Genomic DNA, 57,671 nt, shown 5'->3' with positions numbered 1-57,671 from the left:
GATTGTTGGGTGTCAGTGGGGGATTGTTTGAGGGGCAGTGCCGGCCTCTAGGCGGGCAAGCCCGCTCCCACAGGTATTGTGTGGACATGAAGATTGTTGGGTGTCAGTGGGGGATTGTTTGAGAGGCCGGTGCATACAGCACACCGGCAGCAGTCACTCCGGCAACAACCGATCCCGGCTATTGGACAGGTGCAGACAGATCGCCGCCCGCGCCGCATCCGGGTCCTGGCGGCGGATGGCGTTGAGGATCGCTTCATGTTCGAGGTTGGCCAGGTACGCATGCCGGGCCAGCTTGGACCCTGAGCGTTCATCCGCGGCCAGCTGGTTACGCGGAATCAGGCCACTGCCCAGCTGCGCCATCATCTGGGTGAAATACACATTGCCAGTGGCCTCGGCGATCAGCAGGTGAAAGCGCCGATCAGGTTCGATGCAGCTATCCCCGGCTGCCGCCAGGTCCTGATGATCGTCCAGCGCCTGGCGCATGCGCTGCAGCTGCTGCTCGCTTCGGCGCAACGCCGCAAGCGCCGCAGCCTGGCCCTCCAGGCCGATGCGCAGTTCAAGCAGGTCGCGCACGCTGGCCGCATTCTCGGCGCCCACGCGCAGGCCCGACTGGGCCTGACGTTCAATCACGAAAGTACCAATCCCGTGGCGCGGCTCGACCAACCCCGATGCCTGCAATTTCGACAGTGCCTCGCGCACCACGGTGCGGCTGACGGCATGCTCGCGCACCAGGCTGTTTTCCGAGGGCAGTTTGTCGCCAGGTTTGAAGGTGCCCAGGAGAATCTGCTGGGTCAGGCTGGAGACCAGGTCATGGGCGCGGCTGTGACCGCGTTTACGCAAGGTTTCGAGGTTGTCGGCTGAGGTCATGGCGCTGCTCGCGAAGGTGATCGTACAAGTGCGGCGTGATTAGGGCGAGATTAGCACCCTGGCTTGTATGACAAGTAATTTTTTCAGATTTTTTCTACCCGCGTATCCCTGAAGTGTCGCCCCCTGGTTTTTCGCATATCTTGCTATTTCACCGATTTTTGCAGTTTTATCAGCTTGTATTTTGTTTTTTGACGACAGGTTGCGTTCTTGTCGTACAACTGCGCAGGGCATATTCTCTTGCCACTGGCATGTCAGACAACCAGGCGGACTGCCTCCCGCCGCGACATCCATCGACCCGCACAAAAACAATTAGTGGGAGATTCCACAGTGAACGACACCCTCGATCCGTCCGCCCGGCGCGACGATGTGTTGGCAAGCGCAGTGGCCAAGGTCAAACGCCATGTCCTGCCGCTGTTCGTCATCATGTTCATCGTCAACTACCTGGATCGCGTCAACATCGGCTTCGTCCGCCCGCACCTGGAGAGCGACCTGGGCATCAGCGCCGCCGCCTATGGTTTCGGTGCTGGCCTGTTCTTCATCGGCTACGCGCTGTTCGAAGTCCCCTCGAACATGCTCCTGCAACGTGTCGGCGCACGTGTGTGGCTGACCCGCATCATGTTCACCTGGGGGCTGGTGGCCACGGCCATGGCCTTCGTCCAGACCGAGACCCAGTTCTATGTCCTGCGCTTTTTGCTCGGTGTGGCTGAGGCAGGATTTTTCCCGGGGGTGATCTACTACTTCACGCGCTGGCTGCCCGCCGCCGAACGGGGCAAGGCAATCGCCATCTTCCTCAGTGGCTCGGCGGTCGCCTCGCTGATTTCCGGCCCGCTGGCTGGGGCATTGATGCAGATCCAGGGCCTGGGCATGCACGGCTGGCAGTGGATGCTGTTCATCGAAGGCATGGCCTCGGTGTGCCTGTGCTTCTTCGTCTTGTTCTGGCTCGACTCCAAGCCGCACGATGCCAAATGGCTGAGCCGTGCCGAGCAGGATGCGCTGGTTGAGGTCATCGACCGCGAGCAGCGTGAGCGCGAAGCGGTCGGGGTCGTCAAGACCTCCTCCTGGAGCCTGCTCAAGGACCGCCAGATCCTGCTGTTCTGCGGCATCTACTTCTGCATCCAGTTGACGATCTATGCCGCGACCTTCTGGCTGCCGAGCATCATCAAGCGCATGGGCGATCTGTCTGATCTGCAGGTCGGCTTCTTCAACTCGATCCCGTGGCTGATCTCGATCATCGCCATGTATGCCTTCGCCGCCGGTTCTGCGCGCTGGAAGTTCCAGCAGGCCTGGGTCGCTGGCGCATTGGTCATCGCCGCCATCGGCATGTTCATGTCCACCACCGGTGGGCCGGTGTTCGCCTTTGTCGCGGTGTGTTTCGCCGCCATCGGTTTCAAGTCGGCCTCGGCGTTGTTCTGGCCAATCCCCCAGGGCTACCTCGACGCCCGCATCGCTGCGGCGGTGATCGCCTTGATCAACTCGGTGGGCAACCTCGGCGGCTTTGTCGCGCCCACCACCTTCGGCTTGCTCGAACAGCACACCGGTTCCATCCAGGGCGGGCTGTATGGCCTGGCCGTGACCTCGGTGCTGGCGGCGATCGTGGTGTTCTTCGTCCGCACCGGCCCCAAAGACAGCGCCTCCAATGACCTCAAGCCGCAGTCGGCGTTGAGCCAGACTCACTGAACCTGCAGGACAACCCAGATGAATATGCACAGCACCCAAGACTCCTTCAGCGCCAGCCAGGTGCAGACCGGCACGCCGGTGGTGACCGAGCTGCGCGTGATCCCGGTGGCCGGGCACGACAGCATGCTGCTCAACCTCAGCGGCGCGCACGGGCCGTTCTTCACCCGCAACATCGTTGTGCTGCGCGACAGCGCCGGCAACACCGGCCTGGGCGAAGTACCCGGTGGCGAGACCATTCGCCAGACCCTCGAAGATGCCCGCAGCCTGGTGATGGGCCAGCCGCTCGGGCATTACCAGCGCGTGCTCAACGCCATGCGCCAGACCTTTGCCGGGCGTGATGCCGCCGGCCGCGGCCTGCAAACCTTCGACCTGCGCATTACCGTTCATGCCGTCACGGCCATCGAATCGGCGCTGCTCGATCTGCTCGGCCAGCACCTGGGCGTGCCGATGGCGGCGTTGCTCGGCGAAGGCCAGCAGCGTGAAGCGGTGAAGATGCTTGGCTATCTGTTCTACATCGGCGACCGCCAGCAGACCGACCTGGCCTACCGCAACGAAGCCGAGGCCGACGATGACTGGCTGCGCCTGCGCCACGAAAAGGCGCTGACCCCGGAAGCGGTGGTGCGCTTGGCCGAGGCCGCCAAGGCGCGTTATGGCTTCAGCGACTTCAAGCTCAAGGGTGGCGTGCTGCGCGGTGAAGAAGAAATCGAAGCGGTCACCGCCTTGGCCGAGCGCTTCCCTGAAGCACGCATCACCCTCGATCCGAATGGCGCCTGGTCACTGAAGGAGGCGATCGCCCTGTGCCGTGACCAACACCAGGTGCTGGCCTACGCCGAGGACCCCTGTGGGGCGGAAAACGGCTACTCGGGCCGTGAGGTGATGGCCGAGTTCCGCCGCGCCACCGGCTTGCCCACCGCCACCAACATGATCGCCACCGATTGGCGGCAGATGGGCCATGCGATCCAGTTGCAGTCGGTGGACATCCCCCTGGCCGACCCACATTTCTGGACCTTGCAAGGCTCGGTGCGGGTCGCGCAGATGTGCCACGACTGGGGCCTGACCTGGGGCTCGCATTCGAACAATCACTTCGATATTTCCCTGGCCATGTTCACTCAGGTCGCGGCGGCGGCGCCGGGTGAGATTACCGCGATCGACACCCATTGGATCTGGCAGGACGGCCAGCGCCTGACCCACGAGCCGCTGCGCATCGTCGACGGCCATGTGCGTGTGCCGCAGCGGCCGGGGCTGGGGGTGGAACTGGATGAAGACCAACTGGCCAGGGCCCATGAGTGCTATCGCAACATGGGGCTGGGCGCGCGCGACGACAGCGTGGCGATGCAGTTCTTGATTCCGGGCTGGAGCTTCGATAATAAGCGGCCTTGCCTGGTGCGCTGAAGCTATTGAACATGGCCTCTTCACCCGCGAAGAGGCCATGTTTGACTCACCACAGAACGCGGGTCTCACGCCACCACCTGTGGGAGCGGGCTTGCCCGCGAACAGGCCAGTAAAGCCACTACACAATAGCGCTCAAGCAAAAAAACGCCGGGCCACCTCGACAAACTCCGCCAACACCGGATTGGGGTTATCACTGCAATACGCCAAGAACATCTCCGCCTCCTGCTCAGTCTGCACCAGCGGCCTGAACACCACCTGCTCCATATGCAGTGCCTGCGCCGACGCGGGCACCACCGCGATCCCCAGCCCGACATTGACCAGACCAATGATCGAGTGCGTCTGCCCCAACTGGTGAATGTACTGCGGCTGCACCTGATGGCGGGCGAACAGGTTGGCGATGCGGTCATGGAAATAGCGCCCCTCGCTCTCGCTGTACATGATGAACGGCTGCTGATCGAAGTCGTGCGGGCCGAGTTCGGCCTTGACTGCCAGCGGGTGGCCAGCGGGTAGCGCTGCGACGAACGGCTCACGGTGAATCAGCACGTATTCGACCCGGGCGCTGGGCATCACCTGGCGCACGAAGCCGACATCGATCATGCCCGTCTCCAGCGCATGCACCTGGCCGAGCGAGACCCGTTCGCTCAACTCCAGGTCGATGCCGGGCAACACTTCGGCGGCATGCACCAGCAGCTGCGGAATCAAGCTGTACGCGCCGACTGCGGTAAAGCCCAAGGTCAGCCGCCCGGCTTCGCCGTGGGCGATACGCCGGGCCGACTGACTGGCCGACTCGGCGATTTGCAGAATGCGCCGGGCATCCTCCAGAAAGTTCTGCCCCGCCGGGGTCAGCCGCGCCTGACGATTGGTGCGCTCCAGCAGCAACACGCCCAACGAATGCTCGAGTAGCTGAATCTGCCGACTCAGTGGTGGCTGGGTCATGTGCAGGCGAACGGCCGCGCGGCCGAAATGCAGCTCTTCGGCAACCGCTACGAAGCAGCGCAGTTGGTGCAGTTCCATCATTCAATTTCCGTATTATTCGATCCACTATCTATATTAGACCTGTATCGATCGCGGTCCTAGCATCGGAGTCATTCACCTCCACTGCCGGACGCCAACGATGCCTCACGACAATCGCGCAACCATCGACCTGCTGCTGACCCAACCCGTCCCCGACGCCATCGACGACGTGCTGATGCGCGAGTACCGCGTGCATCGGCTGTATCAGCATGCGCATCCCCAGCGCCTGCTCGATGAAGTCGGTGGGCGGATTCGTGGTGTGGTCACTGGTGGCGCCAAGGGCCTACCCAACGCACTGATGGATCAGTTGCCAGCGCTGGAGATCATCGCCATCAGTGGCATCGGCACCGATGCGGTGGACCTGGCCCGCGCCGCCGAGCGCAACATTCATGTCACCACCACCCCAGGCGTGCTGACCGATGACGTGGCCGACATGGCGATCGGCTTGATCATCGCCACCCTGCGTCGCCTCGGCGAGGGCGAGCGATTGGTCCGCGATGGGCTGTGGGGCACAGTCAACCTGGCGCTGGCGCGCAAGGTCAGCGGGATCGACCTGGGCATCGTCGGCTTGGGCCGGGTAGGGCAGGCGATTGCTCGGCGTGCGGCGGCCTTCGACATGCGCATCGCTTACTGCGACCGGCAAGAGAAGCCCGAATCCGGCTACCGCTACGTCAGCGATCTGCGCGAGCTGGCGCGCTCGGTGGACGTTCTGGTGCTGGCCGCCTCGGCCGACGACGGCAAGGCCATCGTCACCCGTGAAGTGCTCGAAGCGCTGGGGCCGCAGGGTTACTTGATCAACGTCGCCCGCGGCAAGCTGGTGGACGAGCAGGCGCTGGTCGAGGCCCTGCGCGAGCAGCGCATTGCTGGCGCCGGTCTGGATGTGTTCGTCGACGAACCGAACGTGCCGCCAGCCTTGCGTGATCTGGCCCAGGTCAGCCTGCAGCCGCATCGCGCCAGCGCCACGCTGCAGACCCGGCAGGAGATGGGCCAGATAGTGCTCGACAACCTGGCCGCGTGTTTCCGTGGCGAGTTACCGCCGCAGCGCGTCACCCGCACCTGAGGCCGCCGCAGACACCCCACAGCCTCCGGGCCGTTCACCTCCCGACAAGAACAATCGCTTCCGCCGAGAAGCAAGAGGTCATCATGAACAGCAAATCCGCCGCCGCCCCGCTGGTGCAGGCCAGCGTAGGCCGTCATCGCTTCCTGGTCCTGGCGCTGATCTTCGTCATCACCGTGATCAACTACGCCGACCGCGCCACCCTGTCGATCACCGGTACCGAGGTGCTCAAGGACCTCGGCCTGGACCCGGTCATGCTCGGCATGATCTTTTCAGCCTTCGCCTGGGCCTACGCCCTCGGCCAAGTGCCCGGCGGTTGGCTGCTCGACCGCTTCGGCGCACGGCGGGTGTACGGCATCAGCCTGATCCTCTGGTCGCTGTTCACCCTCATGCAAGGCACGGTCGGCTGGATGGGCCTGGCCGGTGCCTCGGCGGCGGTGGCGTTGTTCTCCATGCGCTTCATGCTCGGCCTGGTCGAGTCGCCGGCGTTTCCGGCCAACTCGCGGATCGTCAGTTGCTGGTTCCCGACCCGCGAGCGCGGCACCGCTTCGGCCTTGTTCAACTCGGCGCAGTACATGGCCGTAGTGGTGTTCGCGCCGCTGATGGCCTGGATGACTCACGCCCTTAGCTGGGAGCAGGTGTTCATCTGGATGGGGGTATTGGGGCTGCTGTTGAGTGTGGTCTGGTTCCGCCTCTACCATGAACCGCACAGCGCGCCAGGGTTGAGCCGCGAAGAGCTGGAGTACATGCGCGAGGGCGGCGCGTTGGTCGACCTGGAGCGCGAGCGCAAGACCGCCAAGAGCAAACCGACCCGCGCCGAGGTGCTGCAGCTGTTCACCAGTCGCAACCTGTGGGCGGTGTACCTGGGCCAGTACTGCATCACCGCGCTCACTTACTTCTTCATTACCTGGTTCCCGATCTACCTGATCAAAGGCCGCGGCATGACCATCATGGAAGCCGGCTGGGTTGCCGCGTTGCCTGCGATCTGCGGGTTTACCGGTGGCATTTTGGGTGGGTTCATTTCCGACTGGCTGATCCGCCGTGGCGTACACCCTTCCCGGGCGCGCAAGACCCCGTTCGTGATCGGCATGGCGCTGTCGACCAGCCTGGTGCTGGCCAACTATGTCGATGGCAATGCTGCGGTGATCATGCTGATGACCCTGGCGTTCTTTGGCAAAGGCCTGGCAGCGGTGGGTTGGGCGGTGCTGTCGGACGTGGCGCCGAGCAAGATGGTCGGCTTGTGTGGTGGCGTGTTCAACGGCATCGGCAACATCGCCGGGATCATCACCCCGCTGGTGATTGGCTACGTGGTGGCCAGCACGGGTTCTTTCGATAACGCTCTCTGGTTCGTCGCCGCGCACGGCGTGCTGGGGATCCTCGCTTACCTGTTGCTGGCCCGGCGCTTCGAGCGCACCGGACAGGCGTAGGCAGACGCCTGAGCAACGGGGCCCCGGGAGACCGGGGCTTTTTTATGGGTGCGGCAGTCTGATCGGTGCTGGCTTCTTCGCGGGCAAGCCCGCTCCCACAGGGTCTGTAGGGTTTGCAGTGGGTGTGTTGAGTCAAAACTGGCTCAACGCTGGGCTGAAATCTTCGCGGGACCTGTGGGAGCGGGCTTGAACTGGTCAACTTATTTTGGACACCAGTTAAGGTTTCATGCCGCATCCTTGAGCTTTTTCTCCATGGCTACCGGGGTTTGATAACCGTTGTAGCTGTGGAGGCGCTTCAGGTTGTAGCGGACCAAATAAGCCTGAACGTCAGCCCGCGCCTGTGCTTCGGTTTCATAACCCCCTGCGGGAATCCACTCTGACTTCAGGGCCCCAAAAAAGCGCTCCATGGCGGCGTTATCCCAGCATTGTCCTCGATGGCTCATGCTCTGATTCATGTCGTACTCTTCAAGTGCAGCCCTGAACTTGTGGCTGGTGTACTGGCATCCCTGGTCGGAATGAAACATCACATCCTTCGGCTTGCCGCGGGATTCGGCCGCCATGCGTAGCGCGCTGCAGGCCAGCCTGGCGTCCGCAATCATTGAAAATGCCCAGCCCACCACCCGTCGTGCGTACAGGTCGAGCACAGCTGCCAAGTACAGCCAGCGCTTGCCAACCTGGATATAGGTCACATCCCCACACCACACTTCGTTGATCGTCGAAACTTTGAAATTCCGCTTCAACTGATTTTCTGCAATCAGCGCTTCCGCGCCTGAAGAACGGTACCGGTGCGGCCGGCGCTGCCTGCATTTCAGGCCAGCTTCACGCATCAGACTACGCACTTTGTAGCGTCCGACTTTATGGCCGTCACGCCGCAGTTCCTCGGTTAGTGTTCGCGATCCAGCCGAACCTCGAGAGACTTTGAAATGGCCCTCTACAGCCGAGCGTAACTGATCCCGCTCTGGATTTTTCCGGGCTTGGCGTTTGCGCCATGCATAGAAACTGCTGCGCTTGACCCCAAGCACGCGACAGCATTCGACGATACCGTATTGCTCACTCAGCTCGTTGATCAGCGAAAACGATCTTTGGAGTCCCGAAGCAGGAGAGCACTGGCCTTTTTTAGGATTTCGATATCTCGGTCTTTCTGCCGAACCAACGCCTCCAACTCTTGGATTCGTTGTTGATCCGGGGTGATAGCCTTGGCTCCAGCCGGTACCTTGCCCTCTCGCTCCTTGCGCACTTGCTCAACCCAGCGACGCAGGGCTGTAGGCCCAATTTCAAGCATTTCACAGACTTCGGGTACTGATTGACCACCGTCGAGCACCATCTCAGCAGCCCGGATTTTCTGTTCTTTCGAGTATGACTTTCGCACTGATTTTGCCTCCAATTGGGCGCCATCATAGCGCCCGTAGAAGGTGTCCAAAATCATTAGGCCAGATCAGCTTGCCCGCGAAGAGGCCAGTACAAACTCCCCAGCACACCCAGTTGAAAAACAGAACCTCCAAACAGCCCCATGCCGCAAACAGACACGCCATTGGCGACATCTGGCGCGATTGAGCAGCCCCTGTCGTGATCGCGCACCTCTGAGGCGTTCTCGAATAATTTCCACCCGCCCCAGGCGGCTTAAATGGACCCGGAATTCAGCTGGCGCGTTGCTCGATAAAGCGTGTAGAAGGTCAACAACAGAGCGCGAGTTACGTGCCTACCCATTGTTTGCAAAGGAGATTATTTTCGCCTACGCCTGCCCCCTTTTCCTTGTGTCAGCAAAAAGAGAACAAGATCAATGAACACCGTGGGATCTGATGGTAGTAACCTCGCGCAAGGGTTCAAACCACGCCATGTAACGATGTTGTCCATCGCGGGCATTATCGGTGCAGGGCTTTTCGTCGGCTCCGGACATGCCATCGCAGCAGCCGGCCCAGCCACCATAATCTCTTACTTCGTGGCCGGGACCTTGGTCGTCCTGGTCATGCGCATGCTCGGCGAAATGGCCGTGGCCCATCCCGACACCGGTTCGTTCTCCACCTACGCTGACCAGGCCATTGGCCGCTGGGCCGGCTATACCATCGGCTGGCTGTACTGGTGGTTCTGGGTGTTGGTGATTCCCATCGAAGCGCTGGCCGCCGGGCATGTGCTCAACGCTTGGTTCCCCCAGGTCGACAGCTGGATCTTTGCCTTGCTGTCGATCGTCTTGCTGGCCGGGACCAACCTGTTCAGCGTGGCCAAGTACGGCGAGTTCGAATTCTGGTTCGCGATTCTCAAGGTGGCGGCGATCCTCGGCTTCATCAGCCTCGGTTTCGCCGCCCTGATGGGCTGGTTACCCAACCGCGAAGTCAGTGGGCTGAGCACCCTGGTGGACGAATACGGCGGCTTCGCGCCCAAGGGCTGGTCGGCGGTAATCGGCGCGTTCATCACCGTGATGTTCAGCTTCATCGGTACAGAAGCGGTGACCATCGCCGCCTCCGAATCCAGCGACCCTTCGCGCAACATCGCCAAGGCCACCCGCTCGGTGATCTGGCGTATCAGCACCTTCTACATCCTGTCGATCTTCGTGATCATCTCGGTGGTGCCGTGGAACGATCCACAGCTGGCGGTGGTGGGCTCCTACCAACGCGCGCTGGAGATCATGAACATCCCCAACGCCGCCTTCATGGTCGACTTCGTGGTGCTGGTGGCAGTGGCCAGCTGCATGAACTCATCGATCTACATCGCCTCGCGGATGATGTACTCGCTGGCCAAGCGTGGTGATGCCCCGGCGATGCTGAAAAACACCTCCAAGGTTGGCGTGCCCCGCGCCGCCGTGTTCGGAAGCACGCTGATCGGCGCGGCCATCGCCATCCTCAACTACTTCGCTCCCAAGGGCGTGTTCGAGTTCCTCCTGGCCAGCTCCGGCGCCATCGCCTTGCTGGTGTACATGGTCATCGCCATCTCCCAGCTGCGCATGCGCCGGCGCCTGGAGCGGGAGAACGCCGAGCTCAAGTTCCGCATGTGGCTGTTCCCCTGGCTGACCTGGGCGGTGATCATTTTCATCGCTGGGGCCCTGAGCGTGATGATGTATACCGAAGAGCACCGGGCGGAAGTGACCGCCACCTTGAGCCTGGCGATCTTCATCTCGTTCCTCGGGATCGTGACGACCCGCGGCCACCAACGAGCAGTGGGCGTGCGCTCGGTCGGCTAGAGCGGCGTTGAGACCTAGAAGGGCATCTGGCGACAGATGCCCTTTTTTTGCATCTGCCGTTTCACAGTTGGCGTGTGCTGTCGATATAGCGCATCACCGCTGGCGCCTTCTCGAAACGCCGGTGGATCAGGCTCAGCCACGAGCTGGCCTGGCAGTGTTCCACCGGCCGGTAGTTGACCTGCGGCAGGCGAATCCGCGCCACCACCGACTCCGGCACGATCGCCACCCCCTGGCCCAGCGACACCAGGGTAATCACCGCCACCAGGCTCCCCGGCTGCGGCCCCACGCGCGGCTCGAAGCCACCCAGGGCGGCCACTTCGAGGGTGCCGGAAATCTGCTCGGGGAGAATGAACGTCTCCTCGGCCAGGCGCGAGGCGGGGATGCTCTTCAACTCATTGATCCGCGAACTGGCCGGCAGCGCCAGGACGAAACCTTCCTGATGCAGGGCGATGGCGTCCAGCTCATCCGGCAACTCCATGGGCGAGCGCACGTAGGCGACGTCCAGTTGGCCATCGCGCACCTGGGCCGGCAGATCGACCATCGGCGTTTCGCGGATGTTCAGGCGCACGCTGGGGTGGGCGGCGCTGAAGCGCGTCACCTGCGCCTGGAGTATCCCCGAGTAGGCGGCAGAGGCCACGTAGCCCAACTCGATCAAGCCACTCTCACCACGCCCGGCGCGTTGTGCGCCCAACTGCGCCGCATCGAACTGGCGCACCGCCTGCTCGGCCTCAAGCAAGAGTGCCTGGCCTGCCGCCGTGAGGTTCACCTCGCGCTGATTGCGCTCGAACAACCGCACGCCCAGCTCGCGCTCCATGTCCTGGATTTGCCGGCTGAGGGTGGGCGGGGCAATGCCCAGCTGCTCAGCTGCCCGGGTGAAATGGCCATGCTGGGCGACGCAGAGGAAGTAGCGGAAGTGGCGGATTTCCATGAAGGCTCGTTACTTGTTGGGTAATGACGCAGCGCGCGGCGGCTAACAAACAGGACGACGCACAGCGCTATGGTGAAGCTAACACTACAAGGCTGGAGCCGTGGCGGCAAAGCCCGGCGACCCGCCGCGTTGATTGGTGCATTGCTATCGCGGGGCAAGCCCGCTCCCACGAAGGTGTCCCAGCGAGTTCGAGCGAACTTACGTGGAAGCAGGCGCTGTGAAAGCAGGCCCTGTGGAGTGGGCTCTCGTGGGAGCGGGCTTGCCCCGCGATAGCGTCCCAGCAGCTTATCCAGTCCAGGAGCCACGCAAGCCCACTCAAGCCCGGTACACCCTCGTGGGAGCGGGCTTGCCCCGCGATAGCGTCCTTGCAGCTTATCCACTCCAGGAGCCACGCAAGCCCACTCAAGCCCAGTACACCCTCGTGGGAGCGGGCTTGCCCCGCGATAGCGTCCTTGCAGCTTATCCACTCCAGGATCCATGCAAGCCCACTGAAGCCCAGTACACCCTCGTGGGAGCGGGCTTGCCCCGCGATAGCGTCCTAGCAGCTTATCCAATCCAGGAGCCATACATGCCCACCCCAGCCTCCGCCCGCTTCACCCTGTTCACCGCCTCGGCCGTTTGCGCCCTGATCATCCTCGACACCAACATCGTCGCCGTCAGCCTGCCGAGCATCGCCCGCGACCTGTCCGGCTCGTTCGCCGACATCGAATGGGTGGTCAGCGCCTACCTGCTCGCCTTCGCTGCCTGCCTGCTACCCGCCGGCAGCCTGGCCGACCGCTTCGGCCGACGACGCATGCTGATGCTCGGCCTGGCAGTATTCGGCATCGCCTCACTGGCCTGCGGCGCCGCCCCCGACTTGCTGTTCCTCGACCTCGCCAGGGCCGCCAAAGGTGTCGGCGCAGCCATGCTGCTCACCGCCGCCTTGGCCGCCATCGGCAACCGCTTCCATGAACCCGAAGCACGCATGCGCGCCTGGGCCTTCTGGGGCGCCTGCATGGGCGCGACCATCACCTTCGCGCCCCTGCTCGGCGGCCTGATCGCCAGCACCCTGGGCTGGCGCTGGATCTTCTACATCAACCTGCCGCTGGTGGTAATACTCGGCGCGATGGTCATGCACAGCGTGGAGGAATCGCGTGACAGCGCCGCAGCCCGCCTCGACCCCCTCGGCAGCCTGACCTTCGCCGCCAGCCTGGGCTGCCTGATCTGGGCGCTGATCGACGCCAACCAAGTCGGCTGGGACAGCGCCACCACGCTCGGCCGCCTGCTGATTGCCGCCGTGCTGTTCGCCCTGTTCGTACTGGTAGAGCGCGCCCAGGCCAGGCCCATGATCGACCTGCGACTGATGCGCAGTGGCCGCTTCATCGGCGCCTTGCTCGGCATGTTCGCCTACGCCGCCTGCGCCCAGGTGATGATGACCCTGCTGCCGCTGTACCTGCAGAACGGCCTGCAGATGTCGGCGCTGGCTGCTGGCGCGGGAATGCTGCCGTTCGCGGTGGCGATGCTGCTGACCCCGCGCTGGGGGATGCGCCTGGCAGCGCGAATGGCGCCAGCTGCTGTGTTCGCGCTGGGGTTGGTGTTGGTGGGCGCAGGGAACTTACTGTGTGCCTGGGCGGCGGGGCAGGGCGGTTATCTTGGCTTTGCCCTGGCAAGCGTGGTGCTGGGGGCTGGTGCGGGGCTGCTCAATGGCGATACGCAGAAAAACATCATGGCGTGTGTGCCGCGTGAGCGAACCGGGATGGCGTCAGGGTTGAGTACCACTACGCGGTTTGGCGCGATCGTGTTGGCGATTGGCGTGCTGGGTGGGATTTTGGCGGCGCGCAGTGGGCAGTTGCTGCGCGAGGCGATGGCTGGGGTGGCGCCGCAGGCTTTGGATAAAGTCGGGGAGATGGCTACGCGAGTGGCAGCGGGGGATCTGCCGGCGGCGTTGGCTTTGCTTGAGCCTGGGTTGCGCGAGGTAGTGGCGCCGGTGGCTCGGGGGGCGTTTGTGGGTGGGTTTGAGGCGGTGTTGCTGACGGCAGGTGTTGCTGCCCTGATCTTTGCCGTGGTGGTCGGTGTGCTGTTGCGACGGCCGTTGCCGCAGGTGAACGAGCCCTGCTCGAACGCACGCCAGTCTGCAGCTAGCTGAAGTGCAAGCAGGCTGGCGCTTAAATAGACAAGGCCATTTACCCTAGCGTGAGACGTACGCTGACTGGGCAGCATGGGGCACTGGTGATAGTGTCTGACGCTGAATTTGCGGTACATGTGAAGACTGACGAAATTAGGATTCGGCAACACCCTCTCTAGTGGGGTGAAAATAGGCGCAGGGCGCCGACGGTGGCCGATGAACCCAAGGATGAGGGAGTACGTTGATGATGCCAATCGAGAGCCTGGTTGGGGTGGCGATCATCGCCCTGGGCATGGTCCTGTCACCAGGGCCGAATATGGTCTACCTGACTTCCCGGGCGATTTCCCAAGGGCGCCTGGCAGGGTTGATTTCGCTTGCAGGCGTGGCCCTGGGCTTCGTGTGTTATCTGGTCGCAGCGGCGCTGGGGCTGGCGGCCTTGTTCAAGGCCTTACCGCTGGCCTATGACGTAGTGGGAGTCGCCGGGGGGATCTATCTCGGGTATCTGGCCTGGAACATGCTCAAGCCCAACGGCGGCTCACCGTTCCAAGCACGAGAGCTGCCCCCGCATTCGCCACGGCGGCTGTTCACCATGGGTTTGGTCACCAACCTGCTAAACCCCAAGATCGCCTTGATGTACTCGGCACTGATTCCGCAGTTTATCGACCCCTCTCAAGGCTCGACCTTGCAGCAGTTTCTGCAGCTGGGGTTGGTGCAGATCGTCATTGCCGTGACGGTGAACGGGCTGATCGTACTGGCGGCTTCGAGGGTCAGTCGCTTCTTGGCAGAGCGGCCTTCGGCTATGCGCACGCAGCGGTGGGTTTCGGGGACGGTGCTGGGGGTTTTTGCGGTGGATATTTTGTTGCGTAAGCCGATGGCTTGAGTGGCCGTCACTTGGGGCCTCGCGGGCATGTAGCGCAGGAGTGGCGGCTTGGTGGTGGGGCGAGGTGCCGTCTCGAGATGAGACTGGCACTGGAATTTTAACTTTGGCTGGGATGATCCGCAGCAGCAGGGGCAGCCTAACTTTCTGTATTTACTGAACTCCTGATAATAGAAGTGCCCGTCTTTTCTGGAAAAAGGCGGGCGCTGGTGTGCGCAAGATTTGGCCAGGCTGATAGGTTGCTGCAGGGTAGCGAAGTAGGTTTGGAGAGCATCCATCACTGGAGAGTGATCGGGCGAGCTGCCGCAGGCGAATCGTCTTTGGGAGAAGCACCGGTTGGAACGGCCTGACCTGCATAGGGGCAGATCGGGAAACAGCGGCTGGAACCGACCCCCTCCTGTCGCGCATGGCGATGAGATCGAGCAAGCCTACGTCAACCAATTGAGGGTAATGCCGGTTCCCACAAAAATAAATTGCTTCCACAAGGGGCGCAGTGCTTTTGTGAATGTGGTGGCTTAGCTCACTTCTGCGCCTGGCGCTGCAGTAGCTTGCAGACTTCCACATTTACCTCTACGAACGCCTCCCAGCTGAACCGCTGCGCATAGTGCATATGATACTGCCGGTCGACCCGGCAGATATCCGGCCGGGTCTCGTAGATCAGGCAGTGCTTGTCGGCATCACTGTAATGCCGGCAAGCTCCATCCCCCCGATCCAGATACTGCGTTTGTTCCGCCAGATGCACATTGCGGCAGCATAGCCCGCACTGTGTGCAGGGAAACACTGGTAGTGTCATACCAGCGAAGCCAGCCAGTTGCGCGTGCTGGCCGCATTACCCATCTCGAACGGCAACTCGATCCCGCGAGCGACCACAGCCTGTTGCAGTATCGCACTACGCTGGATCTCGTCATTGCATGCCTCAAGCTCCTGGGTAAAGGCCTGTAACTCCTCCACGTCCAGATTGAACTCCAACCGGCTCAGCTCCAGCAGGTAGCGGTCCAACTCCGCGTTGATTGCCTGGAACTCAAGCACCGTGTCGGCGTGCGGTGTCAGCGATTCGATGAAGGCCCAGAGCTTGCGTGCCATCGCGCTGTGCAGCAGGAAGTAGTTCAGCCCAAGGGTCACCAGGCCCGTCACCAGCGCACCGGCAAATGCGGCCAGTTCGGTGCCGAACGGGAAGCTGAGGAACGGCACCAGCTGGGTGTAGGCCATGGTGCCCACCACCGTGGCAACACCCACCGACAGCAACGAGGTCACCGCCTGGCACTGCTCCACAAAGCTTAGTTGGTCTGGGTTGAACACCATCAGCTTGATGGCTTTGACCAGTTGGCCCCACAGCTCTCGGATGATCTTGATCGCCATTGCCTGGGTGGTGGCGAAGATGTTGAACACGGTGGTGGTTAGGCTCCCGAGCACACCGGCAAACACGCCATCCTTGAACGCCACGAGGAAGTCGTTGAAACGCGTCTGCACCCGCGTCCAGATGCCCTTGAGCGACTTGCTGATGCTGTCGACGAAGGCCTCCAGGCTGAACTTGTGCTTGATCTTGTCCAGCAGGGCCGGCAGTTGCTCGCGCAGTTCAAACCATACCTCCGCCATCACTAATCCAAGCATCTGCCGGGTACCCATGGCCAGGCCTGCCGAGCCGGCGGCATGGGCAGTCTGGTGGAGGAATTTGCTGCTAGTGTAATAGGCCTTGTTGATCTGCTGATCGTAAGGAGCCCGAGCCTCGGCATCACGCTTGCGCATACCTTCAGGGTCCACGGCCTTGAGCTCGTCGATCTTGTTTTCGGTCTTGCGGATCTTGTCTTCCAGCGCGCGGGCTTCATGTTGCTGCTGAGGCGTTTCGCGCGGCATTTTCGTCAGCCGCGCGCGGTCGCCCGCCAGCGACTTCTCATGGTTGGAGATCAGGCCCGGCAGCTTGTCCAGATACTCGTTGATCGGCGTCTGCTTCTTCGACTTGTTGACCGTCTCGTGAGTGGTCTGCAGGTTGCTGCTCTGGTTGGCCAATTTCACACCACTTAGCCCGGCCAGCTCCCGCCCGGCATCGTCATGGATTTCCTTGGCGCTGATCACGTGGTCCAGGTTGCGCTGCTCATGGTCAGCCATCACCTTGTTGCGGTAAGGGTCCTTCAGAGTGCCAGCTGCCTGGCTAGCCTTGTCTTTCTGACCAGTGGCGATGTAATTCGCATGTTGGTGGTAGGGCGTGGAGTCGTACTCTCCACGCTGCTCGAAACGCTGCTTTTCTGCCTCGGTCGCCCATACGCCGTTGCGCACGTTGTGGACGGTGTCCACTTCGCCGCCGAGTTTGTCCTTGAACAGCAGGAAGTCCAGGCCGAAGCTGGTGGTCAGGCTGGTAATTACGGTTTTTTCGAGCTCTTCGGCCCAAGGGAAGTCTTGCGCTGCGGCGTGCATAAAGGCATCCATGATCGAATGAGAGAAGGGCGAAGCTAAGGCAGGGCCTTTCGGCCCCGCATAGGGCATCAGGCGGGCTCGACGCCTTGCGCCTTGGTCTTGGTTTCGCTGATCTGCTCGTCCAGCTTGGAGCCGTTGAGGATCATCGAGCCATCGGCATCGGTAGCCATGACTGGGACGTCATTCTTGTCCTTGACCACATTGCCGTTCACTTCCTTGACCTTGAACAGAGGGGTAGTGATCAGGTCAACCAAGATGGCGGCCAGAGCAAAACCGTTGTTGATTGCGCGCAGGATGTTTTCGCTCAGGCTGGCCATTTCAGCGTGCGGGTCTAGCTTGCGGGAGCGGATGTCTTCGATACGGCGGGCTGCGTACTTGAGGTGTTCGAAGTACTTGTCGAACTGTCCGTACACCGACTTCAAGACGTCATTGATGTCGAATGCGTAGTCTTCTGCCTTGCTCAACTGCTGCTGGGCTTTTTGCAGCTTGCTGATCGCACTGTCCACTTCGCGTTCAGCCTTGTGGGCGTTCTTCAGCGCTTCATCGCCATGGCTGTCATAGGCCCAGCCGGCGATAGCCAGTACCGGACCTGCCACGGCCGCGCCCAGGATTGCGGTACCACCAGCCATGCCCAAGCCGCCTGTGGCGAGCGAGCCGCCGCCGATTGCCGCCAGCGTTGCGTTGGTCGCGGCCACCCCGGCCAGCGAGGAGATGGCAGTGCCAGTGGAGGCCGCGCCCAGCGCCATGACACCGCCATATACGGCAAACCCGGCCGCAGCGCCAGCGATGCCTGCTCCTGCGGTGGCACCCAGCACGCCAACAGCAGTGTAGCTGTAGCTCTCGATGCTTTGCAGCTTGTGCTTCGGAATACTGATCTTCAGCTTGTCCTGGCGGTCTGCGTTGAGCTTGTCCAGCAAATCGTTGGCGAGGGTCTTGAATTCGTCGAACTTCTTGCCAATCTCGAGTTCTTCCCGGCCCAGCATCTCAAGTGCCGCGTTAGTGGCTTTTTCCTGTACGTCGAACGCTTCCTTTCTGTCGGCATAACGCGCTTTGGCAGCGTTGACGATGTCATCAGCTTCCGAGTGTTTCTGGTAGCCGTCGTAGCCTTTCTTGGCGCCGTAGGCCGCACTTACCAGCGCAGCAGCGCCGAGGATGAGGGGAAGTGGCATGGCAATATCCTTTTGATCGTTGAAGGTCAGGCGGGTTGCAGTTGCTGGGTTGCGTGAGTGTTCTGGTACAGCGCCTGCATTGAATTCAGTCGCTCGCATACTTCGTCCACCCATACCTGGGGCGCATGCAGGCGAATGTTTTCATTCAGTGCGAAGATCCACCACAGCGTTTCGCGGTCTAGCGGCACGGTGGCGTGCAGGCGGTGCCAGCCCTGCTCGGAAACGCCGCTCAAAGTCTGCTGCTGGCTCAACGGCGTTTCGTTGAGCAGGGCAGCGATCTGCGGGCGAACATCGGCGATCAGCTCGACTTGGGCCTCGGCCTCTCGAAAGCTGAAAACGCCGCTGGCGATGTAGGCATCCACGTCGAAGCTTTCATGTTCGTGTCCGGCCTCTTCGAGCAATGCCGCTTCGGTGATCCGGTGCAGGGCGAATTGGCGCAGGTCGCTGTAGCCATCCACAGAAGCCAGCAGGTAGCTCACCGCATGGCGCGATACCAGGCCAGCCGGGTGCAGGCGAAAACGCTTGAGCTCACCCTTGCTTCGGCTGCGGTAGGCCACTTCCAGCTGTTTGCGCTCCAGTAGGCCGGCCGATACTTGGGCCCAGGTGTGTGCGCTGACTTGCGCTGGGAGCAGGGTCTTGCCGTTGGGCAGTGAGCGAACCCGCGTTGCCCAGTCGGCCAGGCCGTTGCCACCTAGGCCATTAAGGAAGTTACGGGCCCGGCGGAACTGCGGGCCCAGTTGATCCAGAACGCTTTGCGGCAGGATCGGGCTTAAGTGGCTTTCCGACAGGAACAGCGCCAGTGCCGTGGGCGCGTCCATGTCTTCCAGCTTGAGTGGTGCCTCGCGGGTGAAGCTCCAGCGGAAGGGAGTTTCGCTGTCGTCGCACTGCAGGGAGAACGGTATCGACAAGCGGTTCAAGTCACGCTGGATCGAGCGCAGGGTGACCGAGAAGCCTCTGTCACGAAGCTTTTCGAGCAGGGTCGGGGTTGCAATACGCTGAGGTTCGGTGGGGATCAGGCGTAGCAAGGCGAACAGCCTGAGCAGCGTATCCTTCGCTTGGGACATGGTAACTACCTGGTTCTATGTCTCTACTGAGCGCCAGCAGATTGGCGTCAAGTTGGCAGGAATCCTACCCAATTGAATGGCTTTGTGCCATCAGTTGTTCAGGGAGATAGCCTTCTTTCAGCCTGCGGCGGGTCGCTGTCTTTCGCGCTCGCGCTTCATCTCGCTGTATTCGCGGTAGAACTCGTAGCCCTTGGTCAGCACCACGAAGAGTCCGATGGTGGCGAGCAGGTTTTTCATCGTGGGGCCCTCTAGAGGATGTGGGTCATTGTCCAGGCCTGCACGACAACCCGTGTCGCGCGGGCGAAAATTTAGCGGTGGTCAGTCAGGAATTGTTCCAGCCGTGTCTTGAGCACTTCTTTGGGGGTAGCTGCGCGACGGTGAGGTGAAGGGGTATCGCAGGAGGGACAGTGGGTGAACCAGTCGAGGTTCAGCAACAGCACGTCACTAGGCGGGAAGAAGGTCTTCTTCCAGGAGCAGTGCTGGCAGACGAGGGTAAAGGGCGGGGGAGCGATTGGCATGGCTGCACCTAATGATTATCAAGTGCAGCCTAAGATGACAGTGGGGGCGACAGTCTATGTCGTGCTTGTTGAGGTACCTTGGAAAGGTCCCTTAGGCACTGATTGGTATTCCAATGATTAGCACCAGATGGCCTTGAATACCGCTTGGGTGGGATATCCGATGGCTGGAACTCAAAAAACTCTCAAAAGACCGCAAAAGCGCTGGAGGCCGCGTATTTACTAGATCGCAGGCAAAAAAAAGACGTCCGCGGACATCTTTTTTTGATTATTTGGTGGCCGGGGTAAGTTGAACGGGGCGGGTAAGGCATTGATTAATAATACTATTTCCAGTAATCATTTTGTTCTGGAATACTGATTGGAATGCCGAGGGTATAGCTTTCCTACTCGATTAACCGCTGAGGCAAATTTATTCCAGCTGTATGAAATGATGCGTAGCACGCTAATTAATCTTGAATGCTAGTGAATTGCCTCATCGGATTTACCTGCTGCATGCACGATGCGACTGCGCGTCCCCTATGTCCTGGTACACGAACGGTGTTCGCCAGTGGGGCTTCGACCCTCTTAGGGGGGGAATAAAATTCCGTGGTAATCAAAAAATAGCAGAGCATATTTTCAGATATATATGGATTTAAGCGGGGTTAGATAAAAAGGTAAAAGCAGTAGATCGCCACTTTTACCTTTTTGCTTTATTTAAAGGGCAAGATAGCCATCTTTGATTAGTTCTCCACGTAGCTTCCAAAGCTCGATGCATTGGCGTTCTGTAGGGAGCTTGTGTGGTATTTGCGCGGCGATTTTTAACAGATTTATCTGTCGAGGCGAAAGCTTTTCTTTTTTAACTCCCCAGTTTAAAAGTCGAGTCCATTCAGCGCCAGGTAAGTCAACGACCATGATCTGAATTTGAATGCTGTCATCAGTCTTTTGTGTCGATTTGGATTTTTTACCTTCCTCGACAGATTGGCGTACTTCTTGGAGGAATTCTTCGGCGTTTGAAACTAAGCTTATTTTTGTATCCTTCACCTGCTCCCAACACGCCTGCATTTTTGCCCATTCAGTAACGTTGTCTTTAGGTCTGTCAGGATCGGTTAGCACATGGAAGACTTTTTCTGAAATTATGGACAACTGTTCGCATAGCGATTGCGGGACAGCTTGTGAGTCCCAAATGGTTCTAAAGTTAAGCTGTTTGCCAAGTGCATCTTCAGATATTAAGTTGTGCAGCTTAGCGATTGAGTACGTGACAATGTTTGCTCGGTACCCTCCTTGGTACCACGGCTGCTGACTGACCAAGGCTTCTGTTTTTCTGAAGATTATAGCTAAAGAAACTATCTTGCGGAAATATTCTTCATTATAGATCTTGCCATCCGATGTCCATGACTTGGAGATGGTGTCGGCGAAGAATATGAAGTTTTTCTGAGCACCCATGCTTACTCTATGAGGCTGCTCCCGCCAGCTGTTCTCATATTTTGCAACATCAGTCTTTGTGAAGAGCTGACTTTTTGGGTGTTGCATTAAGAAATGATTTTTCTGGGCAGTCGATAGTTTTGCTTGCTCATTTAGATATTGGCCACGAGCTCTCTCATAGAACCAGTGTGTACCATACTGAGCACCGCCGCTTGGTGAGGTAAACAACCTACGGGAAAACTCTTGAAGTCGAATGTGGAACGGATGGTTGGAGAAAAAGTCTGCGTCGCTTACCTTGTTTTGGCTATTCGCGTAACGTGCGATTTCTGGAGTTAACTCACCTGCTTTTTCTGGAGGCAAAACCGAAAGCTTCATTTGCACCATAACTTTCGAGAGGTCCAGACATTCTTTGCGGGCAGCACCCCCTCTCTTCGCAAACGCTAATGATGCAGTGGTTTGTCCACCATTCACGATTTGCAGGTTAACGGCGCTTCGAATGCGCACCCCGCCCGCATCTTCTTCAAGTTCAACATTTTCAGCAGTAGCTGCAATTCCATTGTTGAAGGCGAAGAACATCTCAGGCTGATTGCGTATAGTGTTTTGAATGGCTGCGTTAACTTTTCCTTTAGTGCTGAGAAAGGTTCGAACGTTCCCTTCAAGCAATCTGCTGCCGTACATGTCGTATATGTCTGCCAAGGTATCTCCAGGAATCATACAGAGATAGGCGCTATAGTCCCCTTGGGACTCGGCTGCAGCAAGACATTTCAGTCCACTGCTTCCAATTGAGGAGAAATCAACCACAAGATCGTCCCGTCCTGTAGCTGATATATAAGCTGAATGGAATCTTCCGATATCCCAGATATGAAACTCGACTGGGGTTCCTCTCACTTGCTCTTCAGGCCAGCCTTTTTGGCGGGTTTTCAGCATGGCGTCGCTGACGAAATAGAAGCGATATTTAGTTATCTTTGAATGCCAATCCATTAGGTCACATGCAAAACCATGCCCTGGTTGGCTTTCGTCCACACTACCGTCAGTCAAATTCCCGTCCAATGCTTCCTCTAGGAAGGCGCGTAAATCACCAATTGCAGCCTTGACATCGGAAGTAACGAATGAGGTAACTTCATCTTCATTGAAGAAATCAGCGACTAGTAACGCCATCGAATTGTCTGCTTCATCAAATGCGTAGCCGTCGATGCGAAGCTTTTTGCGTTTTCCGTTAACACCTTCAAATCTACAAACTTCAAAGGATAGAAGCTCTTCAGCCTCTATGAGTCTATTTCCGCAGTCCTCCACAAAAGCAGTGCGGATAAAGTCGCGTGAAGACTCCGCTTTTGAACGAACGGCCTCTATAAAATCTTTATGGAAAGTATCAAGATCCATATGAACTGACCCGTGCGCTAGATTTGAAAGGCTGTGCAGTTATTAAGGTTTAGCTTATATTTTACACTACTAAGACCTGGTGACAAATCTTGCGGTCGGATGCAAGGAAAGCCAGGAACTACTTTATAACGTGAGGTGCTATACAATATCATCACTTGGTTGTCATATTCCGGGTGTGTGGAGTACCCACATCTCAATAGGCAGTTTTCAAAGGCTGAGTAGGTCTCGAAGTCTGACTTAAGTGATTTTCGGATATCGTCAACCAGCTGATTCAGCGTAAAGCCATTAGCTGTGCTTTCTGCTCCGCTTCCCAGCTGAACAACAACAAGCTGCAATTCGCGGTAGGTATAATCGAGCTGTCTTTCAGATGCAATCGTCACCTCGTTTACTGATGGCCAGACAGTTTTTACTTCCCAAGCCAGCTTCTCGAATTGAAAATCTTGATCAGCCCGATCAGGCCCCTTCCAGCTCTGAATAGCTGCAGGCGCGCTGATCATCTCAATAAGTGATTTGAGGTGAATAAGTTCGCCGCTCAGCCCCCGGACTTGAGATTCGTTCAAGGTTTCTAGGTTGCCTCGTTCGAACAGCAGGCGCCAGCTAACAAGACGCGCTAAAACGAACGGAAGGCCATTAGACTTATCCGAGCATTGGCGTGAAGATGCAATCAAATCTTCACAGAACAATCGAAATAATTCAAAAAGATCTGGTTTTTCCAAAATGAATAGTAGAGACCATCGGCCATCTTCCCGGAGTACAGTGTGTATCTTCACTGATTGAAGTTCCAAGTCGACGCCGGGATTTTCTTGCGTAATCAACAATAGAGTGAATCGACCCAATGAATCCACACCTGCGTAGAAATCAAGGATGTGCTCTACGTCAACCCTGCGAAATCCTGATCCGACCGCTTCTGCTTTCACTGTGTCCCAAATAAGTTTGACTTTATTCGTCATCATCGTCTTCCTCATCATCGTTGTCATCAATTGAGGAGCTATCGCCGGACAACATATTTCGGAGTTCGACAAGGTTAATACGATAAGCTACACGATGACTGCTGATATCAAGGGATGGAAAGCTTAGACCTATGGCTACAAGCGCGTCGCAATCGGGCGGCAGTTGAAACTTGCTTTCTTTTTCCTCTTCTTTTCTGGGCTCAATTAAGTGGATTAGCAATAGCGGTGCCTGTCTAACGGCAGTGTATGCTTTGCCCGGAATTGTTTGGATACTCTTTTTGGCTTCGCTTCTATACCTAATCTCTGCTGCCTCGATTTCAGGCTTTGACAATCCTGCCTTCTCATCGGCCGCTGATCCCACCCGCAGTTTAGTCCCGTTAACGAGCAAGGCTTTTATATTGTCATCAGTAGATATCTTGCGGACCCTTCTTTTTACCTCTAACTCTTCTGCGAATTTTATCGAGCTGCCGCTGCCCGTGGGTAAAGCTACATCCCATGAATCAAGCTTATGGTCGGTGGATTTTTCAATAAAATCAGCCAGGCTAGATGTTTGCAGCTTTACGCTAAGAGGGTGATTGATAAATGCCTTTAGGAATTTTACGACCAGTTGTTTCGGTACGGACCGCCATACGGGGAAGGCGCCATCTTCCATCTTTTTAGAATCAGGACTGGTTAGTACTGATCGTATAAAACTCTGCGCCTCCTTGTAGTTTGAGGAAACTATCGAGGGGTCTTTTAGTAAGCGGGGCGACTCCAAGCTTTCTTCAGTAATAGATATTATCTGGACAATTTCATCCGAGTCCCTCATTTTGTTTCTGGCGGTAATGAGTAAAGACTCAGGATGAGATCTCACGCGAAGCCCAAAATCGATTGGCTTGAGGCGAGAGTTCTGCATTCGACGCACTTCGTTACGAAGCTCGTCAGTCGCCTCTGAGATATGTGCATACCAATCCGCTGTCTCTTCAGTCATCCAAATTTTGCATAGATCTTCGTAACCGGATCGATAGCCGAACCACCTTCCCATTTGAAGTAAAGCATCATACATTTGAGTTGTTCTGTAAAAGTAACTAATGCACAACCCTTCGAGCGTCAAACCACGCGCTAGGCTGTTGCCCCCAACTGCTACTACCCTCAAGCCGTGTTCCTTGTAGGCGGTATAATCTAAGCTGGCCGGCCCGCTTTTTTGGTTTACTGCAGTAGTTTGAATCGGCATCGTAGAAGCTGAAAGTTTGGCTTGAACCTGCTGCCACGTTATTTCTAGGTTGGAGAAGTTTCTCTGAAATGCGTTGTATAGAGATTTAATGGAGCTATTGCGTATGGCTTCATCGAAAGGTAGGGAAGCGTAATTTCGAATGTCTCCTTGCATCAGCCGGACTTCATGATCGAGGATGTCTCGGACTTGATTTTGTATCAAGGTGAAGTGACTAACGTTTACTAGCATGGATCTATGCTTTGGCATCCCAACACGAATGTCCATTAGCGTGTTAACTAAGAAGAAGCATGTGATCGCATCTTTAAGCGATGACGGGACGCCCTCCACCACGCTGTCAGAGGCCTGTCCGCGCGGAAAGTACTCCTCGGCATCATCGATAACGTTTAAGCACTTTAGATCGGAGTTTTCGCCAAAAATCCGGCTTGCCCCAACATAATTTGTAGGCGCGTCTAATGTGTAAATAAAATCGCGAGGGAATAGATCGTCACCCTCGACATTATTCGTTGTTTCAGGGTTGATGAATACGTTGGCAAACGGAGTTGCGGTAAACCCTACATAACTGGATCTCGGGAAAACTTTCAGCAATCCACGGATCCCCGCATTTATAGCAGTTGCCTTTTTGGGGTTTGTATTGATAGAGGCATTGTCCGCCTCGTCATCAATAAGTAGAAGGGGGATGTCTATGTTTCCGCCGGGGCCAGCATTATAATTAACCAGCCACTCTACTAGGTTTTCGAGGATTCGCTTGTTTTTCTTGACTACAAGAAGAACAGGCTCTCTGTAGTCGTTTAACCTAAATCCAAGTTGGTTTACCATTGCCGCCCGGAAATCTACTATTGTAGACGTAAAGACACCCGCTGAGCGTGCACCATTGATTAATCCAACGCCAATTTCTTTGCGATGGCGCTTTCGGTTGTTTACGACGCCCGAGCTATCCAGTCCTACAAACCCAGAGTCTAAACGTTCCTGAGTTTGTCTTCTCAAACTTTCCAGCGTCCCTGTCAACAGAATTACTAATTTGTACCCCGCATCTGCCGCCTTGCAAATCAAGCCTGTATAGTTAGAGGTTTTCCCTGACTGCACATCGCCCATTACTAAACCTCGCCGCGGCCATCCTGTGCGACCTGATGGATCTCCCATCAAATCTAGGATTTCATCCGTTACCTTATCTAGCGAGTTAACAACTTTGGGACCCCAACCCTGCTTCAAAAGATCGGTTTGGTAGCGACTCCAATAGAATGGGTCGATTGCAGCCTTTTTAGCTCTCAGCCAAGGATTGTGTTCATCATAAACACAGTCTCCCAATCCCATGTCAACTGTGAGCGCTTCATGAAGCTTCTTAATAACTACTTCAAACTCGTCGTCCGTGACAGTGTAGGGCGGTATGCTCCTTAGAGTGGACGCCAAGTCAAAGATGGCCCCTTCGGTTGGAACTCCATCAACTGTTAGGGCTGTGATAACTCCCAATTCCAGGCGACGAGCATTCGCTGACAGTACCATCCTTGACGTCTCACTCACGAGTTATATTCCTCAACAATTTTCTTTGTTAGTTCTGGGTATAGATTAAATGGTTCTATTAAATGAAGCGACATTAGCAGTTGCCTTCTGGTCGGCGAATCTGCTGGCATATTTACTATAATTGTCGAAATCATATCGTTGATATTTTCGACCGCACTGTCACTTGCGAAATCAGGTCGGACGTCGCTTGCCATACGGTTGTACAAGGCGTCCGCAGGGAATGAGCTCTCGATAACCCCTAAAACTAGGTTGAGTCGTGCTCTTCCTTCTTTGTCTAGAGATTTTGAGAACTCTGAAATTAGTGGATGGTTTCGATTCACATCGAATCTAACACCTGATCTATCGAGAACTTCGTTCCAGCCAGGGGCGACATCAGAGTCAGAGATTTTGCGACCCTTAAAAGCGATCGTTCTGCCGCTGACGGACCTGATTCTGTCCACTGTCCGTTTTAAGTTTTGCCGAACCAACTCAGGCGGATGAGCGGCCGATTTTTTTATATCTAAAGTCCAAAGATGGTCAAGTGTGTTGGGGATATCTACCCGTACTCGCGCAAGCTTACTTAGCTCGTCTTTTCTTGCTAGGCGAAACCAAGTTCCCCAAATTATCAGTCTTCTATTTCTATATATATAGAATCCCTGCTGGCTTCGAAAGCCTTCGCTCCCGCCGATTAGCTGTACATCATTGCTGCTAAGTTTGCTCATGTGCGGCAAAATAAAAGGTTTGACTACGACCCTTTTGCCTTCGACGGAAAACTTCTCCTCGTCCAGAGGCTGAGTAGCTTTATGATTGGCCAAGAAAGGGTCAAACGGAACAATCGCAGAACCGTTGAGAGCCATTGATATTTTTGGCTTGCTCCCTTCTTTTGTTAGGAAGCGATGGAAAACAAGTGATAGATGCTCGCGGGCCGCAAGCATTTTTGTTCCCAATGCGTTTTCTGGATCTGCTTCCCCAACAAGCAATTTGTCGAGTTCTTGCCACAGTACCATCGTCCCTGATTTTTTACTTTCTAGCTGACTAAAGTGAGGTAAGGCTTGGCAGTCTGAGAGTTCAAGCTGAAGCATGACCCAAGCGCCTTTTTCGATAACGACATCGAGATCCCAACAAAATGCGTTGATATCAGCATCTTGTTTGGAAATGACAGTCATCCGGCGACATTGTGATATGGATGCTGTCTTGAGCCCTAAGCCATACCGACCCATATCGTCTTCCCCCCTCTCTAAAAGAGGGTTTTTGCTGCCGTGTCGCATTGCGCTCTGCAACACCTCATGCGACATTCCTTTTCCGTCATCTATTATCGCGATGTAAGGGTTGTCAGTAGGGCGGAACTCGATGTGGATCTCTTTGGCATGGGCGGAAATACTATTATCAATTAAGTCCGCCAACGCCGAATCCAAGGTGTAGCCAATTGACCGCATTGATTCGAGCAGTGACGCTGCGTGGGGAGGGTGCTGAACCTCTATCATCGCACCAGTCTCCTAGTACAAAAGGTAACCAAGAATCCCTCCAACAACATTCCTACCCCCCAAAGGCTCGCGTTGATTTCCTATAGTCCCTCTACCGTGGGGCATAAGCCGCAGACGGCAGGGTGTGACATCTATTGGCCACTATTCGTCGCATAAAACTGGTTATGATGCAAGCCTCATTTCCAGCCTCCACTGCTTTGGACCTGCCTAGGCATCATTTAGATGATCATCGAATCCGCTACCCCAGCATGCTCCGGACTTAAAGTCCTGCCCTTAATTATACGCTCTACTAGTTTGGCAATTTTACTTGCAAGAAGAGGTGGGACGGCATTCCCAACTTGGTGGTATTGCTGCGTGCGATTGCCTAGGAAAAAATAATTATCTGGGAAGGTTTGCAATCTAGCTGCTTCCCTAACAGTCAGGCTGCGACATTGATTAGGATCATAGTGGATGAAGTAATGGCCATCTTTCGATATATGGCTTGTTATCGTTGAGGAGTACTGGTTGTGAAGTTGTACTCTAAAACGATCGCTAAATTTACCACTTTCCCAGTTTTTATGGTCAGGAGCCAATCCGGGAAGATTGAATTCTTGATGACCCTTTGGAGAGACATGGTGAGCCTGTGCGAAGACTGAGGCATATACATATCGCTTGAGATCTGCACTCATGTGGCTGCGAGCTTCATGGTTGAGCCAGACGTTTAACCTGTCGTCTGTAAACCACGAGTCCAAATCGTCCGATTTTGTTTTGCCACTCCAATAGCTTGTCTTTCTTACTCTCAATCCGCCATTATTCAACCGGCCTCCCGAAAATGAATCTCGGAAGATTTTAAGGTTCATCTCTAAGTTTGGATCCTGCTTTCCAGAGGAAATCAGGTCTGCATATAAGGTGTCCAAGTGATTTAAAACTTCACTGCACCACTTGTCTGGAGTGTCGCTTCCCCTCGATAGCGTACTTCGTAGAGGCGGAAGATTTCCGATTACGTCTCCAACTGTAACTGGTTCGGCAGTTTCAAGCTTGTGCTCGTTTACCTCTCCAATGTAATCTTCTGAAATGCCGATCAAAATGACCCGGTGGCGACCTTGTGGAATGCCATATTCTTCAGCGCGTATTACAAAGTTACTAAAGTCAATTGAGTCTGGCGACATTCCTGATTCGTATATGTCATCAGAGACCAAGGAGCAGATTTTATATTTAGTACCACATCCGCCTTTGATGCCTAATGCGGCATCAGGGTCAGCTAAGTCCTGGAGTATTTGTGGGAATATTTGAGTGCCGCTAACCTTCGAGGAAAGAATCCCTTTGACATTTTCCATCACAAATACTGCAGGGCGCTTGCTCTGAATTATCCGAAGATATTCCCGGTAGAGGAAGTGGCGGTGGTCATCTTCCGCTTTGTATTCTGCATTTCCCTTGTTGCGTGCTCGTCCAACTATTGAATAAGCTTGGCAAGGGGGGCCACCAATCAATACCCAAGGTTTACTGGTATCTAGTCTCGCTTCTAGAATGCGGTCTAGCTCGGCATTCCCCTCCGCACTCCCTAGTTTAATTTGGCGGGCCTCTTTATCGGCATGCTGCCATTCTTTGGCGCTGTTCGAAGTCCAAGGTTGTGATGCCCCACCCGTCTCGCAGTAGTAATAGTAGTCGTCAAGGGCTGCTGGATTGTTTTTTTTCAGCGCTCGATAAAATGCACGGAGTCTTAGCGTAGATCGAGCGAACGGGTCCATTTCTGCTGAGACTAATACATCAAAGCTTCTGCCCTCATTGAGTGAAGAGAAACCTTCACCAAGGCCGCCAGGGCCAGCGAAGAGATCCACGACCTGTAAAGGGTTGTTACAATTCATGAGCTACATCTGCCAAAGGTAAACGAAAGTGGATGTTGTAGATAAAGCGACCAGATCTCGGATGATGGCTGCGATAACGGGCAAAAATACACAGCCTGAGCTCGCATTGCGCCGTTTCCTTCATGCTTTGGGCTATCGTTTTCGCCTGCACCGCAAGGACCTCCCTGGCAAGCCTGACATTGTAATGCCCAAGCTCCGGACCTGTATATTTGTACACGGATGTTTTTGGCATCGACATGTTGGATGTCAATACGCTACTACACCTAAGACTCGGAGCGAATTCTGGGCGGCAAAATTTTCAAGGAACGTTGAGAGAGACCTCGAAAATGTACAGGCGCTGGAGGCCACAGGCTGGACGGTCATGGTTGTGTGGGAGTGCGAGATAAAGCAAGGCGGGGGGCGCTTGTCTGATCTACATGAGGCCCTACAAGTGAAGGCGTTGTCCGCTGCCTCAGTGAGGCCTCGCTGTAGGTAATGTTGGCGCCGACTGGACAGGGTGATCGTGACTTCTACGGCCGTCGACGGCAGGAGCGCTTGCCATTTGATCGATCTGTCAGCAACCGCGCAGTCCCTAGCCGCTTACTGATTAGTAAAACGGTGAGTTTGTAGTAGTACTGGCTTGCGCTTGAGTGGTCCTTCAGAAAGTGAGTCAAAAACCAGCGCATATGCTTTCGCTGCCAAGTCCAAGGGGTGTTTCGTTGCCAGCGCTCTTGGATCGCCGCTTGCATGATTTGAGCTTGTCGGAGGTGCCTTTGCTGCGTGCTCTTCGAGCCGCACAGAACGCCGATCAAGAACAACGTCATATCAAAGGATTTGCTCATGACCGGCCACCGATGTAGGCCGAAACCACATCGAGCCGGTTATGTCCGAGCTCAAGACTGATTTGTAGGCGTGCCTGTTGATCAAGGTCGGGGTCGATTCGATAGCAGTGGCCGCCATTGACTGGGGCTGCATAGCCTGTGAAATGCTCGTAGCGTTTGCAAGCGTAGGCGGCGCGCAATTCATGAAACCCCTTTAGCTTGTGCCTATGCAGAATTTTGCGGGCGGGGCGCACCGTCATTTGCAGGAACGCGGCGTAGCTTTCTTCTGGGGCCAGCAGGTTACGGCTGCCCCTCGGTGACGCATTTCTTGCGAAAAGGATTGCCTCGTTTACCTCATTGTTGGCAGCAATCCACCGCGGCGCTGATGCCCCAGAGCGGCCGCCTTTGGTGCCGTCTTGGATATTGATACGACCCAAGTGCTTGGCCTCATGGTGCAAGCGTGGCAGGTCCGCTAGGATCGCTTCGCGCAGGCGCATGCCGGTTGCTCGGGCCAACAGGGCAATCGCGGCCACTCGCTCGTACTGCTGTTCACACAATACCTGCAGCACGCGCTGTACCTGTTGATGGTCTTGGCCAGCTGGAGCTTGGGAGCGTACGTTGGAGCGCTGCTGCCCTAATGCCTGGCTCGGGCTGATGACTCTCACTTCCTGATCACCGCGCAGCGCGGCAAGGGTGCGGTTGACGCTGCTCAGGCGATTTTGCGCGGTAGCGATGCATAATGCGCCTTGCTGGATCTGCTGACGCAGGTATGCGACGTAGTCCTGGAGCGTCTGTTGATCAATTTGGCGCGCGTCGTTGTAACCGGGGCCGCCCTCTGACCGGCACCAGTCTACGAATGCTTGCCAGCGATCGCTATGCGCTTTGACCGTGGCGAAGTGGCCGCCGGCGAACATGTCCCCTAGCGCCTGCCGACCGGCATAGCTCAATTGGCGACCATAGCCAAAGTTGCGACCATCACGCCGACCGACCAGCACCATTGTCTTCACCTTGATCGTTGGTTTGTAGGTGCAGCAGCAGGGCTTTCCAGTGGGCGCTGACGCTGTCCAACTGTCCCCAGTGTGCTGGGCGGATGAGAAGGGCGTTTTCGCTGTGTTGCAGCAAGGCCCCGTCTTCTTGCAACTGCTCGATGAGCCGAGCGAGGTCGATTGACTCAGATGTTGGAGCGGCGACAGCGGCGACACTGGCGACAACCCCCGCCGCATCTGGATTGGCACGTGGCGACAAAGTTGTGACGGTGGCGGCGACACACCGTAACTCGGACGACGAGCGATGTTGCGCCTGGTAGCGGCGCACGGCGTCATTGAGTCGGAACATGGCGCACCTCGAATATGTCCCCGTCATTGTCCAGCCAGTTATGGGCAACCAGTTGCAGCAATAACTCGAAGGTGTGCCGCGTGCTTTTACGGGCAAACCGGGGGCCGTTGCGCGTAAGGTCGCGCAGGCGAAACGGTGGCCAGTTCTTCTTTATCAACCAGCGCAGCAGGCAATCAGCCTCTGCGCGAAGCTTATTCAGTGGTTCCTGTTCAGTCAGCCGTTGGTTCTCGGCCAGGTAGTAATCCATCAGCGTGGAGGCGCGCTGAATGTACAGGTCTTCCAATACAGTCGATTCCTCAACCACCGCCATCACACCAGCCATGCGTAGTACGTTCGCGGCGGCTTTGCTCGCTGCAGCTTGGACGTTGACCAACTCGCCGAACTCCCCAGACTCGCATTCAATGGTGTCGTGAATGGCAATCCAGGCCTCACGGGCGCGGGGGTTTAACTCCAGGGCCGTAGGGTTGAGGCCACCATCTTTGTGCCGTGACCAAGGCTTCTGCATCAGCGTGGCAATGCGCTGCTGGTACAGGTACACCTTTGGATCTCGGGTCAGGTCGATGGCTTTGTACAGTCGTTGTCCAACCAGACGCTCCGGCCAACTGATCAGACAGCGCCCCAGGATGCCCTGGTCTTTGATATCTGCGTCCTGCAGCAAGCGGTCTGCCAGGCGGGGTTGAAGCATCAAGTGTATGCTGAGGCGGCGATCATAGGCACGCAGACTTTCTCCAGTCATCGCGCGCGACCGATCAACCGGGCTACCGTCCCACAGGGTCGACAAGTGAGTGATCGCCTTGATCATGTTGTCCTTGCTCATGGTGCTGCCGCCCAAAAACTGCCCGCCCTCATCGCTGAACAGCCCCATGCTGGGCAAGCCGTGGCACAGGCTTTTGACCAGGCCCTCAATGGTCGGCTCAGCAGTGAGCAGTCTTGGTTGGACAGGTTCAGGTTGAGCGTCCAGCGCTAGCTGTGCTGATTTTTTCGAGGTCGGTGACTTCGCGGTGAGACTCATTGCAGCTCGGTGCGCCTTGAGCTGTTCGCCATAGGCGATCCACTGCTGTCTTTCCCAGTCGCGTACGGCCTGCAGCGCAATATGGTCCACCGCGCTTTTGCGATCACCCGAGCAAGCCACCGTCAGCAAGTACAGCGACAACGGATAAATTCGGCCGTCGAGGTGAACATTGGCGTGCGCCTGGCTCGCCAAAGCTGCCGTGGCTAGAACAGATTGCGCGGCCATGGCGCAGGGCACGCCGATCACATCGGCCATGCGTTCCACGGCAGGCCCCAATAGATCGCCCAGCGCCGCGACCGGGTAGGGTAGGGGCGTAACCTGCTGTTCCAACAAGGGGCGTGGTGGCCCTTGTACTTCGCGCAGTTGCATAGCCTTCCTCCATAAATTACCGATCTCTCCCTCACGTCATCCCGCCAAGAATGCTGAGTGTTATCAGGGATCAAGGCCCCTGCGACCTGTGAGGGTGTCCACTGACGCGGGACTGGCGGCTCCTTACTACCAGGAGCAAGGGCATCTCATGATCTGGCCTCCTTAACACCGTTACCGGTGGGCGGGTGGAGGCTGCATTGGTTGACGAGACCAGTGCCGCGAGATCCTGAGCCATGTGCAAGCAGCAATGCGATGACCGGGGCATGCCTGACTGTCAGTCAGGTGCAGTCCATTCCCTGATCTGCGGCACCATCATCTACAGCGCTGTTGCTGGTGACATCGGCATTTGTCACGCCGATTGTCACGAGGGGAATTGCCGCAAAGCCATGTGCGATGAGGGTTGCAGCAGTGTTAGGAGCGCCCGTCTCTTTTCTGGAAAAAGAGACGGGCGAGCGGTTGGCGCAAAACGTTGGCCGAGCAGGTTCGTTGCTGCAGGGCTAAAGGGTTAGCGGGCAGCCGCACTTGGCGGGTTGTTTAGAGGGCGTCCATCATTCTGGCGAATGACCGTGCGAGCCTCCGGGCGCGAATCGCACTTTGGGTTGAACCACCGGGTTAGCGGCATGACCTTGAAGGCTCTGGTCATCTGGGGTGCTGCCTAAGGCAGCGCTTTGAATCTTCGTTTTATCGGTCGCCGCGGCACGGGTCAATTGGTGACGGGCACATGGAAATGCGCCAGATTCCACCTCTGGCGTGCTTTGGAAGTCGGTGGGTGTCAGTGGCAGAGTGGCCGTTTGTCGCTTTTCTAGTGTTAGCCCGTGAACATGGGGATGCGAAGCCTCCCCATGTTCACGGGCTTAGCCGGAGAAGCCAAAATCGAGGCGAGTTGGCGACTGTCGCCATCCGCTCAGACGACAAGGATGTAGATGGCGCGCGGTCTGTCGCCAGTGTCGCCGTTGTCGCCGCGCCCTATCGGATGGGTACTACGTTCCGATCCCTAGCCACATTCATCGCGCTGGCCGAGAGATTGCCCGTCGACGCCTTCAGAATGTACTCGCTCCACCAAGCCATCATCGGCCGCCGTCGCTCGATGTAGTCGGCTCGGTTGTAGGCACTGCGCACCTCATCCTTGTCGACGTGCGCCAGCGCCACTTCGATGAGCTCCGGGTCCCACCCATGTTCATTCAATATGGTGCTGGCCATCGAGCGCATGCCGTGGCTGACCAAGCGGTCCTGGAAGCCCATGCGTTTCAACGCCATGTTGGCGGTCTGGCTATTGGCATGAGTACGAGGGTTTCGGTCTGCCGGGAAGACGTATTCTCGATGACCACTGTGGGACTTCAGTATCTCCAGCAATGACATGGCTTGATCGCTCAACGGGATGCTGTGCGGTCGGCGCTTCTTCATCCGCTCCGGTGGGATGGTCCAGACACGCCTTTCAAAATCGATGTCTGCCCAACGAGTAGTTGCCGCCTCGGCGGGGCGAGTCATGGTGTGCAACTGCCATTCGATCAGACAACGGGTCGTGCGCTTGATACTGGCGTTCGCTATTTCCAGCATGAGTTCAGGAAGCTCCTCGGGTGGAAGCGCCGCCATGTTTTCTTTCTTCGGTTTCTTGAACACCGCCCGAATCCCGCTGAGCGGGTTCGCGAAGATCATTCCCGAATTGACCCCGTAGGTCATGATCTCGTTGAGGCGCTGGCTAAGCCGCTTCACCGTTTCCAAGCTGCCTTTGGCTTCGATAGGGCGAAGGATCTTGATCACCATCGGTGCACTGACTTCCGAGATTGGAGTCGATTTCATGCTCGGAAAAACGTGCAGCGTGAGTGAGCGCCAGATGTCCTCAGCATAGGCCGGCGTGACCGAGTCCTTTTTCAGCTCGAACCAGGCGCTAGCGACTTTCTCGAACGTATGTTCCGTCTCGGCTAGCTTGGCCTGCGCGAGCTCATTGCGCTGAGCTTTGGGATCAATCCCCTGCGCAAGTACTTCCCTAGCCTCAACCGCTTTCCGCCGAGCTTGCGCCAGAGAGACCTCAGGGTAGGAGCCGAGCGCCATGTTGATTCGATTTTTGGTGACCGGATGCCTGTAGTTGAAATTCCACTGCATCGAGCGGTTGACCCGGACTCGGAGCTGGAGGCCGTCGCCATCCGTGAGGACATAGTCCTTGTCTTTGGGCTTGACTGCCTTGAGCTGGCGGTCGGAGAGGCGAGCTGTTTGAGCGCACATGGGAGAAGCTCCATGACACCTTTTGGTATTCCCAAGATTAGCCCCAGGTAGGCTGGAATACCACCGGGAATACCGGGATGGCTGGAACTCAAAAAACCATTGTGGTCCTCAAAAGAGCAGTAAACCCTTGATTTCACTGACTTCCAGGCACAAAAAAAGACGTCCGTGGACGTCTTTGATTGATCATTTGGTGGAGCCGGGGGGATTTGAACCCCCGTCCGCCAGTACTCCGCTGTCGGTACTACATGCTTAGCCGTCTCTACTGAGTTAATCCGCAGCCGCCCGAGTGGCAGGGTGCTTTGGACGAGTTGGGTAAGTTTTAGTCGCTTTGCCCCCAACGTGCTACACGACGATCCTGTTCTGTATGACAATCACTTCGGGTTTACAGGCATCCCCTAGTGATTGCTGGAGCCGAAGCTACCAGGAGAGCGGGCTCAGCTGCTTACGCAGCGAGAGCGTAACCCTCGTAGTTTTCGTCATTGGCAACTATAGAAAGTTGCAACAGTGGATTTACGAGTTCTGTTACCAACTCGGCATGCACCTAGAGTTTCGTGACCGGCGTCGAATCCTAATCGGCCCCACACTCAGCTCTAGCTGAACGTGCTTTTCAGCACGCAAGGCGGAGTATACGCCTTTGCGCGGGCGACGTCGACAACTGGTCCTGTCGTCGCCCGTGCCGGGCCTCACGCGCCGCCGCTACCGCCGCTGGTGCCGCTGCCTTTGTCGGTTTTCTCCAGGCGTTCGAGCACTTTGCTGGTAATGGCGATGCATTCTTTGGTGTCGCCGGAGGCCTGGGCGGCCTTGGCTTTGTCGACGTGCTCGGTGAGGGCTTTGTCGAGGCCTTCGGAGGTGGCGCCGGCGGTGGCCATGCTGTCGTCGATTTTCTGCAGGTTCAGGGCGCACAGGTCGTCGGCGGCGAACACGGGGGAAGCCAGCAGGGTGGCCGCCGCGAACAGGGCTGAGAGAGCAGTACCTTTCATGGGTGTCTCCTTCTGCAAGGCCTCTGGAAGGTGGGCCTGAAGGGTGGACTGTGGCGTTTGGGCGTGGGTTCAATCCAAGTGCTGGCTGGCGGATAGGGCGCGCTGTCAGGGCTGGGCGTTGGGGTAGAGTTTGCCCAGTTCGATGTCATCGGCCACGGCCTTGGCGAAGGCGCTGAGGTAGCGGGCTGCGCCGAGGGCCATTTGATCGCCGTTGAGCTCGGCTTCGAGGGTGAGGTGGCGGATCAGGCCGAGCATGGTCGAGAGTTCTTCGAAGGCGCGTTCGGCGGGGACGCCGGGCAGGATGCGGTAGAGGTCGAGGAAGGTTTCGCTACCGGCGGTTTTCCAGTTTCTGAGGTCGTGGGTCATCTGATCAGTCCTTGATAGCTGCGGGGGTGGGGGTGTTCGGGGTGGAGGTGGCCCGGGTGCAGGTGTCAGAGGGGGTGAGCAGTTTGAAGTGGGGTGGGTCGGGGACGAGTTTTTTCATGGTGCAGTTCCTATATTTCCAACGGGAGCTACCTCCAGAATCCCTCTCACAGGATAAGGGTGGCGGCCATGCGTGGGGTGAGAGACCGGCAAATATAGGAAACCCGGCCAGGCCGAAGCCTGCCCACGCACGACTGCCATAGCAGTACTGCTGTTGGAACCTATAGCCGGGCTCTCACACCCGTTCGCCAAATATGACGACCCGAGGAAATTAGCCCTGATGCTCATGCTCAACAACAGCGAAACGGCTGTAGCGGTCGTAGGGTAATTCCCAAGCGTGGTTGAGCTGAAGTATTTGGTTGCAGGTTCGGAAATGTCTTACGGCTGGAGGCCGTAGGCGAGGGCTTTGCCCTCGATCGCAGGCAAGCCAGCTCCCACGGGGTTCGCGGCGGCTATGGATGAAGTGTTCATTCAGATCCACGGGGTTCGCGGCGGCTGTGGATGAAGTGTTCATTCAGATCCCCGCAAAGAGCCCGGGGCGATCATGGATGATGTGATCATTCAGGTCGCCCCACAAACACCGCGCTCGATCAGATACTCCGCGCCCGGGTCACGCGGTCTACCAAATAGACCAGCCCGTGATAGTCGATCCCACTGTGGCTCGACAGGCCAATCTCGCAGGTGCGGCTGGTCGAGATGCCTTCGCTGCAATACTGCACCGCATCCTTGAGGCTGCGCAGCGAGTGGGCGTTGAGCTCGGGGGTGGTGAAGCCTTTGTCGCCGGCGAAGCCGCAGCAGTGAATGCCTTCGGGGATCACCACCTGTTTGCTGCAGCGCCGCGCCAGGTCGATCAGCGCCTGGCTTTCGCCCAGGTGCTGGGTGCTGCAGGTGACATGCACGGCCACCGGCTCCTCCTGGGGGGTGAACTCCAGGCGCTCGAGCAGGTGGGTGCGGATGAAGCGCACCGGGTCGTACAGGTCCAGGCGGGTTTCGCCCAGGTCTTGCACCAGGCGCAAGGTGCAGGGACTGGTGTCGCAGTAGATCGGGTCAAGCCCGCCGCGGCTGGCATGCAGCAGGGCGTTGATCAGCTCCTGGCGCTTGTGCTCGGCCTGCTCGGCGTAGCCTTTGGAGGCGAACGGCTGGCCGCAGCACAGGCTGTCGGCGTTGTCGGGGAACACCACCTGGTAACCGGCTTTCTCCAGCAGGGCGCGGGTCTTGTCGAGCAGCGAGCTTTGCTCGCGGTCGGCGTAGGCCGGGCCCATGACCCGCGATACGCAGGCGGCCAGGTACACCACCCGTGGCCGGGCGTCGTTGCTTGCCGGGCCGAAGTCGATGGCGCGCAGTGGCTGCGGCATCGCTGGGGTCCACTGCGGCAGGCGGCCGTTGCTGGCTTTGCTCAACGAGGCGCTGATCCGCCCCAGACGTGGCGCGCCGAGCAGCTTGCGTGCGCCGTTGGCGGCGGCCAGGGTGAAGCGGGCGCCGCGCAGGGCGGTGTGGAAGTGTTCGGCCAGCCAGTCGGCGGTCTTCTCGTGCTCGGCGGCCTGGCCGCGCAGTTTCTTCACCAGCTCGCCGGTGTTGATGCCGACCGGGCAGCGCTGGGCGCACAGGCCAGTGGCGGCGCAGGTGTCGATGCCTTGGTATTGATAGCTGCGCAGCAGCTCGCGCACGTCTTCGCCGGCGCGCTTCTTGGCCTGGATGTCGCGCCACATGACGATGCGTTGGCGCGGGCTGAGGGTCAGGCCTTTGGACGGGCAGACCGGTTCGCAGAAGCCACACTCAATGCACTTGTCGACGATCTCGTCGGCCGCCGGCAGGGGCTTGAGGTGCTTGAGGTGGATGGCTGGGTCTTCGCTCAGGACCACGTCCGGGTTGAGGATGCCGTTGGGGTCGAGCAGGCGTTTGAGCTGCCACATCAGTTGGTAGGCGTCATGCCCCCATTCCAGCTCGACGAAGGGCGCCATGTTGCGTCCGGTGCCGTGCTCGGCCTTGAGCGAGCCGCCAAATTCGACTGCCACCAGTTGCGCGACGTCGTCCATGAACGCTTGGTAGCGTGCCACTTCCTGTGCGCTGTTGAAGCCTTGGGTGAAGACGAAGTGCAGGTTGCCTTCCAGCGCGTGGCCGAAAATGATCGCCTCGTCGTAGTGGTGCTTGTCGAACAGTTGGATCAGCCGGTTGACGCCTTCGGCCAGTTGCTCGACCGGGAAGGTCACGTCTTCGATGATCACCGTGGTGCCGGTCTGGCGTACTGCGCCGACGGCGGGGAAGGTGTCTTTGCGGATCTTCCACAGTAGGTTGTACACGGCCGGGTCTTCGCTGAAGTCGACTTTCTGCTCCAGCGGGAAGTCGGCGATCGAGGCCATGATCAGTTCGAGTTGCTCGTGCAGCAGGCTCTGGCTGGCGGCGCGCGACTCGATCAGCAGGGCGCAGGCGTTGTCCGACAGCGCCTTGACCCACACCGGCATGCCGGGCTTGTCCTGCACCGAGCGCAGGCTGCGGCGGTCGAGCAATTCGACGGCGGACACCGGTTGGCGCTTGAGCACCGTCACCGCCTTGCAGCAGCTTTCCACGGTCGGGAAGACGATCAGCGCCGAGGCCTTGTGCGGGTGGTCGAGCACGGTGTCGTAGGTCACCGCGCTGATAAAGCCCAGGGTGCCTTCGGAACCGACCAGCAAGTGCTGCAGGATATCCAGCGGTTGGTCGTAGTCCACCAGTGCGTTGAGCGACAGACCTGTGGTGTTCTTCAGGCGGTATTTGTGGCGGATCTTGGCCGCCAGTTCGCTGTTGGCGCGGGTCTCGCGGCCGAGCCGGGCGAGTTCGCCGAGCAGCTCGGCGTGGCTCTGTTCGAAGGCGGCGACGCTGGCCGGATCTTCACTGTCCAGGCGGGTGCCGTCGGCCAGTACCAGGCGCAGGCCGGCGAGGGTGTGATAGGTGTTTTGCGCAGTGCCGCAGCACATGCCGCTGGCGTTGTTGGCGACGATGCCGCCGATCTTGCAGGCGTTGATCGAGGCCGGGTCGGGGCCGATCTTGCGCCCGAACGGGGCCAGCCAGGCGTTGGCCTGGGCGCCGATCACGCCGGGTTGCAGGCGGATTTGCTCGCCCTGGCGACGGATCTCCTTACCGTTCCAGTTATCCCCCAGCACGATCAACACCGAGTCGCTGATGGCCTGGCCAGACAGGCTGGTGCCGGCGGCGCGGAAGGTCACTGGCACGCGCTCACGCTGGGCCAGGTGCAGCAGGCCGAGCACTTCGTCCTCGGACTCGACGCGCACTACCAGCTTGGGGATCAGCCTATAGAAGCTGGCATCGGTGCCAAAGGCCAGGGTCGAGGTCGGGTCGTCAAAACGGCGGTCTGCGGGGATCAGGCGCTCGGCATCTCTGAGGAACGCGGCAGGCAAGCTCATGCAATCTCCTCGCGGGGCCGTCGCGTCTGTTGCGCGAGGTGCCCCGGTGATTATCAGGCGGTATTGGGTGCAGGCGTTCAGGCGCCCAGTTCGCGCACCAGCGAATCGCGAGTGATCTCGCTGATCGACTTGGCGCCGGTGAGCACCATGGCGACGCGCATTTCTTTTTCGAACAGCTCGAGCAGGTTCTTCACCCCGGCTTCGCCGTGGGTGGCCAGGGCCCAGAGGAAGGCGCGGCCGATCAGCACGCTGTCGGCGCCGAGGGCGATCATGCGCACGACGTCGAGGCCGCTGCGGATGCCGGAGTCGGCGAGGATCTTGATCTCGCCTTTGACCGCATCGGCAATCGCCGGCAGGGCGCGGGCGCTCGACAGCACGCCGTCGAGCTGGCGGCCACCGTGGTTGGACACGACGATGCCGTCGGCGCCGAACTTGACGGCGTCACGGGCGTCATCCGGATCGAGAATGCCCTTGATGATCATCGGGCCGTCCCAGAACTCGCGGATCCACTCCAGGTCTTTCCAGGAGATCGACGGGTCGAAGTTGTTGCCCAGCCAGCCGATGTAGTCGGCCAGGCCCGTGGGGTTGCCCCGATAAGTGGAGATGTTGCCCAGATCGTGCGGGCGGCCCATCACGCCGACATCCCAGGCCCACTCGGGGTGGGTCATGGCTTGCAGCACGCGGCGCAGCGGGCCGTTCTTGCCGCTCATGCCGGAGTGGGCATCGCGATAGCGCGCGCCGGGTACGGGCATGTCGACGGTGAACACCAGCGTCTTGACCCCAGCGGCCTTGGCCCGCTCCAGGGCGTTGCGCATGAAGCCGCGGTCCTTGAGCACGTACAGCTGGAACCACATAGGCCGGTTGATGGCCGGGGCGACTTCTTCGATCGGGCACACCGACACCGTCGACATGGTGAATGGAATGTCGTGGGCGGCTGCCGCACGCGCCGCCTGCACTTCGCCGCGGCGGGCGTACATGCCGGTCAGGCCGACCGGAGCCAGGGCGACCGGCATGCTCAAGGTCTCGCCGAACAGTTGCGTCTGAAGGCTCAGCTCGGACATGTTCTTCAGCACGCGCTGACGCAGGGCGATGCTGGCCAGGTCTTCGACGTTATGGCGCAGGGTGTACTCGGCGTAGGCGCCACCGTCGGCGTAGTGGAACAGGAACGGCGGCAGCTTGCGCTGGGCCGCGGCGCGATAGTCGGTGGAGGCAGAAATGATCATGGAATCTCGCTGCAAAGGTTGAAAGGGGCGGCTGCCGGATGCGCCGTGACGCATCCGGCCCCTGTCACTTTAGTGGTGAACCAGCATGCCGGTGAGCCAGTACGCCTGGACCAGGGTGATCAGGCCGACGATGGTGGCGAAGAACAGGCTGTGCTTGACGGTGAAGCGGAACAGGTCCGATTCCTTGCCGACCAGGCCAGTCGCGGCGCAGGCCACGGCGATCGATTGCGGCGAGATCATCTTGCCGGTCACGCCGCCGCTGGTGTTGGCCGCTACCAGCAGGGTGTCGCTGACCCCGATCTGGTGCGCAGTGGTGGCCTGCAGCGAGCCGAACAGGGCGTTGGACGAGGTGTCCGAGCCGGTCAGGAATACGCCCAGCCAGCCCAGGAACGGCGAGAAGAACGGGAACGCAGCGCCGGTGCCAGCCAGGACCAGGGCCATGGTCGAAGACATGCCCGAGTAGTTGGTGACGAAGGCGAAGGCCAGCACCATGCCGATCGACAAGATGGGCCAGCGCAGCTCCCAGAAGGTCTCTTTAAAAGTGGTCAGACCAGTTTTGAAGTTGATCTTCAGCACTGCCATGGAAATCAGTGCGGAGAGGAAGATCGCCGTGCCGGTGGCGGAGATCGGGTCGAGCTTGAACACCGCTGGCATTGCAGTCGGTGCAGCGACGATCGGAGCGGTCTTGATCACCAGCTGGTCGAGGTGCGGGATGGCGAAGTTGAACACGAAGTTGTACATCGCGCCGCCCGGGGCGAAGGCGGCCTTGAATGGCTTCAGGGTCCAGATGGTCACCAGCACGGTGAGGATCAGGAACGGCGACCAGGCCTTGAAGATTTCACCCAGGCTGTACGGCGAAGGCTGGCTGCCGCTGGACTGCACCACGGCGGCGCCGACGCTGCCCTTGGCTTCGGCGAACGAGCGCTTGGGCTGCCACACTTTCAGGAACAGGGTCAGCGATACCAGGCTGGCCAGGGCCGAGGTGATGTCCGGCAGCTCTGGGCCGATGAAGTTCGAGGTGAAGTACTGGGTCACGGCGAAGCTCAGGCCGGCGACCAGGGCGGCAGGCCAGGTTTCTTTGACGCCGCGCAGGCCGTCCATCATGAACACCAGCCAGAACGGCACGAACAGCGACAGCAGCGGCAGCTGGCGGCCGGTCATGGCGCCGATGTGGAAGGCGTCGATGCCAGTCACTTGGCCGGCGACGATGATCGGGATGCCGAGCGCGCCGAACGCCACGGGCGCGGTGTTGGCGATCAGGCACAGGCCGGCGGCGTACAGTGGGTTGAAGCCCAGGCCCACCAGCAGCGCGGCCGTGATGGCCACCGGGGCGCCGAAGCCGGCTGCGCCTTCGAGGAAGGCACCGAAGCAGAAGCCGATCAGCAGCACTTGCAGGCGTTGGTCGTCGGTAATCGACAGCACCGAGCTGCGGATCACTTCGAACTGGCCGCTCTTGACCGTCAGTTTGTACAGGAACACCGCGGCAACGATGATCCAGGCAATTGGCCAGAGGCCGTAGAGGAAGCCGTAACCGGCGGCAGCCAGGGCCATGTCCACCGGCATGTTGAAGGCGAAGATCGCTACCAGGATCGACAGCCCGAGCGTGATGCTACCGGCCACGTGGCCTTTGAGGCGGAACACGGCGAGGGCGAGGAAGAAGAACACGATGGGGATGACCGCCGCCAGTGCGGACAGGCCAAGGCTTCCCAGAGGGGTATAGAGTTGTTGCCAGGTTTGCATATGGGGTGGCCCCTAATTGTTGTTGGTCAGCACTGGCATTGGATAATTGGTAAGACCAATTTACAATGTCTGGACGCTAGGTTAAAAGCGTGGCTGCGGCTGTGTCAATTTGTCTCGCGGCAAACTTTGGTCGGATGCCGATGAACGGGCCGTTGTCGGTGGGCGAAAATCGCCAACTGATGCGTGTCGGTTGCGCCTGGATAGGCCAGAATAGGCGCCCCCGAAATCGGTACGGGGGTTTGTGGAGAGCATGTGATGGTTTTTGATCAGGTCCGCCAACGGCGCCTGTCCGACGACATTGTCGAGCGGCTGGAAGGGATGATTCTCGAAGGGACGTTGACCTCGGGTCAGCGTTTGCCGGCTGAGCGCGTTCTGGCTGAACAGTTCGGCGTGTCGCGCCCATCGCTGCGTGAGGCGATCCAGAAGTTGGTGGCCAAGGGCTTGTTGGTCAGCCGCCAGGGGGGTGGCAACTATGTTGCGGCTTCGCTCGGCGCAACCTTCAGCGACCCGTTGCTGCAGTTGCTTGAGCACAGCCCTGAGGCGCAGCGCGATTTGCTTGAGTTTCGCCACACGCTGGAGGCGTCATGCGCCTACTACGCGGCGCAGCGGGCGACCGAGCCTGATCGTGAGCGGCTCAAGGCGGCCTTCGATGCGTTGCAAGATTGCTATTCGCGCAAGGACGAAGTCAGCCGGGCGGAGGAGGGCGCGGCGGATGCCAGTTTCCACCTGGCGATTGCCGAGGCCAGTCACAACGCCGTGTTGCTGCATACCATCCGGGGGTTGTTCGACCTGCTCAAGCGCAACGTGGTGACCAACATTGGTGGCATGTATCAGCAGCGTTCAGAGACGCGCGACATGCTCATCAGCCAGCATCGCGAGTTGTACCAGGCGATTGTCGAGGGGCGGGCGGAAGAGGCGCGGGAGGTGTCGAGCCGGCACATTTTGTATGTGCAGGAAGTGCTCGAAGAGGCGCAGCAAGAGGCCCAGCGCGTGGCGCGGGCAGAGCGGCGCAGCGGGCGCTGAGAAGCTGCGCCCCCACAAGCAGCGCATGACCCTGTAGGAGCGGGCTTGCCTGCGATGGCGGCGGTACATTCACCATCGCTATCGCGGGGCAAGCCCGCTCCCACAGCGGGTGAGCAGGAATTAGTCTTCCTTGCCCTTGTTGCGCACCGCACGCTGGATCTCGCGGTTGGAATCGCGCTCGCGCTGGGTATCGCGCTTGTCGAATTCCTTCTTGCCCTTACCTAGCGCGATCTCGCACTTGATCAGGTGCTTGCTCCAGTACAGCGCCAAGGCCACGCAGGTGTAGCCCTTCTGCGCCACAGCCGCTTCCAGGCGCTCAAGCTCGCGCTTGTTCAGCAGCAGTTTGCGCGTACGGATCGGGTCGGCGATCACGTGGGTGCTGGCGGCGGTCAGCGGGGTGATGTGGCTGCCGAACAGCCAGGCTTCGCCATCCTTGAGCAGCACGTAGCTGTCGGTCAGGTGCGCCTTGCCGGCCCGCAGGCTCTTTACTTCCCAACCGGACAGGACCAGCCCGGCCTCGAACTTGTGTTCGATGAAGTAATCGTGTCGCGCTTTCTTGTTTTGCGCGATGGTCCCGGTCGGATGTTTCTTTTGCTTAGCCATAGGGGCCGCATTATAGGCAGTCGTCGCGTCGTCGGCTATGGGATTTCGGTGTGCTTGAGCCTGCGGATCGAATCCCGGACAATGCAGGCGCTGTGCAATGCGCAGAACCTGTTTTCGGTGCGCTGAGAAGCGCCGCCGCCCAGCCTTGGAAGTGACGCCTGGATGACAACCCATATTCAACGTTCCGCCCTGCTGCCGTACCCTGCCCAGGCGCTCTACGATCTGGTCAACGATGTGGCCAGCTACCCGCAGTTTCTGCCTTGGTGCTCGGCCTCGACAGTGATCGAGAGCAGCGAAACCCACATGCGGGCGCGGCTGGAAGTGGCCAAGGGCGGCATGAGCCAGCAGTTCGTGACGCGCAATGTGCTGGTGCCGGGGCAGTCGATCGAGATGAACCTTGAAGAAGGCCCGTTCAGTCAGTTGCATGGTGTATGGGTGTTCAAGGCGCTGGGCGACAAGGCCTGCAAGATCAGCCTCGATCTGTCTTTCGACTATGCCGGGCCACTGGTGCGAGCGACCCTCGGCCCGCTGTTCAACCAGGCGGCCAATACCCTGGTCGATGCCTTCTGCCAGCGCGCCAAGCAGCTTAATAGCTGAAGCTTCGGTAAATAGCAGATACAAAAAAGCCCGGACCTAGGTCCGGGCTTTTTATTAACGCCGCCGTTATTGCGGGTTGGTGTCCAGCGGGGCTGGGGTCGGCACCGGCGTGGTTTCGATGGTGTCGATCTCGCGCTGGATCGACTCCTCGACCGAACCTGGCTTGGCCGGCTTCTCTTCTGGCTGAGTCGGCTGGCCTGGTTGGGCGTTCGGGCTGACTGTAGTGTCGCCGCTGCCACCAAGGATTTCCTGGTCGCGGCTGACGCCTGGCATGAAGTCGCCGGACAGGCTCACGAGCTGATCACCTTCGTTGAAGAAGATGCTCATACGCTCCTGCTGACGCTTACCGCCGCCAGGTTGCAGGCTGTAGAGATAATCCCAGCGATTGGTGTTGAACGTGTCCTGAATCAGCGGGTTGCCCATGATAAACCTTACTTGCCGTCGGGTCATTCCGGGGCGTAATTGGTCTATCATGTCCTGCGTGACGACATTGCCCTGCTGGATGTCGATTTTGTAAACCCCGGGAAACGAGCAACCGGCGAGTGCGAGCAGTCCCACAATGGTGAGGCTGGTTAGCAAGAGCTTGGACTTTTGCATCGGTGGGCGACTTCCACTATCTTGGCTGGACAACGTAAACCCCGATCATACCCGTATTAAGAGAAGCTGCGAAGCAGCATCGGCGAGAAAGCTGACCATGGTTGAAAATAGCGAACTGCGCAAAGCTGGTCTCAAGGTGACACTGCCTCGAGTAAAGATCCTACAGATGCTGGACTCCACCGAGCAGCGTCACATGAGTGCCGAGGATGTCTACAAGGCGCTGATGGAAGCTGGTGAGGACGTCGGTCTGGCGACCGTCTATCGCGTACTGACTCAGTTCGAAGCGGCGGGTTTGGTTGTTCGCCACAACTTCGACGGCGGTCACGCGGTGTTTGAATTGGCTGATGGCGGCCACCACGACCATATGGTCAACCTGGACACCAACGAAGTCATCGAGTTTTTCGATTCGGAAATCGAAAAGCGCCAGAAAGAGATCGTGGCCGAGCATGGCTACGAGCTGGTGGACCACAATCTGGTCCTGTATGTGCGTAAGAAGAAGTAACGATTTCGATCGTTATTAAAGCAAAGGCGACCTCAGGGTCGCCTTTGTGCTTTCTGCGCGGTTCGCAAAATTTGGTAGAGGCCCAAGCTCTGCTGGGATGCTAAGCCAGAGGCTTGCAACAGGGTGTCGTCAGGGGGGGGCGTGGCCTGGTAGGAGGTGCGTGGTAACAGGTGCGTGGGAGCGGGCTTGCCCCGCGATAGCGATGGCGACCGCACCACTGCTATCGCGGGGCAAGCCCGCTCCCACGATCCTGATCCTGATCCTGATCCTGATCCTGATCCTGATCCCACGATCCCGCTCCCACGATGCCAAGGATTACGTGCCCCTCGCCGATCAGGCCTTACCGCTGACCACCATCTTGCGCGCATGCGCCAGCGATTCCTTGGTCAGGTCAATCCCGCCCAGCATCCGCGCCACTTCCTCGACCCGTTCACGCTTGCCCAGGTTGGCCACTGCGGTATGGGTGGTCTCGCTATTGCGCACCTTGTGCACGAACAGGTGATGATGCCCCTGCGCCGCCACCTGCGGCAGGTGGGTCACTGTCAGCACCTGGCCGCGTTCGCCGAGCCGCCGCAGCAGTTGGCCAACGATCTCGGCGGTAGGCCCGCCAATGCCCACGTCCACTTCGTCGAACACCAAGGTCGGAATTCGCGAGGTCTGGGCGGTGATCACCTGAATCGCCAGGCTGATCCGCGACAGCTCACCACCCGAGGCCACTTTGGCCAGGCCCTTCAGTGGCTGCCCAGGGTTGGCGCTGACCAGCAATTCGATCTGCTCCAGGCCGTGCGGTGACGGCTCGGGGCTGTCAAACGGCGTGAGCTCGATACAGAAGCGCCCGCCAGGCATGCCCAGGCGCTGGACTTCCTGCTCTACCGCCGTGGCCAACTGTTTGGCGGCCTGCTGGCGCAGTGCGCTCAATTCGACAGCTTTGTCTTGATAGTGCTGGGCGTAGGCTGCCAGTTCTTCGCCCAGGCGTTCGATGGACTCGTCGCTGGCATTGAGCCCTTCGAGCTCCTCCATCAGGCGCAGCTGTAGGTGCGGCAGCTCGGTGGGGTGCACGCGGTGTTTGCGCGCCAGCGTATAGATAGTATCGAGCCGCTCTTCCAGCGCCTGTAGGCGCATCGGGTCGGCGTCGAAGTTATCGAGGAAGCGGTTGAGCTCGCCAACCGCTTCCTCTACCTGGATCTGTGCGCTGGCGATCAGGGTGGCGGCCTCGCCCAAGGCCTTGGGCGCGCTGGCTACTGCGGTGAGGCGGTTGAGGCTGACGGTCAGTGCGTTGAGCACATTGCCCGAATCGCTCTCGCTGCATTGATCGATGACCTGGCGGCAGATGCCGAACAGCGCCTCGGCATTGGTCAGGCTTTTATGTTCCTGCTCCAGCTGCTCCAGTTCGTTCTCGCCCAGGCCGAGGTTGTCCAGCTCCTCGAGCTGATAGCTGAGCAGTTGTTGGCGGGCGCGTTGCTCGTCGCCCGAGTTGGACAGGCGCTCGAGCTCCTGGCGGGTCTGGCGCCAGCGTTGCGCGGCCAATTGCACCTGGCGGGACAGGTCGATCGCGCCGGCATACTCATCGACCAGGCGGCGGTGGGTGTCGGTCTTGAGCAGCGATTGGTGCTCGTGCTGGCTGTGGATGTCGATCAACAACTCACCCAGCGCCTTGAGGTCGCCAAGCGGGCAGGGCGTGCCGTTGATATAGCCGCGGCTGCGCCCTTCGGCGGTGATCACCCGGCGCAGGATGCACGGGCCGTCGCTTTCCAGGTCGCGCTCGCTCAGCCATACGCTGGCTTCGGGGATGTCGACCAAATCGAAGGTGGCGAGGATGTCTGCCTTGTCCGCGCCGGGGCGCACCACGCCGCTGTCGGCCCGGTCACCCAGGGCCAGGCCCAGGGCGTCGAGCATGATCGATTTGCCAGCGCCGGTTTCGCCGGTGATCACACTCATGCCGCGAGCGAGCTCGAGGTCCAGGTGTTCGACGATGGCGTAGTTGTGGATGGACAGGTGGACCAGCATGAGGGCGCTCCCGGAGGGTCATGTCTGGATATTTATACAGTGCTTTTTGCCTGGCTGACAATGCCCGTTTGGAGATTGATTTGTCACCAAGGAAAGCGGCCTGCCCCTTGAACCTGATTTTTACGACCCCATATAGCCGACAGACAAGGCGAGTACGTCTCGCATACCAGAAATTGCGGAGGAGATAGCCAATGGCTGACGAACAGCTGGATCCACAAACCCCTAACACCGAAGAGGCAGGTTCTGAGGATCTCGGTACCCGCGTCCAGGTGCTCGAGGAGCAGCTGGCCGCCGCCAAGGACCAGTCCCTGCGCGTTGCCGCAGACCTGCAGAACGTGCGTCGCCGCGCTGAGCAGGATGTCGAGAAGGCGCACAAGTTTGCCCTGGAGAAGTTTGCCGGCGACCTGCTGCCTGTGATCGACAGCCTGGAGCGTGGCCTGGAGCTGTCCAGCGCCGACGACGAAACCATCAAGCCGATGCGCGAAGGTATCGAGCTGACCCTGAAGATGTTCCACGACACCCTTAAGCGCTACAACCTTGAAGCTGTCGACCCGCACGGCGAGCCGTTCAACGCCGAGCACCACCAGGCCATGGCCATGCAGGAAAGCCACGAGGTCGAGCCCAACAGCGTGCTCAAGGTGTTCCAGAAGGGTTATCTGCTCAACGGCCGCCTGCTGCGCCCCGCCATGGTGGTGGTCAGCAAGTCGCCTGCTGCAGCTCAACCTTCGATCGATGAAAAGGCTTGAAATCCTCTGGGGCGTCCCCATTTAGGTGTCAAGCATTCAAGTATTACCGCAGTTGGCCAATGTAGTCGCTGCTAGCTAATTCAAAGTTTCGGGAGAGTTAACATGGGTAAAATCATCGGTATCGACCTGGGGACCACCAACTCGTGCGTCTCCATCCTGGAAAACGGTAACGTCAAGGTTATCGAGAACGCCGAAGGCGCGCGTACTACCCCTTCGATCATCGCCTACGCTAACGATGGCGAGATCCTGGTGGGTCAGTCGGCCAAGCGCCAGGCGGTCACCAACCCGCACAACACCCTGTACGCGGTAAAGCGTCTGATCGGTCGCCGCTTCGACGAAGAAGTCGTGCAAAAAGACATTCAGATGGTCCCGTACAAGATCGTCAAGGCTGACAACAACGACGCCTGGGTCGAAGTCAACGGCCAGAAAATGGCGCCGCCACAGATCTCTGCCGAGATCCTGAAAAAGATGAAGAAGACCGCCGAAGACTACCTCGGCGAGCCTGTCACCGAAGCGGTCATCACCGTTCCGGCTTACTTCAACGACAGCCAGCGTCAAGCCACCAAGGATGCCGGTCGCATCGCCGGTCTTGACGTAAAACGTATCATCAACGAACCAACCGCAGCTGCACTGGCTTACGGTATGGACAAGGCCAAGGGCGATCACACCGTGATCGTTTATGACCTGGGTGGTGGTACCTTCGACGTTTCGGTCATCGAAATCGCCGAAGTCGACGGCGAGCATCAGTTTGAAGTGCTGGCCACCAACGGTGACACCTTCCTCGGTGGTGAAGACTTCGACATTCGCCTGATCGACTACCTCGTCGACGAGTTCAAGAAAGAAACCGGCATGAACCTCAAGGGTGACCCGCTGGCCATGCAGCGCCTGAAAGAAGCTGCGGAAAAGGCCAAGATCGAGCTGTCCTCGAGCCAGCAGACCGACGTCAACCTGCCGTACATCACTGCAGATGCCACCGGTCCTAAGCACCTGAACGTGAAGATCTCCCGCGCCAAGCTGGAGTCGCTGGTAGAAGACCTGGTGCAGCGCACCATCGAGCCTTGCCGTATCGCTCTGAAAGATGCCGGTATCGACGTCGGTTCGATCAACGACGTGATCCTGGTCGGCGGCCAGACCCGTATGCCGCTGGTGCAGAAAGCGGTTACCGATTTCTTCGGCAAAGAAGCACGTAAAGACGTCAACCCGGATGAAGCGGTTGCCATGGGTGCTGCCATCCAAGGCGCGGTTCTGGCTGGCGATGTCAAGGACGTACTGCTGCTGGACGTCAGCCCGCTGACCCTGGGTATCGAAACCATGGGCGGCGTGATGACTGCGCTGATCGAGAAGAACACCACCATCCCGACCAAGAAGTCGCAGGTGTTCTCCACCGCTGACGACAACCAAAGCGCTGTGACCATTCACGTGCTGCAGGGTGAGCGTAAGCAGGCTGCGCAGAACAAGTCGCTGGGTAAATTCGACCTCGCCGACATTCCACCAGCACCACGTGGCGTGCCGCAGATCGAAGTGACCTTCGACATCGACGCCAACGGTATCCTGCACGTAGGTGCCAAGGACAAAGCGACTGGCAAGACTCAGTCGATCGTGATCAAGGCCAACTCCGGTCTGTCTGATGAAGAAATTCAGCAGATGATCCGCGACGCTGAGGCGAACTCGGAAGAAGACCGCAAGTTCGAAGAGCTGGCCGCTGCCCGTAACCAGGGTGATGCGCTGGTCCACTCGACGCGCAAAATGGTCGCTGACGCCGGTGATAAGGTTACCGCTGAAGAGAAAACCGCGATCGAAGCTGCCCTTGTTGCCCTGGAAGCCGCTGTCAAAGGCGACGACAAGGCTGCGATCGAAGCCAAGGTCGAGGAGTTGTCCAAGGTTTCCGCACCGGTTGCTCAGAAGATGTACGCCGAGCAGGCAGCTGAGCAGCCTCAGGGCGGCGCCCAGCAGCAGGCTGAGCCGGAAGCCAAGCACGATGACGTGGTTGACGCCGAGTTCGAAGAAGTGAAAGACAACAACAAGCAGTAATCCCTGCAAGTTGTCGCCCAGCCACCGCCCCATGGCGGTGAGCTGGTAGGATGTCGCCGCGCGGGGGCTTGCTCCCGCGTTGGCGTATCTGTAATTCGAGAATTTTTACAGCATCTGTCAGCGGCCATTTTAGTTGGCGGCAGGCAGGAGCTGATGGCGCGGCGCGGATGCCGAACGCCCAACAAGGTGCAAATGACCTATGTCCAAGCGTGATTATTATGAGGTCCTGGGTGTCGAGCGCGGCGCCAGCGAAGCAGACCTCAAGAAGGCTTATCGCCGGCTGGCGATGAAGTACCACCCGGACCGTAATCCGGGCGACAAAGAGTCCGAAGACATGTTCAAGGAGGCCAACGAGGCCTACGAAGTGCTGTCTGATGCGAGCAAGCGCGCAGCGTTCGACCAGTATGGTCACGCCGGTGTCGACCCGAGCATGGGTGGCGGCGGTGCAGGCTTTGGCGGCGCCAACTTCTCCGACATCTTTGGCGATGTGTTCAGTGACTTCTTCGGTGGTGGTCGCGGCGGTGGACGTGGCGGCGCTCAGCGCGGCAGCGACCTGCGCTACACCCTGGAGATCAATCTGGAAGAAGCGGTGCGCGGTACCACGGTCAATATCCGGGTGCCGACACTGGTCAACTGCGAGCCATGTGACGGCAGTGGCGCGAAGAAGGGTTCGACCCCTTCGACTTGCCCAACCTGCGGCGGTATCGGCCAGGTGCGCATGCAGCAGGGCTTCTTCTCGGTGCAGCAAACCTGCCCGCGCTGCCATGGCCAGGGCAAGATCATCACCGACCCGTGCAATTCCTGCCATGGCGAAGGCCGTGTCGAGGAATACAAGACCCTGTCGGTCAAGGTGCCGGCTGGCGTCGATACCGGCGACCGTATTCGCCTGTCGGGCGAAGGCGAGGCGGGTGCTCACGGTGGCCCGACTGGCGATCTGTATGTCGTGATCAACGTGCGTGAGCACGCGATCTTCCAGCGCGACGGCAAGCACCTGTACTGCGAAGTGCCGATCAGCTACACCGACGCTGCCCTGGGTGGCGAGCTGGAAGTGCCGACCCTTGATGGTCGGGTCAAGCTGAAGATCCCGGAAGGTACCCAGACCGGCAAGCAGTTCCGTCTGCGCGGCAAGGGCGTAGCCCCTGTACGTGGTGGCGCGGCCGGCGACCTGCTGTGCCGCGTGGCGGTGGAAACCCCGGTCAACCTCAGCCGTCGTCAGCGTGAGCTGCTCGAAGAGCTGCGTGACTCGCTCGAAGGTGATAGCTCTCATTCGCCCAAGGCCAGCGGTTGGTTCGAGGGTGTGAAGCGCTTCTTCGGCGATCTTTGACAAGGAACAGGCTATGCGACGTATTGCGGTAATGGGCGCGGCGGGGCGGATGGGCAAGGTCCTGATCGAGGCGGTCCAGCAACAGGCGCCAAAAGCTGGGCTGACGGCGGCGATTCATCGCCCCGACAGCAGTCTGGTGGGTGCTGATGCCGGTGAGCTGGCGGGTCTGGGGCGAATCGGCGTGCCGATCTCCGATGACCTGGCCAAGGTGGTTGACGAGTTCGACGTGCTGATCGACTTCACTCACCCTTCGGTGACCGTGAAGAACCTGGCGTTCTGCCGCAAGCACGGCAAGGCGATGATCATCGGCACGACCGGCTTCTCGGTCGAAGAGAAGCAGTTGCTGGCCGAGGCGGGCAAAGAGATTCCGATCGTCTTCGCGGCCAACTTCAGCGTTGGCGTCAACCTCAGCCTCAAGCTACTGGATATGGCGGCGCGCGTGCTGGGTGATGACGTCGATATCGAGATCATCGAAGCTCACCACCGGCACAAGGTCGATGCACCTTCAGGGACTGCGCTGCGCATGGGTGAAGTGGTTGCCAATGCGCTGGGTCGTGACCTGCAGGAAGTGGCGGTGTATGGCCGTGAAGGCCAGACCGGTGCGCGTGATCGCAAGACCATTGGCTTCGCCACTGTGCGCGCTGGTGATGTAGTGGGTGATCACACCGTGTTGTTCGCGGCTGAAGGCGAGCGCCTGGAAATCACCCACAAGGCCTCCAGTCGCATGACCTTCGCCAAGGGTGCGGTGCGTGCCGCGCTGTGGCTGGATGGCCGCGAGCCGGGGCTGTACGACATGCAGGACGTGCTCGAGCTGCGTTGATAAGAGCGAACTGATCAGCCGTTCGTGGGAGCGGGCTTGCCCCGCGATAGTGCCAGTAGGGGCGCAGGTGTTGCCTGTACTGGCGCGATCGCGGGGCAAGCCCGCTCCCACGAGCGCCCAGGGTGAGTACCAGGTCTGTCGCAATCCTGTGTTTTAGAGACACATATGCGGTAGACCGAAAACCCTCATTCCTGTAAGCTACAGCTTTAGTGTGTCCACTAAAAGCGCGCAGAGAAATTCAGCACATGAAGCGGGGTGACGTGTCCATACGTCACTCCGCTTTTTTGCAACCTGCGATCGCCCTTTCAGGCTTGATTTACGGGAGGTCTTCTTGACTAAGCCAGCCATACTCGCCCTTGCCGATGGCAGCATTTTTCGCGGTGAAGCCATCGGAGCCGACGGGCAGACCGTTGGTGAGGTGGTGTTCAACACCGCTATGACCGGCTACCAGGAAATCCTTACAGACCCTTCCTACGCCCAGCAAATCGTTACCCTGACTTACCCGCACATCGGCAACACCGGTACGACTCCGGAAGACGCCGAATCCAACCGCGTCTGGTCTGCCGGCCTGGTCATCCGTGACCTGCCGCTGGTGGCGAGCAACTGGCGTAAGACCCAGTCGCTGTCCGAGTACCTGAAAGAACACAACGTCGTCGCCATCGCTGGCATCGACACCCGCCGCCTGACCCGCATCCTGCGTGAAAAGGGCGCACAGAACGGCTGCATCCTGGCCGGTGACAACATCAGCGAAGAAGCCGCCATCGCCGCTGCTCGCGGCTTCCCAGGCCTGAAGGGCATGGACCTGGCCAAGGTCGTTTCCACCAAAGAGCGCTACGAGTGGCGCTCCAGCGTGTGGGAGCTGAAAACCGACAGCCACCCGACCATCGAAGCTGCCGACCTGCCGTACCACGTGGTCGCGTTCGACTACGGCGTCAAGCTGAACATCCTGCGCATGCTGGTCGCCCGTGGCTGCCGCGTGACTGTGGTGCCAGCCCAGACCCCGGCCAGCGAAGTGCTGGCGCTCAACCCGGACGGCGTGTTCCTGTCCAACGGCCCTGGTGACCCCGAGCCGTGCGACTACGCCATCCAGGCAATCAAGGAAATCCTCGAAACCGAGATTCCGGTATTCGGCATCTGCCTCGGCCACCAGCTGCTGGCCCTGGCGTCCGGTGCCAAGACCGTGAAAATGGGCCACGGTCACCACGGTGCCAACCACCCGGTCCAGGACTTGGACACCGGCGTGGTCATGATCACCAGCCAGAACCACGGTTTTGCTGTTGACGAAGCCACCCTGCCGGGCAACGTTCGCGCCATTCACAAGTCGCTGTTCGATGGCACCCTGCAGGGTATCGAGCGCACCGACAAGAGCGCGTTCAGCTTCCAGGGCCACCCTGAAGCGAGCCCTGGCCCGACCGACGTCGCGCCACTGTTCGATCGTTTCACCGATGCCATGGCCAAGCGCCGCTGAGCATCCTGCTTCAAGGCCCCGGGCCGGCTCGCGCCGCGCCCGGATGCGCCTGACCCAGATTGTTCAAAGCGGCTTGCCGACTGACCCCGGATTTGAGTGACCACCATGCCAAAACGTACAGACATCAAAAGCATCCTGATTCTCGGTGCCGGCCCGATCGTGATCGGCCAGGCCTGTGAATTCGACTACTCCGGCGCCCAGGCCTGCAAGGCCCTGCGCGAGGAAGGTTTCCGCGTCATCCTGGTGAACTCCAACCCAGCCACCATCATGACTGACCCGGCCATGGCCGACGCCACCTACATCGAGCCGATCAAGTGGCAGTCGGTGGCCAAGATCATCGAGAAAGAGCGTCCGGACGCCGTTCTGCCGACCATGGGTGGCCAGACCGCACTGAACTGCGCCCTGGACCTGGAGCGCCACGGCGTTCTGGAGAAGTTCGGCGTAGAGATGATCGGTGCCAACGCCGACACCATCGACAAGGCTGAAGACCGTTCGCGCTTCGACAAGGCCATGAAGGACATCGGCCTGGAATGCCCGCGCTCCGGTATCGCCCACAGCATGGAAGAGGCCAATGCGGTCCTCGAGAAGCTCGGCTTCCCATGCATCATTCGCCCGTCGTTCACCATGGGTGGTACTGGCGGTGGTATCGCTTACAACCGTGAAGAGTTCGAAGAAATCTGCACCCGTGGTCTGGACCTGTCGCCGACCAAAGAGCTGCTGATCGACGAATCGCTGATCGGCTGGAAAGAGTACGAGATGGAAGTGGTCCGCGACAAAAAGGACAACTGCATCATCGTCTGCTCGATCGAAAACTTCGACCCGATGGGCGTGCACACTGGTGACTCGATCACCGTTGCTCCAGCGCAGACCCTGACCGACAAGGAATACCAGATCATGCGCAACGCCTCGCTGGCGGTGCTGCGTGAAATCGGTGTCGAAACCGGCGGTTCCAACGTGCAGTTCGGTATCTGTCCGAACACCGGCCGCATGGTCGTCATCGAGATGAACCCGCGCGTATCGCGTTCGTCCGCCCTGGCTTCCAAGGCCACCGGCTTCCCGATCGCCAAGATCGCCGCCAAGCTGGCCATTGGCTACACCCTCGACGAGCTGCAGAACGACATCACCGGCGGCCGCACTCCGGCTTCCTTCGAGCCGTCGATCGACTACGTCGTCACCAAGCTGCCACGCTTTGCCTTCGAGAAATTCCCGAAAGCCGACGCGCGCCTGACCACCCAGATGAAATCCGTGGGTGAAGTCATGGCCATCGGCCGTACCTTCCAGGAGTCCCTGCAGAAAGCCCTGCGTGGTCTGGAAGTCGGTGCCTGCGGTCTGGACCCGAAAGTCGACCTGGCCAGCCCTGAAGCTGCCGGCATCCTCAAGCGCGAGCTGACCGTGCCGGGCGCCGAACGTATCTGGTACGTCGCTGATGCCATGCGTTCGGGCATGACCTGCGAAGAAATCTTTGCTCTGACCGGCATCGACATGTGGTTCCTGGTGCAGATGGAAGATCTGATCAAGGAAGAAGAGAAGGTCAAGACCCTGGCCCTGTCGGCCATCGACAAAGACCTGATGCTGCGCCTCAAGCGCAAAGGCTTCTCTGACCAGCGTCTGGCCAAGCTGCTGGGTATCACCGACAAGAACCTGCGCCGTCACCGCCACAAGCTCGAAGTGTTCCCGGTGTACAAGCGCGTCGACACCTGCGCCGCCGAGTTCGCCACCGACACCGCCTACCTGTACTCCACCTACGAGGAAGAGTGCGAGGCCAACCCGTCCACCCGCGACAAGATCATGATCCTGGGTGGCGGCCCGAACCGTATTGGCCAAGGTATCGAGTTCGACTACTGCTGCGTACACGCGGCTCTGGCGCTGCGTGAAGACGGTTACGAGACCATCATGGTCAACTGCAACCCGGAAACCGTCTCCACCGACTACGACACCTCCGACCGCCTGTACTTCGAGCCGCTGACGCTGGAAGACGTGCTGGAAGTGTGCCGCGTCGAGAAGCCAAAAGGCGTGATCGTCCACTACGGCGGCCAGACCCCGCTGAAACTGGCGCGTGCCCTGGAAGAAGCCGGCGTACCGATCATCGGTACCAGCCCGGATGCCATCGACCGTGCCGAAGACCGTGAGCGCTTCCAGCAGATGGTTCAGCGTCTGAACCTGCTGCAGCCGCCAAACGCCACCGTGCGCAGCGAAGACGAAGCCATCCGCGCTGCTGGCAGCATCGGTTACCCGCTGGTTGTGCGCCCGTCGTACGTACTGGGCGGCCGCGCCATGGAAATCGTCTACGAACTGGACGAGCTCAAGCGCTACCTGCGTGAAGCGGTACAGGTGTCGAACGACAGCCCGGTACTGCTCGACCACTTCCTCAACTGCGCCATCGAGATGGACGTGGATGCGGTGTGCGACGGCACTGACGTGGTGATCGGCGCAATCATGCAGCACATCGAGCAGGCCGGCGTTCACTCCGGCGACTCGGCGTGCTCGCTGCCACCTTACTCGCTGAGCAAGGAAGTGCAGGACGAAGTCCGCGTACAGGTCGCCAAAATGGCCCTGGAGCTGGGCGTTGTCGGCCTGATGAACGTGCAGTTGGCCCTGCAGGGCGACAAGATCTACGTGATCGAAGTCAACCCGCGCGCCTCGCGTACCGTGCCGTTCGTGTCCAAGTGCATCGGCACTTCCCTGGCCATGATCGCTGCCCGCGTAATGGCCGGCAAAACCCTGAAAGAGCTGGGCTTCACCCAGGAAATCATCCCGAACTTCTACAGCGTCAAGGAAGCCGTCTTCCCGTTCGCCAAGTTCCCGGGGGTTGACCCGATCCTCGGCCCTGAGATGAAATCGACCGGTGAAGTCATGGGTGTCGGTGACACCTTCGGTGAAGCGTTCGCCAAAGCCCAGATGGGTGCCAGCGAAGTGCTGCCGACTGGTGGTACCGCGTTCATCAGCGTGCGTGACGACGACAAGCCACAAGTGGCTGGCGTTGCCCGCGACCTGATCGCC

General features: G+C 58.9%; 45 protein-coding genes and 1 other RNA gene (1 of these 46 cut by a window edge). 17 read left to right on the top strand and 29 right to left on the bottom strand.

The window, feature by feature from the left end:
* Positions 1-153 precede the first annotated feature (153 nt).
* A complete protein-coding gene (locus HU737_RS19255; RefSeq protein WP_186557737.1) occupies positions 154-867 on the bottom strand; it encodes a FadR/GntR family transcriptional regulator in 714 nt (237 codons plus the stop codon).
* Positions 868-1,194: 327 nt separating this feature from the next.
* On the opposite strand from HU737_RS19255, the gene HU737_RS19250 reads away from it, so the two are divergent.
* The gene (locus HU737_RS19250) at positions 1,195-2,544 is read left to right on the top strand and encodes an MFS transporter (RefSeq protein ID WP_186557738.1); all 1,350 of its coding nucleotides are present in this window, start codon (positions 1,195-1,197) and stop codon (positions 2,542-2,544) included.
* Between the two features lie 24 nt (positions 2,545-2,568).
* On the top strand, positions 2,569-3,936 hold the full coding sequence (gudD, locus tag HU737_RS19245; RefSeq protein ID WP_186557741.1) for a glucarate dehydratase: 1,368 nt from the start codon (positions 2,569-2,571) through the stop codon (positions 3,934-3,936).
* Positions 3,937-4,068: 132 nt separating this feature from the next.
* Here the strand turns inward: gudD and HU737_RS19240 are convergent, their stop codons facing one another.
* Positions 4,069-4,953, bottom strand: coding sequence for a LysR family transcriptional regulator (locus tag HU737_RS19240; protein WP_225915624.1), 885 nt, complete (start codon positions 4,951-4,953; stop codon positions 4,069-4,071).
* 97 nt (positions 4,954-5,050) lie between these two features.
* Between HU737_RS19240 and HU737_RS19235 the strand changes: the two genes are divergently transcribed.
* Positions 5,051-6,010: a 2-hydroxyacid dehydrogenase gene (locus tag HU737_RS19235; protein ID WP_186557739.1), complete on the top strand. Its 960-nt coding sequence runs from the start codon at positions 5,051-5,053 to the stop codon at positions 6,008-6,010.
* A gap of 83 nt (positions 6,011-6,093) precedes the next feature.
* Positions 6,094-7,434, top strand: a complete 1,341-nt coding sequence (locus HU737_RS19230; RefSeq protein WP_186557740.1) for an MFS transporter — start codon at positions 6,094-6,096, stop codon at positions 7,432-7,434.
* A gap of 224 nt (positions 7,435-7,658) precedes the next feature.
* Here HU737_RS19230 and HU737_RS19225 read toward each other — a convergent pair whose 3' ends face one another.
* Together HU737_RS19225 and HU737_RS26265 are read right to left on the bottom strand one after the other, a co-directional pair.
* A complete protein-coding gene (locus tag HU737_RS19225; protein ID WP_367616058.1) occupies positions 7,659-8,474 on the bottom strand; it encodes an IS3 family transposase in 816 nt (271 codons plus the stop codon).
* 26 nt (positions 8,475-8,500) lie between these two features.
* Positions 8,501-8,860 (bottom strand): transposase, encoded by a 360-nt coding sequence (locus HU737_RS26265; protein ID WP_225915574.1) that lies wholly within the window; start codon positions 8,858-8,860, stop codon positions 8,501-8,503.
* A gap of 354 nt (positions 8,861-9,214) precedes the next feature.
* Here HU737_RS26265 and gabP point away from each other — a divergent pair, with 354 nt between their 5' ends.
* Complete coding sequence (gabP, locus tag HU737_RS19220; protein WP_186556533.1) at positions 9,215-10,609, top strand: GABA permease; 1,395 nt, start codon at positions 9,215-9,217, stop codon at positions 10,607-10,609.
* Positions 10,610-10,670: 61 nt separating this feature from the next.
* On the opposite strand, the gene HU737_RS19215 is transcribed toward gabP, so the two are convergent.
* Positions 10,671-11,537: a LysR family transcriptional regulator gene (locus tag HU737_RS19215; protein WP_186556532.1), complete on the bottom strand. Its 867-nt coding sequence runs from the start codon at positions 11,535-11,537 to the stop codon at positions 10,671-10,673.
* A gap of 568 nt (positions 11,538-12,105) precedes the next feature.
* Here HU737_RS19215 and HU737_RS19210 point away from each other — a divergent pair.
* Entirely contained in the window at positions 12,106-13,662 is a 1,557-nt protein-coding gene (locus tag HU737_RS19210; RefSeq protein WP_186556531.1) for an MFS transporter, read from the top strand.
* A 223-nt stretch (positions 13,663-13,885) separates the two neighbouring features.
* On the top strand, positions 13,886-14,521 hold the full coding sequence (locus tag HU737_RS19205) for a LysE family translocator (RefSeq protein WP_186556530.1): 636 nt from the start codon (positions 13,886-13,888) through the stop codon (positions 14,519-14,521).
* Positions 14,522-15,038: 517 nt separating this feature from the next.
* On the opposite strand, the gene HU737_RS26460 is transcribed toward HU737_RS19205, so the two are convergent.
* From HU737_RS26460 to HU737_RS19160, 10 genes are all read right to left on the bottom strand, one after another.
* Positions 15,039-15,311: a YkgJ family cysteine cluster protein gene (locus HU737_RS26460; RefSeq protein ID WP_225915623.1), complete on the bottom strand. Its 273-nt coding sequence runs from the start codon at positions 15,309-15,311 to the stop codon at positions 15,039-15,041.
* Entirely contained in the window at positions 15,308-16,930 is a 1,623-nt protein-coding gene (locus HU737_RS19200) for a DNA repair protein (RefSeq protein WP_202885267.1), read from the bottom strand. Before HU737_RS19200 ends, HU737_RS26460 begins: the two co-directional genes overlap by 4 nt.
* Before the next feature lie 68 nt (positions 16,931-16,998).
* On the bottom strand, positions 16,999-18,099 hold the full coding sequence (locus tag HU737_RS19195) for a chemotaxis protein (RefSeq protein WP_186556528.1): 1,101 nt from the start codon (positions 18,097-18,099) through the stop codon (positions 16,999-17,001).
* Between the two features lie 26 nt (positions 18,100-18,125).
* Positions 18,126-19,163, bottom strand: coding sequence for a helix-turn-helix transcriptional regulator (locus tag HU737_RS19190; protein WP_186556527.1), 1,038 nt, complete (start codon positions 19,161-19,163; stop codon positions 18,126-18,128).
* Positions 19,164-19,471: 308 nt separating this feature from the next.
* On the bottom strand, positions 19,472-19,681 hold the full coding sequence (locus HU737_RS19185; RefSeq protein WP_186556526.1) for a hypothetical protein: 210 nt from the start codon (positions 19,679-19,681) through the stop codon (positions 19,472-19,474).
* A gap of 690 nt (positions 19,682-20,371) precedes the next feature.
* The gene (locus HU737_RS19180) at positions 20,372-22,459 is read right to left on the bottom strand and encodes an AIPR family protein (protein ID WP_186556525.1); all 2,088 of its coding nucleotides are present in this window, start codon (positions 22,457-22,459) and stop codon (positions 20,372-20,374) included.
* 17 nt (positions 22,460-22,476) lie between these two features.
* Complete coding sequence (locus HU737_RS19175) at positions 22,477-23,412, bottom strand: PD-(D/E)XK motif protein (RefSeq protein ID WP_217838539.1); 936 nt, start codon at positions 23,410-23,412, stop codon at positions 22,477-22,479.
* Positions 23,399-26,140: a Z1 domain-containing protein gene (locus HU737_RS19170; RefSeq protein ID WP_186556524.1), complete on the bottom strand. Its 2,742-nt coding sequence runs from the start codon at positions 26,138-26,140 to the stop codon at positions 23,399-23,401. The genes HU737_RS19175 and HU737_RS19170 overlap by 14 nt, the downstream gene beginning before the upstream one ends.
* Complete coding sequence (locus tag HU737_RS19165) at positions 26,137-27,603, bottom strand: ATP-binding protein (RefSeq protein ID WP_186556523.1); 1,467 nt, start codon at positions 27,601-27,603, stop codon at positions 26,137-26,139. The genes HU737_RS19170 and HU737_RS19165 overlap by 4 nt, the downstream gene beginning before the upstream one ends.
* Before the next feature lie 218 nt (positions 27,604-27,821).
* The gene (locus HU737_RS19160) at positions 27,822-29,447 is read right to left on the bottom strand and encodes a DNA cytosine methyltransferase (protein WP_095159954.1); all 1,626 of its coding nucleotides are present in this window, start codon (positions 29,445-29,447) and stop codon (positions 27,822-27,824) included.
* Positions 29,448-29,475: 28 nt separating this feature from the next.
* On the opposite strand from HU737_RS19160, the gene HU737_RS19155 reads away from it, so the two are divergent.
* Positions 29,476-29,922 (top strand): very short patch repair endonuclease, encoded by a 447-nt coding sequence (locus HU737_RS19155; protein ID WP_186556522.1) that lies wholly within the window; start codon positions 29,476-29,478, stop codon positions 29,920-29,922.
* A gap of 34 nt (positions 29,923-29,956) precedes the next feature.
* Here HU737_RS19155 and HU737_RS26255 read toward each other — a convergent pair whose 3' ends face one another.
* The 11 genes from HU737_RS26255 to HU737_RS19105 form a co-directional block, all read right to left on the bottom strand.
* Positions 29,957-30,268, bottom strand: a complete 312-nt coding sequence (locus HU737_RS26255) for a hypothetical protein (RefSeq protein WP_095159952.1) — start codon at positions 30,266-30,268, stop codon at positions 29,957-29,959.
* Positions 30,265-31,245, bottom strand: a complete 981-nt coding sequence (locus HU737_RS19150) for an integrase domain-containing protein (RefSeq protein WP_095159951.1) — start codon at positions 31,243-31,245, stop codon at positions 30,265-30,267. Before HU737_RS19150 ends, HU737_RS26255 begins: the two co-directional genes overlap by 4 nt.
* Positions 31,223-31,582: a hypothetical protein gene (locus HU737_RS19145; RefSeq protein WP_186556521.1), complete on the bottom strand. Its 360-nt coding sequence runs from the start codon at positions 31,580-31,582 to the stop codon at positions 31,223-31,225. The genes HU737_RS19150 and HU737_RS19145 overlap by 23 nt, the downstream gene beginning before the upstream one ends.
* Positions 31,566-32,963: a YfjI family protein gene (locus HU737_RS19140; RefSeq protein WP_186556520.1), complete on the bottom strand. Its 1,398-nt coding sequence runs from the start codon at positions 32,961-32,963 to the stop codon at positions 31,566-31,568. The genes HU737_RS19145 and HU737_RS19140 overlap by 17 nt, the downstream gene beginning before the upstream one ends.
* Before the next feature lie 966 nt (positions 32,964-33,929).
* Complete coding sequence (locus tag HU737_RS19135; protein WP_186556519.1) at positions 33,930-35,186, bottom strand: integrase domain-containing protein; 1,257 nt, start codon at positions 35,184-35,186, stop codon at positions 33,930-33,932.
* A 188-nt stretch (positions 35,187-35,374) separates the two neighbouring features.
* Positions 35,375-35,766, bottom strand: a transfer-messenger RNA (tmRNA) gene (gene ssrA, locus HU737_RS19130).
* Positions 35,767-35,869: 103 nt separating this feature from the next.
* Positions 35,870-36,166 carry a PA2433 domain-containing protein gene (locus HU737_RS19125; RefSeq protein WP_186556518.1) on the bottom strand — a complete coding sequence of 99 codons (297 nt, stop codon included), beginning with the start codon at positions 36,164-36,166 and terminating at the stop codon, positions 35,870-35,872.
* 105 nt (positions 36,167-36,271) lie between these two features.
* Complete coding sequence (locus HU737_RS19120; RefSeq protein WP_186556517.1) at positions 36,272-36,532, bottom strand: DUF3077 domain-containing protein; 261 nt, start codon at positions 36,530-36,532, stop codon at positions 36,272-36,274.
* 647 nt (positions 36,533-37,179) lie between these two features.
* Positions 37,180-39,990, bottom strand: coding sequence for an FAD-binding and (Fe-S)-binding domain-containing protein (locus tag HU737_RS19115; RefSeq protein ID WP_186556516.1), 2,811 nt, complete (start codon positions 39,988-39,990; stop codon positions 37,180-37,182).
* 77 nt (positions 39,991-40,067) lie between these two features.
* Entirely contained in the window at positions 40,068-41,213 is a 1,146-nt protein-coding gene (gene lldD, locus HU737_RS19110; RefSeq protein ID WP_186556515.1) for an FMN-dependent L-lactate dehydrogenase LldD, read from the bottom strand.
* Positions 41,214-41,282: 69 nt separating this feature from the next.
* Positions 41,283-42,953, bottom strand: a complete 1,671-nt coding sequence (locus HU737_RS19105; protein ID WP_186556514.1) for a lactate permease LctP family transporter — start codon at positions 42,951-42,953, stop codon at positions 41,283-41,285.
* A 255-nt stretch (positions 42,954-43,208) separates the two neighbouring features.
* Between HU737_RS19105 and HU737_RS19100 the strand changes: the two genes are divergently transcribed.
* Positions 43,209-43,976: an FCD domain-containing protein gene (locus HU737_RS19100; protein WP_186556513.1), complete on the top strand. Its 768-nt coding sequence runs from the start codon at positions 43,209-43,211 to the stop codon at positions 43,974-43,976.
* Between the two features lie 120 nt (positions 43,977-44,096).
* Here HU737_RS19100 and smpB read toward each other — a convergent pair whose 3' ends face one another.
* Positions 44,097-44,579 (bottom strand): SsrA-binding protein SmpB, encoded by a 483-nt coding sequence (gene smpB, locus HU737_RS19095; protein WP_186556512.1) that lies wholly within the window; start codon positions 44,577-44,579, stop codon positions 44,097-44,099.
* Between the two features lie 162 nt (positions 44,580-44,741).
* Here smpB and HU737_RS19090 point away from each other — a divergent pair, with 162 nt between their 5' ends.
* Positions 44,742-45,176, top strand: a complete 435-nt coding sequence (locus HU737_RS19090; protein ID WP_186556511.1) for a type II toxin-antitoxin system RatA family toxin — start codon at positions 44,742-44,744, stop codon at positions 45,174-45,176.
* 66 nt (positions 45,177-45,242) lie between these two features.
* Here the strand turns inward: HU737_RS19090 and HU737_RS19085 are convergent, their stop codons facing one another.
* Complete coding sequence (locus tag HU737_RS19085; RefSeq protein ID WP_186556510.1) at positions 45,243-45,773, bottom strand: outer membrane protein assembly factor BamE; 531 nt, start codon at positions 45,771-45,773, stop codon at positions 45,243-45,245.
* A gap of 97 nt (positions 45,774-45,870) precedes the next feature.
* On the opposite strand from HU737_RS19085, the gene fur reads away from it, so the two are divergent.
* Entirely contained in the window at positions 45,871-46,275 is a 405-nt protein-coding gene (fur, locus tag HU737_RS19080) for a ferric iron uptake transcriptional regulator (RefSeq protein ID WP_186556509.1), read from the top strand.
* Positions 46,276-46,608: 333 nt separating this feature from the next.
* Here fur and recN read toward each other — a convergent pair whose 3' ends face one another.
* Positions 46,609-48,282, bottom strand: a complete 1,674-nt coding sequence (gene recN / locus HU737_RS19075; protein WP_186556508.1) for a DNA repair protein RecN — start codon at positions 48,280-48,282, stop codon at positions 46,609-46,611.
* 191 nt (positions 48,283-48,473) lie between these two features.
* On the opposite strand from recN, the gene grpE reads away from it, so the two are divergent.
* From grpE to carB, 6 genes are all read left to right on the top strand, one after another.
* A complete protein-coding gene (gene grpE, locus HU737_RS19070) occupies positions 48,474-49,028 on the top strand; it encodes a nucleotide exchange factor GrpE (RefSeq protein WP_186556507.1) in 555 nt (184 codons plus the stop codon).
* A gap of 102 nt (positions 49,029-49,130) precedes the next feature.
* Complete coding sequence (gene dnaK / locus HU737_RS19065) at positions 49,131-51,059, top strand: molecular chaperone DnaK (protein ID WP_186556506.1); 1,929 nt, start codon at positions 49,131-49,133, stop codon at positions 51,057-51,059.
* A gap of 199 nt (positions 51,060-51,258) precedes the next feature.
* Positions 51,259-52,383 carry a molecular chaperone DnaJ gene (dnaJ, locus tag HU737_RS19060; RefSeq protein WP_186556505.1) on the top strand — a complete coding sequence of 375 codons (1,125 nt, stop codon included), beginning with the start codon at positions 51,259-51,261 and terminating at the stop codon, positions 52,381-52,383.
* A gap of 13 nt (positions 52,384-52,396) precedes the next feature.
* Complete coding sequence (dapB, locus tag HU737_RS19055; RefSeq protein WP_186556504.1) at positions 52,397-53,203, top strand: 4-hydroxy-tetrahydrodipicolinate reductase; 807 nt, start codon at positions 52,397-52,399, stop codon at positions 53,201-53,203.
* 331 nt (positions 53,204-53,534) lie between these two features.
* Complete coding sequence (carA, locus tag HU737_RS19050) at positions 53,535-54,671, top strand: glutamine-hydrolyzing carbamoyl-phosphate synthase small subunit (RefSeq protein ID WP_186556503.1); 1,137 nt, start codon at positions 53,535-53,537, stop codon at positions 54,669-54,671.
* Between the two features lie 105 nt (positions 54,672-54,776).
* Positions 54,777-57,671: the 5' portion of a carbamoyl-phosphate synthase large subunit gene (carB, locus tag HU737_RS19045; RefSeq protein WP_186556502.1), read on the top strand. It continues 327 nt past the right edge of the window; the window shows 2,895 of its 3,222 coding nt (coding positions 1-2,895); its start codon is at positions 54,777-54,779; its stop codon lies off the right edge, out of view.

Source organism: Pseudomonas urmiensis, from assembly GCF_014268815.2.
Lineage (GTDB): Bacteria > Pseudomonadota > Gammaproteobacteria > Pseudomonadales > Pseudomonadaceae > Aquipseudomonas > Aquipseudomonas urmiensis.
The sequence above is the reverse complement of the archived record's forward strand: the minus strand, read 5'-3'. Positions and strand labels throughout refer to the sequence as shown.

Coding starts and splice junctions, on each gene's coding strand:
- HU737_RS19255 (WP_186557737.1), bottom strand. CDS start 867: ATGACCTCAGCCGACAACCTCGAAACCTTGCGTAAACGCGGTCACAGC.
- gudD (WP_186557741.1), top strand. CDS start 2,569: ATGCACAGCACCCAAGACTCCTTCAGCGCCAGCCAGGTGCAGACCGGC.
- HU737_RS19240 (WP_225915624.1), bottom strand. CDS start 4,953: ATGATGGAACTGCACCAACTGCGCTGCTTCGTAGCGGTTGCCGAAGAG.
- HU737_RS19235 (WP_186557739.1), top strand. CDS start 5,051: ATGCCTCACGACAATCGCGCAACCATCGACCTGCTGCTGACCCAACCC.
- HU737_RS19230 (WP_186557740.1), top strand. CDS start 6,094: ATGAACAGCAAATCCGCCGCCGCCCCGCTGGTGCAGGCCAGCGTAGGC.
- HU737_RS26265 (WP_225915574.1), bottom strand. CDS start 8,860: ATGATTTTGGACACCTTCTACGGGCGCTATGATGGCGCCCAATTGGAG.
- gabP (WP_186556533.1), top strand. CDS start 9,215: ATGAACACCGTGGGATCTGATGGTAGTAACCTCGCGCAAGGGTTCAAA.
- HU737_RS19215 (WP_186556532.1), bottom strand. CDS start 11,537: ATGGAAATCCGCCACTTCCGCTACTTCCTCTGCGTCGCCCAGCATGGC.
- HU737_RS19210 (WP_186556531.1), top strand. CDS start 12,106: ATGCCCACCCCAGCCTCCGCCCGCTTCACCCTGTTCACCGCCTCGGCC.
- HU737_RS19205 (WP_186556530.1), top strand. CDS start 13,886: ATGATGCCAATCGAGAGCCTGGTTGGGGTGGCGATCATCGCCCTGGGC.
- HU737_RS26460 (WP_225915623.1), bottom strand. CDS start 15,311: ATGACACTACCAGTGTTTCCCTGCACACAGTGCGGGCTATGCTGCCGC.
- HU737_RS19200 (WP_202885267.1), bottom strand. CDS start 16,930: ATGCACGCCGCAGCGCAAGACTTCCCTTGGGCCGAAGAGCTCGAAAAA.
- HU737_RS19195 (WP_186556528.1), bottom strand. CDS start 18,099: ATGCCACTTCCCCTCATCCTCGGCGCTGCTGCGCTGGTAAGTGCGGCC.
- HU737_RS19190 (WP_186556527.1), bottom strand. CDS start 19,163: ATGTCCCAAGCGAAGGATACGCTGCTCAGGCTGTTCGCCTTGCTACGC.
- HU737_RS19185 (WP_186556526.1), bottom strand. CDS start 19,681: ATGCCAATCGCTCCCCCGCCCTTTACCCTCGTCTGCCAGCACTGCTCC.
- HU737_RS19180 (WP_186556525.1), bottom strand. CDS start 22,459: ATGGATCTTGATACTTTCCATAAAGATTTTATAGAGGCCGTTCGTTCA.
- HU737_RS19175 (WP_217838539.1), bottom strand. CDS start 23,412: ATGATGACGAATAAAGTCAAACTTATTTGGGACACAGTGAAAGCAGAA.
- HU737_RS19165 (WP_186556523.1), bottom strand. CDS start 27,603: ATGATAGAGGTTCAGCACCCTCCCCACGCAGCGTCACTGCTCGAATCA.
- HU737_RS19160 (WP_095159954.1), bottom strand. CDS start 29,447: ATGAATTGTAACAACCCTTTACAGGTCGTGGATCTCTTCGCTGGCCCT.
- HU737_RS26255 (WP_095159952.1), bottom strand. CDS start 30,268: ATGAGCAAATCCTTTGATATGACGTTGTTCTTGATCGGCGTTCTGTGC.
- HU737_RS19150 (WP_095159951.1), bottom strand. CDS start 31,245: ATGGTGCTGGTCGGTCGGCGTGATGGTCGCAACTTTGGCTATGGTCGC.
- HU737_RS19145 (WP_186556521.1), bottom strand. CDS start 31,582: ATGTTCCGACTCAATGACGCCGTGCGCCGCTACCAGGCGCAACATCGC.
- HU737_RS19140 (WP_186556520.1), bottom strand. CDS start 32,963: ATGCAACTGCGCGAAGTACAAGGGCCACCACGCCCCTTGTTGGAACAG.
- HU737_RS19135 (WP_186556519.1), bottom strand. CDS start 35,186: ATGTGCGCTCAAACAGCTCGCCTCTCCGACCGCCAGCTCAAGGCAGTC.
- HU737_RS19125 (WP_186556518.1), bottom strand. CDS start 36,166: ATGAAAGGTACTGCTCTCTCAGCCCTGTTCGCGGCGGCCACCCTGCTG.
- HU737_RS19120 (WP_186556517.1), bottom strand. CDS start 36,532: ATGACCCACGACCTCAGAAACTGGAAAACCGCCGGTAGCGAAACCTTC.
- HU737_RS19115 (WP_186556516.1), bottom strand. CDS start 39,990: ATGAGCTTGCCTGCCGCGTTCCTCAGAGATGCCGAGCGCCTGATCCCC.
- lldD (WP_186556515.1), bottom strand. CDS start 41,213: ATGATCATTTCTGCCTCCACCGACTATCGCGCCGCGGCCCAGCGCAAG.
- HU737_RS19105 (WP_186556514.1), bottom strand. CDS start 42,953: ATGCAAACCTGGCAACAACTCTATACCCCTCTGGGAAGCCTTGGCCTG.
- HU737_RS19100 (WP_186556513.1), top strand. CDS start 43,209: ATGGTTTTTGATCAGGTCCGCCAACGGCGCCTGTCCGACGACATTGTC.
- smpB (WP_186556512.1), bottom strand. CDS start 44,579: ATGGCTAAGCAAAAGAAACATCCGACCGGGACCATCGCGCAAAACAAG.
- HU737_RS19090 (WP_186556511.1), top strand. CDS start 44,742: ATGACAACCCATATTCAACGTTCCGCCCTGCTGCCGTACCCTGCCCAG.
- HU737_RS19085 (WP_186556510.1), bottom strand. CDS start 45,773: ATGCAAAAGTCCAAGCTCTTGCTAACCAGCCTCACCATTGTGGGACTG.
- fur (WP_186556509.1), top strand. CDS start 45,871: ATGGTTGAAAATAGCGAACTGCGCAAAGCTGGTCTCAAGGTGACACTG.
- recN (WP_186556508.1), bottom strand. CDS start 48,282: ATGCTGGTCCACCTGTCCATCCACAACTACGCCATCGTCGAACACCTG.
- grpE (WP_186556507.1), top strand. CDS start 48,474: ATGGCTGACGAACAGCTGGATCCACAAACCCCTAACACCGAAGAGGCA.
- dnaK (WP_186556506.1), top strand. CDS start 49,131: ATGGGTAAAATCATCGGTATCGACCTGGGGACCACCAACTCGTGCGTC.
- dnaJ (WP_186556505.1), top strand. CDS start 51,259: ATGTCCAAGCGTGATTATTATGAGGTCCTGGGTGTCGAGCGCGGCGCC.
- dapB (WP_186556504.1), top strand. CDS start 52,397: ATGCGACGTATTGCGGTAATGGGCGCGGCGGGGCGGATGGGCAAGGTC.